General features: G+C 68.9%; 51 protein-coding genes and 6 pseudogenes. 24 read left to right on the top strand and 33 right to left on the bottom strand.

Translation table 11 applies throughout. From position 1 onward, the window contains the following. Positions 1-345: 345 nt before the first annotated feature. Positions 346-1,113 (bottom strand): glucose 1-dehydrogenase, encoded by a 768-nt coding sequence (locus ABZX40_RS07180; RefSeq protein WP_355730886.1) that lies wholly within the window; start codon positions 1,111-1,113, stop codon positions 346-348. 157 nt (positions 1,114-1,270) lie between these two features. On the opposite strand from ABZX40_RS07180, the gene ABZX40_RS07175 reads away from it, so the two are divergent. From ABZX40_RS07175 to ABZX40_RS07165, 3 genes and pseudogenes are all read left to right on the top strand, one after another. Beyond that, positions 1,271-1,909 carry a helix-turn-helix domain-containing protein gene (locus ABZX40_RS07175; protein ID WP_355730885.1) on the top strand — a complete coding sequence of 213 codons (639 nt, stop codon included), beginning with the start codon at positions 1,271-1,273 and terminating at the stop codon, positions 1,907-1,909. Positions 1,910-2,247: 338 nt separating this feature from the next. Beyond that, positions 2,248-2,367 (top strand): annotated as a pseudogene (locus tag ABZX40_RS07170) (hypothetical protein); the annotation flags it as partial. Further along, the gene (locus ABZX40_RS07165) at positions 2,361-3,161 is read left to right on the top strand and encodes a condensation domain-containing protein (protein WP_355731484.1); all 801 of its coding nucleotides are present in this window, start codon (positions 2,361-2,363) and stop codon (positions 3,159-3,161) included. The pseudogene ABZX40_RS07170 and the gene ABZX40_RS07165, both read left to right, overlap by 7 nt. Before the next feature lie 182 nt (positions 3,162-3,343). Here the strand turns inward: ABZX40_RS07165 and ABZX40_RS07160 are convergent, their stop codons facing one another. After that, positions 3,344-3,487: a hypothetical protein gene (locus ABZX40_RS07160; RefSeq protein WP_355730883.1), complete on the bottom strand. Its 144-nt coding sequence runs from the start codon at positions 3,485-3,487 to the stop codon at positions 3,344-3,346. A gap of 475 nt (positions 3,488-3,962) precedes the next feature. Further along, a complete protein-coding gene (locus tag ABZX40_RS07155) occupies positions 3,963-4,580 on the bottom strand; it encodes a TetR/AcrR family transcriptional regulator (protein ID WP_355730881.1) in 618 nt (205 codons plus the stop codon). A gap of 104 nt (positions 4,581-4,684) precedes the next feature. On the opposite strand from ABZX40_RS07155, the gene ABZX40_RS07150 reads away from it, so the two are divergent. Beyond that, positions 4,685-5,743, top strand: coding sequence for an aldo/keto reductase (locus tag ABZX40_RS07150; protein WP_355730880.1), 1,059 nt, complete (start codon positions 4,685-4,687; stop codon positions 5,741-5,743). Positions 5,744-6,506: 763 nt separating this feature from the next. Beyond that, positions 6,507-7,019, top strand: a pseudogene (locus tag ABZX40_RS07145) (IS110 family transposase); the annotation flags it as partial. A gap of 164 nt (positions 7,020-7,183) precedes the next feature. On the opposite strand, the gene ABZX40_RS07140 reads toward ABZX40_RS07145, so the two are convergent. Then, positions 7,184-8,518 carry an aspartate aminotransferase family protein gene (locus tag ABZX40_RS07140; RefSeq protein WP_355730878.1) on the bottom strand — a complete coding sequence of 445 codons (1,335 nt, stop codon included), beginning with the start codon at positions 8,516-8,518 and terminating at the stop codon, positions 7,184-7,186. 93 nt (positions 8,519-8,611) lie between these two features. Here ABZX40_RS07140 and ABZX40_RS07135 point away from each other — a divergent pair, with 93 nt between their 5' ends. Then, on the top strand, positions 8,612-9,358 hold the full coding sequence (locus ABZX40_RS07135) for an SDR family oxidoreductase (protein ID WP_355730877.1): 747 nt from the start codon (positions 8,612-8,614) through the stop codon (positions 9,356-9,358). Positions 9,359-9,406: 48 nt separating this feature from the next. On the opposite strand, the pseudogene ABZX40_RS07130 reads toward ABZX40_RS07135, so the two are convergent. Then, a pseudogene (locus ABZX40_RS07130) lies at positions 9,407-9,871 on the bottom strand (DUF6309 family protein); the annotation flags it as partial. Then, complete coding sequence (locus tag ABZX40_RS07125; protein WP_355730875.1) at positions 9,868-10,677, bottom strand: phytanoyl-CoA dioxygenase family protein; 810 nt, start codon at positions 10,675-10,677, stop codon at positions 9,868-9,870. The pseudogene ABZX40_RS07130 and the gene ABZX40_RS07125, both read right to left, overlap by 4 nt. Before the next feature lie 1,641 nt (positions 10,678-12,318). Between ABZX40_RS07125 and ABZX40_RS07120 the strand changes: the two genes are divergently transcribed. Genes ABZX40_RS07120 through ABZX40_RS07110 form a run of 3 tightly spaced genes read left to right on the top strand, consistent with a single transcriptional unit; the run spans position 12,319 to position 13,938 of the window. Beyond that, entirely contained in the window at positions 12,319-12,513 is a 195-nt protein-coding gene (locus ABZX40_RS07120; protein ID WP_355730873.1) for a hypothetical protein, read from the top strand. A 10-nt stretch (positions 12,514-12,523) separates the two neighbouring features. Continuing rightward, positions 12,524-13,660: a site-specific integrase gene (locus ABZX40_RS07115; RefSeq protein WP_355730871.1), complete on the top strand. Its 1,137-nt coding sequence runs from the start codon at positions 12,524-12,526 to the stop codon at positions 13,658-13,660. Positions 13,661-13,668: 8 nt separating this feature from the next. Then, positions 13,669-13,938, top strand: a complete 270-nt coding sequence (locus ABZX40_RS07110) for a hypothetical protein (RefSeq protein WP_355730870.1) — start codon at positions 13,669-13,671, stop codon at positions 13,936-13,938. A gap of 8 nt (positions 13,939-13,946) precedes the next feature. Here the strand turns inward: ABZX40_RS07110 and ABZX40_RS07105 are convergent, their stop codons facing one another. From ABZX40_RS07105 to ABZX40_RS07070, 8 genes are all read right to left on the bottom strand, one after another. Continuing rightward, on the bottom strand, positions 13,947-14,555 hold the full coding sequence (locus ABZX40_RS07105; RefSeq protein ID WP_355730868.1) for a DUF6000 family protein: 609 nt from the start codon (positions 14,553-14,555) through the stop codon (positions 13,947-13,949). Positions 14,556-14,741: 186 nt separating this feature from the next. Next, positions 14,742-15,095, bottom strand: coding sequence for a hypothetical protein (locus ABZX40_RS07100; RefSeq protein WP_355730866.1), 354 nt, complete (start codon positions 15,093-15,095; stop codon positions 14,742-14,744). 138 nt (positions 15,096-15,233) lie between these two features. Next, the gene (locus ABZX40_RS07095; RefSeq protein WP_355730864.1) at positions 15,234-16,166 is read right to left on the bottom strand and encodes a hypothetical protein; all 933 of its coding nucleotides are present in this window, start codon (positions 16,164-16,166) and stop codon (positions 15,234-15,236) included. A gap of 133 nt (positions 16,167-16,299) precedes the next feature. Beyond that, positions 16,300-16,497 carry a hypothetical protein gene (locus ABZX40_RS07090; protein WP_355730863.1) on the bottom strand — a complete coding sequence of 66 codons (198 nt, stop codon included), beginning with the start codon at positions 16,495-16,497 and terminating at the stop codon, positions 16,300-16,302. A gap of 279 nt (positions 16,498-16,776) precedes the next feature. Beyond that, positions 16,777-17,325 carry a hypothetical protein gene (locus tag ABZX40_RS07085; protein WP_356008873.1) on the bottom strand — a complete coding sequence of 183 codons (549 nt, stop codon included), beginning with the start codon at positions 17,323-17,325 and terminating at the stop codon, positions 16,777-16,779. Positions 17,326-17,572: 247 nt separating this feature from the next. Then, positions 17,573-17,944, bottom strand: coding sequence for a hypothetical protein (locus ABZX40_RS07080; RefSeq protein ID WP_355730860.1), 372 nt, complete (start codon positions 17,942-17,944; stop codon positions 17,573-17,575). Positions 17,945-18,591: 647 nt separating this feature from the next. Continuing rightward, positions 18,592-18,765 carry a hypothetical protein gene (locus ABZX40_RS07075; protein WP_355730859.1) on the bottom strand — a complete coding sequence of 58 codons (174 nt, stop codon included), beginning with the start codon at positions 18,763-18,765 and terminating at the stop codon, positions 18,592-18,594. After that, positions 18,762-18,965, bottom strand: coding sequence for a hypothetical protein (locus ABZX40_RS07070; protein WP_355730858.1), 204 nt, complete (start codon positions 18,963-18,965; stop codon positions 18,762-18,764). The genes ABZX40_RS07075 and ABZX40_RS07070 overlap by 4 nt, the downstream gene beginning before the upstream one ends. A 61-nt stretch (positions 18,966-19,026) precedes the next feature. Between ABZX40_RS07070 and ABZX40_RS07065 the strand changes: the two are divergent. Continuing rightward, positions 19,027-19,155: pseudogene (locus ABZX40_RS07065) on the top strand (cupin); the annotation flags it as partial. 54 nt (positions 19,156-19,209) lie between these two features. Here ABZX40_RS07065 and ABZX40_RS07060 read toward each other — a convergent pair. The 3 genes and pseudogenes from ABZX40_RS07060 to ABZX40_RS07050 form a co-directional block, all read right to left on the bottom strand. After that, on the bottom strand, positions 19,210-20,028 hold the full coding sequence (locus ABZX40_RS07060) for a DJ-1/PfpI family protein (protein ID WP_355730857.1): 819 nt from the start codon (positions 20,026-20,028) through the stop codon (positions 19,210-19,212). Then, positions 20,025-21,029, bottom strand: coding sequence for a helix-turn-helix domain-containing protein (locus ABZX40_RS07055; protein WP_355730855.1), 1,005 nt, complete (start codon positions 21,027-21,029; stop codon positions 20,025-20,027). The genes ABZX40_RS07060 and ABZX40_RS07055 overlap by 4 nt, the downstream gene beginning before the upstream one ends. Positions 21,030-21,082: 53 nt before the next feature. Further along, a pseudogene (locus tag ABZX40_RS07050) lies at positions 21,083-21,663 on the bottom strand (hypothetical protein); the annotation flags it as partial. Positions 21,664-21,886: 223 nt separating this feature from the next. Here ABZX40_RS07050 and ABZX40_RS07045 point away from each other — a divergent pair. Both ABZX40_RS07045 and ABZX40_RS07040 read left to right on the top strand, forming a co-directional pair. Next, a complete protein-coding gene (locus tag ABZX40_RS07045; RefSeq protein ID WP_355730854.1) occupies positions 21,887-22,105 on the top strand; it encodes a hypothetical protein in 219 nt (72 codons plus the stop codon). A 548-nt stretch (positions 22,106-22,653) separates the two neighbouring features. Next, positions 22,654-23,865 carry a hypothetical protein gene (locus ABZX40_RS07040; protein ID WP_355730852.1) on the top strand — a complete coding sequence of 404 codons (1,212 nt, stop codon included), beginning with the start codon at positions 22,654-22,656 and terminating at the stop codon, positions 23,863-23,865. Positions 23,866-24,071: 206 nt separating this feature from the next. Here ABZX40_RS07040 and ABZX40_RS07035 read toward each other — a convergent pair whose 3' ends face one another. Next, the gene (locus ABZX40_RS07035; RefSeq protein ID WP_355730850.1) at positions 24,072-26,828 is read right to left on the bottom strand and encodes a M48 family metalloprotease; all 2,757 of its coding nucleotides are present in this window, start codon (positions 26,826-26,828) and stop codon (positions 24,072-24,074) included. Positions 26,829-26,935: 107 nt separating this feature from the next. After that, positions 26,936-27,403: a hypothetical protein gene (locus ABZX40_RS07030; protein WP_355730849.1), complete on the bottom strand. Its 468-nt coding sequence runs from the start codon at positions 27,401-27,403 to the stop codon at positions 26,936-26,938. A 265-nt stretch (positions 27,404-27,668) separates the two neighbouring features. On the opposite strand from ABZX40_RS07030, the pseudogene ABZX40_RS07025 reads away from it, so the two are divergent. Further along, a pseudogene (locus ABZX40_RS07025) lies at positions 27,669-27,909 on the top strand (ATP-binding cassette domain-containing protein); the annotation flags it as partial. An 87-nt stretch (positions 27,910-27,996) separates the two neighbouring features. Here ABZX40_RS07025 and ABZX40_RS07020 read toward each other — a convergent pair. The 6 genes from ABZX40_RS07020 to ABZX40_RS06995 form a co-directional block, all read right to left on the bottom strand. Further along, positions 27,997-28,407 (bottom strand): hypothetical protein, encoded by a 411-nt coding sequence (locus ABZX40_RS07020; protein ID WP_355731520.1) that lies wholly within the window; start codon positions 28,405-28,407, stop codon positions 27,997-27,999. A 25-nt stretch (positions 28,408-28,432) separates the two neighbouring features. Then, entirely contained in the window at positions 28,433-28,783 is a 351-nt protein-coding gene (locus tag ABZX40_RS07015) for a TetR/AcrR family transcriptional regulator (RefSeq protein WP_355730848.1), read from the bottom strand. Positions 28,784-29,202: 419 nt separating this feature from the next. After that, complete coding sequence (locus ABZX40_RS07010) at positions 29,203-29,928, bottom strand: gamma-glutamyl-gamma-aminobutyrate hydrolase family protein (protein ID WP_355730847.1); 726 nt, start codon at positions 29,926-29,928, stop codon at positions 29,203-29,205. Positions 29,929-30,455: 527 nt separating this feature from the next. Continuing rightward, positions 30,456-31,832, bottom strand: a complete 1,377-nt coding sequence (locus ABZX40_RS07005) for a glutamine synthetase family protein (protein WP_355730845.1) — start codon at positions 31,830-31,832, stop codon at positions 30,456-30,458. A 482-nt stretch (positions 31,833-32,314) separates the two neighbouring features. Continuing rightward, positions 32,315-33,694: an aldehyde dehydrogenase family protein gene (locus ABZX40_RS07000; protein WP_355730843.1), complete on the bottom strand. Its 1,380-nt coding sequence runs from the start codon at positions 33,692-33,694 to the stop codon at positions 32,315-32,317. A 1,080-nt stretch (positions 33,695-34,774) separates the two neighbouring features. Then, positions 34,775-35,536 carry a gamma-glutamyl-gamma-aminobutyrate hydrolase family protein gene (locus ABZX40_RS06995; RefSeq protein ID WP_355730842.1) on the bottom strand — a complete coding sequence of 254 codons (762 nt, stop codon included), beginning with the start codon at positions 35,534-35,536 and terminating at the stop codon, positions 34,775-34,777. Between the two features lie 164 nt (positions 35,537-35,700). Between ABZX40_RS06995 and ABZX40_RS06990 the strand changes: the two genes are divergently transcribed. From ABZX40_RS06990 to ABZX40_RS06970, 5 genes are all read left to right on the top strand, one after another. After that, a complete protein-coding gene (locus tag ABZX40_RS06990) occupies positions 35,701-36,483 on the top strand; it encodes an alpha/beta hydrolase (protein ID WP_355730840.1) in 783 nt (260 codons plus the stop codon). After that, entirely contained in the window at positions 36,480-37,235 is a 756-nt protein-coding gene (locus ABZX40_RS06985; RefSeq protein WP_355730838.1) for an FCD domain-containing protein, read from the top strand. Before ABZX40_RS06990 ends, ABZX40_RS06985 begins: the two co-directional genes overlap by 4 nt. 736 nt (positions 37,236-37,971) lie before the next feature. Beyond that, on the top strand, positions 37,972-38,796 hold the full coding sequence (locus tag ABZX40_RS06980) for an SDR family oxidoreductase (RefSeq protein ID WP_355730836.1): 825 nt from the start codon (positions 37,972-37,974) through the stop codon (positions 38,794-38,796). A gap of 6 nt (positions 38,797-38,802) precedes the next feature. Continuing rightward, positions 38,803-40,434 carry an NAD(P)/FAD-dependent oxidoreductase gene (locus ABZX40_RS06975; RefSeq protein ID WP_355730834.1) on the top strand — a complete coding sequence of 544 codons (1,632 nt, stop codon included), beginning with the start codon at positions 38,803-38,805 and terminating at the stop codon, positions 40,432-40,434. Positions 40,435-40,595: 161 nt separating this feature from the next. Continuing rightward, the gene (locus ABZX40_RS06970; protein ID WP_355730833.1) at positions 40,596-41,327 is read left to right on the top strand and encodes an FCD domain-containing protein; all 732 of its coding nucleotides are present in this window, start codon (positions 40,596-40,598) and stop codon (positions 41,325-41,327) included. Positions 41,328-41,387: 60 nt separating this feature from the next. Here ABZX40_RS06970 and ABZX40_RS06965 read toward each other — a convergent pair whose 3' ends face one another. The 8 genes from ABZX40_RS06965 to benA all read right to left on the bottom strand — a co-directional run bounded on the left by ABZX40_RS06965 (position 41,388) and on the right by benA (position 52,509). Next, complete coding sequence (locus ABZX40_RS06965; RefSeq protein WP_355730831.1) at positions 41,388-42,173, bottom strand: SDR family NAD(P)-dependent oxidoreductase; 786 nt, start codon at positions 42,171-42,173, stop codon at positions 41,388-41,390. A 71-nt stretch (positions 42,174-42,244) separates the two neighbouring features. Continuing rightward, positions 42,245-43,693 carry an APC family permease gene (locus ABZX40_RS06960; protein ID WP_355730829.1) on the bottom strand — a complete coding sequence of 483 codons (1,449 nt, stop codon included), beginning with the start codon at positions 43,691-43,693 and terminating at the stop codon, positions 42,245-42,247. A 912-nt stretch (positions 43,694-44,605) separates the two neighbouring features. Then, on the bottom strand, positions 44,606-45,355 hold the full coding sequence (locus ABZX40_RS06955) for an SDR family oxidoreductase (RefSeq protein WP_355730827.1): 750 nt from the start codon (positions 45,353-45,355) through the stop codon (positions 44,606-44,608). A gap of 648 nt (positions 45,356-46,003) precedes the next feature. Next, the gene (locus ABZX40_RS06950) at positions 46,004-48,793 is read right to left on the bottom strand and encodes an AAA family ATPase (protein ID WP_355730825.1); all 2,790 of its coding nucleotides are present in this window, start codon (positions 48,791-48,793) and stop codon (positions 46,004-46,006) included. A gap of 33 nt (positions 48,794-48,826) precedes the next feature. Further along, positions 48,827-49,600, bottom strand: a complete 774-nt coding sequence (locus ABZX40_RS06945; protein WP_355730823.1) for a 1,6-dihydroxycyclohexa-2,4-diene-1-carboxylate dehydrogenase — start codon at positions 49,598-49,600, stop codon at positions 48,827-48,829. Further along, positions 49,597-50,637 carry a benzoate 1,2-dioxygenase electron transfer component BenC gene (benC, locus tag ABZX40_RS06940; protein WP_355730822.1) on the bottom strand — a complete coding sequence of 347 codons (1,041 nt, stop codon included), beginning with the start codon at positions 50,635-50,637 and terminating at the stop codon, positions 49,597-49,599. The genes ABZX40_RS06945 and benC overlap by 4 nt, the downstream gene beginning before the upstream one ends. Before the next feature lie 22 nt (positions 50,638-50,659). Beyond that, positions 50,660-51,154 carry a benzoate 1,2-dioxygenase small subunit gene (gene benB, locus ABZX40_RS06935; RefSeq protein ID WP_355730821.1) on the bottom strand — a complete coding sequence of 165 codons (495 nt, stop codon included), beginning with the start codon at positions 51,152-51,154 and terminating at the stop codon, positions 50,660-50,662. A gap of 8 nt (positions 51,155-51,162) precedes the next feature. Continuing rightward, positions 51,163-52,509 carry a benzoate 1,2-dioxygenase large subunit gene (benA, locus tag ABZX40_RS06930; RefSeq protein ID WP_355730819.1) on the bottom strand — a complete coding sequence of 449 codons (1,347 nt, stop codon included), beginning with the start codon at positions 52,507-52,509 and terminating at the stop codon, positions 51,163-51,165. A 235-nt stretch (positions 52,510-52,744) separates the two neighbouring features. On the opposite strand from benA, the gene ABZX40_RS06925 reads away from it, so the two are divergent. From ABZX40_RS06925 to ABZX40_RS06900, 6 genes are all read left to right on the top strand, one after another. Continuing rightward, positions 52,745-53,659: a LysR substrate-binding domain-containing protein gene (locus tag ABZX40_RS06925; protein WP_355730818.1), complete on the top strand. Its 915-nt coding sequence runs from the start codon at positions 52,745-52,747 to the stop codon at positions 53,657-53,659. Then, positions 53,656-54,759, top strand: a complete 1,104-nt coding sequence (locus ABZX40_RS06920) for an enolase C-terminal domain-like protein (RefSeq protein ID WP_355730816.1) — start codon at positions 53,656-53,658, stop codon at positions 54,757-54,759. The genes ABZX40_RS06925 and ABZX40_RS06920 overlap by 4 nt, the downstream gene beginning before the upstream one ends. A 125-nt stretch (positions 54,760-54,884) precedes the next feature. Further along, positions 54,885-55,739: a catechol 1,2-dioxygenase gene (gene catA / locus ABZX40_RS06915; protein WP_355730814.1), complete on the top strand. Its 855-nt coding sequence runs from the start codon at positions 54,885-54,887 to the stop codon at positions 55,737-55,739. A 5-nt stretch (positions 55,740-55,744) separates the two neighbouring features. After that, complete coding sequence (catC, locus tag ABZX40_RS06910; protein WP_355731482.1) at positions 55,745-56,029, top strand: muconolactone Delta-isomerase; 285 nt, start codon at positions 55,745-55,747, stop codon at positions 56,027-56,029. Next, positions 56,029-56,784: a CoA transferase subunit A gene (locus ABZX40_RS06905; protein WP_355730812.1), complete on the top strand. Its 756-nt coding sequence runs from the start codon at positions 56,029-56,031 to the stop codon at positions 56,782-56,784. Before catC ends, ABZX40_RS06905 begins: the two co-directional genes overlap by 1 nt. Next, positions 56,784-56,923: CoA-transferase (locus ABZX40_RS06900; protein ID WP_355731480.1), on the top strand; the 140-nt coding region annotated here is incomplete at its 3' end. The genes ABZX40_RS06905 and ABZX40_RS06900, both read left to right, overlap by 1 nt.

The following is a 56,923-nucleotide window of genomic DNA, read 5'->3' as shown; positions in this document are numbered from 1 at the left end:
TCGGGCTCGTTCATATTGCTTCCCCCCGTCCCGCCCAGGCTGGCGGGGGCAGCGACAGCTCCGGTCTTCCCTGACCGGCACTGGCTTCGCCTCACGGGCCATGTCATGCGGCAGGCCGTGAACACCACCGGGCGGCAGGTCGTACAGAAGGACCTACGTACCCTGGCCGCCACCGACAGGGGCCACGACCGCGACCGCACGGGAGCCCGGCCGACGGGCCGGGGCCGAATGGACGCTGCTGCGGAAACGAAGGCCCTGGACAACCAGTGCCCGATCCCGGAAGCCGCGCGGCGGACAAAGGCCGTGGTGTTCCGGGCAGGGCGTGCATCGTGGCTCGGGGGCCGGTCAGACGGCGGACCAGCCATCGTCGACGGGCAGGATCGCGCCATTGATGTTGCTGGCGGCGTCCGAGGCGAGGAAGAGGATCGCGGCGGCCTGCTCCTCGGGCTGGGCGAGCCTGCCGGCGTTGACGAAGTGCGGGCCGAGCGCGGCGGGGCCGTGGGCGCTCTCCTCGGGGGAGACGGAGATGTTCGTGCTGGTGCCGCCGGGGGCGATGGCGTTGGCCCGGATGCCGTGTTTGCGGTACATGACCGCCAGGTTCTTCGTCAGGCCGACGATGCCGTGCTTGGAGGCTGTGTAGGCGGCGCCGGCCGCGCTGCCGCGCAGGCCCGCCTCGGAGGCGGTGCTGACAATGGCACCGCGACCGGCGGCGAGCATATGGGGGAGCACGGCGCGGGTGAGGCGGAAGGGCGCGGTGAGGTTGACCCGGATCACCCGTTCCCACTCGTCATCGGATACGTCGGCGAGGGCCGACATACGGTCCATGATCCCGGCGTTGTTGACCAGGACGTCCACGCCGCCGAAGCGGTCGACAGCCGTGCCGACGACCAAGTCGACGTGCCGCTGCTCGCTCAAGTCGCCGATGACCGCGACCGCGGTGCCGCTCGCGCCCGTTCGCTCTATCTCTTTGACGACGGTGGTGGCGCGCTCCTCGCTGATGTCCGCGACGACCACGTTCGCGCCTTCGGCCGCGAACGCCAGGGCCGCGGCCCTGCCGATCCCCGAACCTGCTCCGGTGACGATGACGCTACGTCCGCCGAGTCCAGTGGCCATGCAAGTTCTCCTGCCGTCAGTGGGTAGGCGCGAGGGGGCCCTGACGCCTACGACCTCACCCTACGACTTTATGTCTGTGAGTGCTATAAACTCACTCCGGGAGGCCACCCCAGAGGCTCGCCGAGCAGGTAGGTCACCCGGACCGGAGGAGGAGCGGATGACCACGGCACGCGGACGGACGGGACGGCCGCCGCTGACGGAGGACCAGCGCAAGGAGATCCGGCTGGGCATCGCCAGGGCCGCGGTGGACCTCTTCCTCAGCCAAGGGGTGGCCACTACCACCGGCGAGCAGATCGGACGTGCGGTCGGAGTCTCCGGGCGCACCGTGTGGCGCTACTTCCCCAGCATCGAGGCATGCGTCGCACCGCTGTTCTCAAAAGGCATCGAGACGATCACCGGCTGCCTACGGGCCTGGCCGCCGGACGAGCCCCTGGAGGGCTTCCTGGACACCTGGCCGGACGACGAGTTCGGGGTCATCGGAGGGACCGACCGGGAGAGGGTGGTCGCCCTGCTGCGGGTGATGGGAACCGAGCCCGCGCTTCGCGCGGTATGGCTGGAGGCACACGACGAAGCGGTCCCGGCGTTCGCGGCGGCGCTCGCCGCGCGGTCGGGGACGGCTGCGGAAGATCCGGCCGCGACTGTCCGCGCGGCGATGCTGAACGCGGCGATGCGGGCTGCGGTGGAGGGCTTCGCCCGGCGTGAGGGGACGGTCAGCGGCGGGCCGAACGAGGAGGCAGCCGAGCTACAGGCCACCATCCGGGCCGCGCTGGTCGTGGCCGCACAGGGGGTCAGGTAGCGGCTGGACCCGGCGGGCGCAGCCAAGCGGGCAGAAGCAGCTGGCGGTCCTCGGGCTGCGAGGAGCGCAGGCCCTGGACTCGGTACCCGAACGGTGCCTGGCAGCGGGCGGGGTGGGCCTCCCGATCCGGGGCACCCGCCGCTTCCTGCCGGCCGAACCCCCGCCCATCGAACTGACGCGTGTCGCGTTGGTGGCTGCACGTCGTCGGCTGCACTCTTCACGCGAGGAGATGACGTCACACCCGCGAGCGATGTTGGCTGACCGTCCCCGTTTGAGGGGCAACATCGAAGAGCGAGCCAAGCGGCTATCGCGCAAGCCTGCTCTGGTTCCTCAACCAGTTGGAGGACGGCGGAGGCGCCGCCTACAACATCCAGGCCACCCTGCGGATCACCGGCGACCTGGACCGCGCGGCTCTCGCCGACACCCCGGCCGACCTCGCGGCCCGGCACGAATCGCTGCGCACTGTCTACCCGGAGGCAGGCGGCGAACCCCGCCAGATCATCCTCGACGCCACGACCGCCCGCCCCGCCCTGACCGTCACCCCGGTGAACGAAAACGGCTGCCCGCGGAACTCGCGGCAGCGTCGGCCCTCGGCTTCGACCTCGCCACAGAACTACCCCTGCGCGCCCACCCCTTCCCGCTCGCACCGGAGGAGCACGTCCTGCTGCTGGCCCTGCACCACATCGCGGGCGACGGCCGGTCCATGGCGCCCCTCGCCCGCGACCTCGGCATCGCGTACGCCGCCCGGCTCGACGGCCGGGCCCCCGATTGGGCGCCGCTCCCCGTTCAGTGCGCCGACTACACCCTGTGGCAGCGCCGGGTGCTCGGCACGGAGGACGATCCGGACAGCGCCCTCGCCACGCAGGCCGACTACTGGCAGCGCACCCTCGGCGACCTGCCCGAGCAGCTGACCCCTCCCACCGACCGACCGCGACCCCGCAAGCTCAACTTCCGCGGCGACACCGTGGACATCGAGCTCGACGCCGATCTGGATCTGCACGCCCGCCTCCTCGATTTCGCCCAGCGTCACAACATCACCCTGTTCATGGTCCTCCAGGCCGCCGTCGCCACCCTGTGCGCGCCGCCCCCTGGAAGTTGTCCACGGCGAGCGCCAGCGGCGGCAGTGCGCCGTCGGCGTCCGGTGTCCGGTGTCCACAGCGGCTGGACGACCGGACCGGTGGACAGGGTCGCGGTCTCCTGCCGGCTGGTCTGCGTCGCCATCGGCTGCAGCAGAAGCCGTTTCGAGCCGTGAACGCCCCTCGCCGGCATGACGATCGTCGGGAAGTCGACGAACCGCCGTCGGCAGTGCTCGGCAGCGCGCCATCGACGACCGCGCCAGCGGCCCGACAAAGCCGTCCCTGTGGGTCTTGACCGGCTTGTCACCGATCCACGTGCCCAGGCCACTGAGGTCGAGCACAGCCAGCGACGGCGTCATCAGCGGGACGACAGGGCGGCGGCAGAACGGGCACACCGGTACTTGTGCTGCTTGCCGTACATCACCGTGCCGCTCGCCGAGATACCGGTCTGCCACGTCCGCACGGCCTCGACGTCGGTGTCGCAGCGTCCGCGGTGGGACACCGGAAGTGCTCCAGGTCGGGCATCGGCAGGGACCTGTCGACGAACACTCCGTAGCCGCGGTCCCTGAACACCCCGTACCGCGGTCCCTCGACTGCGGCACCCCGAAGAACTGGCTGTTCAGGTACAGGACCTTTACGGGGTGGTAGCCGAGCAGTTCGAACTGACCCAGCCACCAGCGGTAGGTCGAGCCGTCCCCGACCGACTTGCGGCCCGGGAGCGCGGGCCCCCAGGACGTGACCATGAAGGCCCTCGAACTTCGCCTCGATCCCCTGGGGGGGTCCCTGCCCAGTGGGGACCCCGGCCGCGATCCGCTTGCTCGTTGTCCAGGCCCTCGCTCCCGTGGTCACCCGCATGCTCTGCCACCACAACGAGATTGCCGCCGAGGTCGACGCAACCCTGAGCCCCTATGCCCCCCGAGATCGCGCGCACGGTGACCAGCACTCGGACGGATACAAGAAGCTGGTCACGCAAGACCTCACTCACCCCGCAGGTATGCTCCCGCGCGCGCTGCGACTGCGGCGGCCTCGGCGGCCTGGTCCGCGGCGGCTTCGTCGAGGTGGTCGCCCGTGGTCAGCAGGCGGTAGTAGAGGGGGGCTGAGACAGCTCGGATGACCTCGTGGACATCGGTGCCCTCAGGTACCTCGCCCCGCTCGATGGCTTGCTGGACGCAGGGTGCCCACTCCTTGACGCGGATGTCGTAGAAGTTGTGCAGGGCCTCAGCTGTCTTAGCCTCGCAGGTGGCTGCTGCGATCACTGCCTTGAACAGCGCTCCTTGCCGCGGGTCGGCCAAGGTGCGCTGCACGAGCCGGGCGTTGGCCCTGAGATCGCCGAGCAGCGAGCCGGTTTCGGTACGCGGCAGTGACTGCTCGGCCATGTCCACAAGCAAGTCAGCCACCAAGCTGGTCACCGTCCCCCAGCGGCGGTAGACGGTGGTCTTGCCCACCTCGGCACGGCGCGCGATGTCGGCGAGGTCCAGGTGGGCAAAGCCATGCTCAGCCAGGGCGTCCCCGGCCGCTTGCAGCACCGCCGACCGCACCCGTGCCGTGCGCCCTCCAGGACGGATGGTCCCCGGATCCGCACCCTCAAACCCCATAACGGGACTCCAGTTTCGTTAATCGCTCACATCTGCTACGTTGAGGAACACCCTAACGGAACTACAGAACCATTAGCCAGTGAGGCAGCGAGAGAGGAACAGCCATGGAATACAGGCGGCTGGGTGCATCCGGCCTCAAGGTCCCCGCACTGAGCTTCGGCGCCGGCACCTTCGGCGGCCAGGGACCGCTGTTCGGCGCCTGGGGCAACACCGATGCGCGAGAGGCACGCCGCCTCGTGGACATCTGCTTGGACGCCGGGATCACGATGTTCGACACCGCCGACGTGTACTCCGGCGGCGCCTCTGAGGAGGTGCTGGGCGAAGCGCTCAAAGGCCGCAGGGATCGGGTGATCGTATCCACCAAGACCAGCCTGCCGATGGGTGACGGTCCAGGCGATGCGGGCTCCTCCCGTTCGCGTCTGATCACCGCGTGCGAGGACGCCCTGCGCCGGCTCGGCACCGACCACCTCGACCTGTTCCAACTGCACGCCTTTGACGCCGGCACGCCGATCGAGGAAGTCCTGTCCACACTCGACGATCTCGTACGAGCAGGAAAGGTCCGCTACCTCGGCATCTCCAACTTCTCCGGGTGGCAGGCGATGAAGTCCCTCTCGATCGCAGAGAGGTACGGCCGCCCGCGCTATGTCGCGCATCAGGTCTACTACTCCCTCATCGGCCGCGACTACGAATGGGAGCTGATGCCCCTCGGACTGGATCAGGGCCTCGGAGCCCTCGTCTGGAGCCCCCTCGGCTGGGGACGGCTCACCGGCAAAGTCCGCCGCGGCCAGCCCCTACCGGCCCATAGCCGACTGCACGACACCGCGGACTACGGCCCGCCGGTCGAGGATGAACACCTCTACCGCGTGGTCGACGCCCTTGACGAGATCGCTCAGGAGACCGGCAAGAAAATTCCGCAAATCGCCATCAACTGGCTGCTCCAGCGGCCGACCGTTTCCTCCGTCATCATCGGCGCCCGCAACGAGGAGCAGCTCCGTCAGAACCTCGGCGCCGTCGGCTGGACCCTTACGTCCGACCAGTTGGCGAAACTCAATGCAGCGAGCGACAAGGTGGCGACCTACCCGTACTTCCCCTACCAACGTCAGGAAGGCTTCGCTCGCCTCAACCCATCGGTAAGTGATGTTGCAGCTCTGCCCGCTGCATGACATGACATCGGCGGCTTTCGTGATGTGTAACCGTGGCGGACATGTCCGCCGCGGAAAACACCAGATCAGACCCCGCGAACAGCAGCTCAGCCAAACCCAATGGCGCTGGCGCCGCCTGGTTCATACTGGGCCACGACGTCACAGCGACAGCCGCCCTGCGCGCGATGGAGGCCTACGCCTGCCACACCAGCCGGCCGCGCTGGTGTACGGCCCGAGGCGGTCGGTGGTGCAGGCGGCCGTCGAGGAGTCGGGTCGGGCGCGCTGCGCTCGGTGCCCGTACGTCGGGCCGTCAGGCCGTCAGGCCGTCAGCCAGCCGCGCCTGCAGAACAGACGTCCCGGCCGGCGATCAGCCCCGTCTCACCTGAAGCCGGAGTGGAGCAGGAACCGACTCCACCAGCCCCCTCCGCAGCATCGCCGACCGCTTCGGGAGCCGCGACGGGCCGGGTACTGCCGGAGTCCGACGACCCAATGTGGCAGACGGTGCCCCTGCATCTGTGCCAGAGCCTTCGACAGCCCGCGCACGAGCTGGTGTCACCCGCGCGAGGGCTGCCGAAGGAGCGAACGCACCGAAAGGTGGGCGGTGCGGTACGGGCGGCCAGCAAGAGGCAGATGACCGGCCGGCAGTGGATCCTGCTGCTCACCACCGACCGAGTTCGTCGCGGCGCTTCACCCATCGACCCATCCGCGACGGTGCCCCCGCGCCGACCTCGCGGCCATGGACAAAACCCCTACAGGCCCGTTCCACTCCTCACCGCACGCTGGCCTGGTCGGCTTCGACCAGGACCTGGCCGCCGGGCCCACCCGCACCAGCAACCGCATCCGCGGCCTGTTCAACCAGGTCCACCCGGCCCCTGGAACGCGTCCCCGGCCCGGCTCGACCACCAAGCCATCACCTGGCTCCCCGAACGCCACGGCTCCCCGGCCGCCCTGCGAAAGGCCGGACGCCGCAGACTCGTCGAGGTGATCCGGCCCAAGGCCCCGCGCATGGCCACGCGACTGACCGACGAGGTCGTCAAGGCACTCGACGACCTACCGTCATCGTTCCCGGCACCGGCACCCTGGACGTAGTAGTCCGTCCCCGGCCCGCCCGTCCGGCGCCGTCCACGAACAAAGACGTGCGACAGACGCCCAGATCACGGGCCTGCTGGAGTCCCACCCTCCTTCCGAGGTCCTGACGTCGCTGCCCGGCGCCGACGTCAGGACCCCCGCCATCCTGCTGGTCACCGTCGGCGGCGGCACCGGCTTCCCCACCGCCGCGCACCTCGCTTCCTCCGCCTGGCCCCGGCAACGGACCAACGTGCTCCTCCGAGGCTCCGCGACGGCACCTTCTACGAACCCCGAACCCCGAACCCCGAACCCCAAACCCCACGCCTCACGCCTCACGCCTCACCTGGCGAATGAGAGAGAAGCACCTCATGCCTCCGCTGATGGCGCTTGTGATCACAGGGTTTTGAACGCCTCCGTGATGGCCGTGCACGTGGCCGCGAGGTCGTCGTCCGTGACCGCGGCGGAGACGAACCAGCAGGCCATGGGGAAGGCGTTGGCGTGGACTCCGCGTTCGAGGAGTGCGTGCCGGAAGGCGTGGGAGCGGGCCTCGTCGACGCGGAGCAGGTCGCGGTAGTGGCGAGTGGGGCGGCCGTCGGTGGTGAAGACGGTCTGGAACATGGCCCCGACGCCCTGTACGGAGCAGGGGATGCCCTGGTCGTGTGCCGCCTTGCGCGCTGTTTCCATCACCTGGCGGCCGACGTCGTCGATCCGCTGGACGACGGTGGGATCGCCGAGTTGCCGCAGGGTCACCAGGGCGGCCGTCGCGCAGAGGGGCGAGGCGTTGTACGTGCCGCCGTGCTTGACCCGTCCGGAGGCGAGCGCGCCCATGATCTCCCGGCGTCCGGCGAAGGCGGCGATGGGCAGGCCGCCCCCGAGCGCCTTGGAGAACACGGCGAGGTCGGGTATCACGCCGAAGAGGGCCTGGGCCCCGCCGGGGCCGGTGCGGAACCCGGTGCAGACCTCGTCGAAGATCAGCACGATGCCGCGGGTGGTGCACTCCTCGCGCAGGGTCTCCAGGTATCCCGGCTCGGGCATGGTGCAGGCGTTGTTGGCGACGATCGGCTCACAGATGACGGCGGCCAGGTCCCCGCGGTGGGCGTCGAGCGCCGCGCGCAGCGCGACCGGGTCGTTCCAGGGGCAGACCACCACGTCGTCCACGACCCCGGCGGGAATGCCCGGGGAGTGCGGGACGGATCGTGGTGTGCCGGGGGGTCCGGCCTCGTGCTCGGTGGGGCGGTTGGAGATCGCCAGGGTGTCCGACCAGCCGTGGTAGTGCCCTTCGAACTTCAGGATCCGGGAACGCCCGGTATGGCCGCGGGCGGCTCGTACGGCGCCCTGGACGGCCTCGCTGCCGGAGTTCGCGAAGCGGACGAGTTCCGCGCAGGGCACCATCCGGCAGATGGTCTCGGCCAGTTCCACCTCCGGGAGGTTGCAGGTGCCGAACATCGTGCCGGTGCGCAGTACCTGGGTGAGAGCGTCCGTCAGCACCGGCGGGGCGTGGCCGAGGACGGCGCTGCCGTAGGAGATGAGGTAGTCGATGTACTCGTTGCCGTCGACGTCCCGGATCCGGGAGCCCGACCCGCTGGTCATGTAGAGCGGGTAGGGGTGGGGGCCGGTGGAGGTGAGCCGGGAGGACGAGCTGATCCCGCCCGCGAGAGAGTGCTGGGCCCGCTCGAACCACGACCTGCTGCCGTCCGTGCCGTGCAGGGCCTGTAAACGGTCATTCATGGCTGCTCCTGTTTGCCGGGGTATGCACGGGGACACGTTTCCCGGCGTTCGGGCCGGTACTCGGGACGGCGTGACATGGAGGGGTGATGCGGTGTGGTCAGGACGGCTGTGGTCACGGGAGCGGGCAGCGGTATCGGACGGGCCTGCGCCCTGGGTCTGCTGGCCGATGGGTGGACGGTCGTGCTGACCGGCCGGCGTGAGGAGCGGCTGCGTGGAACGGCGGACCTCGCCGACGCGGGTGACCGCGACCGGGCGGTGGTGGTGCCCGCGGACATCACCGACGCGGGGTCCGTGGACGCGCTGTTCTCTACGGTGGTGGAGCGCTGGGGGCGGCTGGACCTGCTGTTCAACAACGCCGCTGACGTCATGCCGTACACGCCCACCGAGGAGGTGGACGTGGCGGACTGGCACCGGGTCATGGACTCGATCGCCACCGGCACCTTCCTGTGCTCGCGCGCAGCCTTCCGGATCATGAAGACGCAGACTCCCCGGGGCGGACGGATCATCAACAACGGGGCTCCCTCGGCGCAGATGCCACGACCGGACTCGGTCGCCTTCACCGCGGCCAAACACGCCGTGTCCGGCCTCACTCGCTCGCTCTCCCTCGACGGCCGCCGCCACGGCATCTCCTGCGGCCAGATCGACATCGGCAATGTGACCCCCGCCGACCGGCCGCAGCCCGCCGTCCGGCAGGCCGATGGCTCACTGCGGGTGGAACCCACGATGGACATCCGGCACGTGGTCGACATGGTCCGGGCCATGGCCGCCCTTCCGGACGGTGTGAACATCCAGTCCGTGCTGGTCATGCCCAGCGCCATGCCCTACGTCGGCCGGGGATAGACCCGCCACGTACGCCTTCAGGAACCGGCCGGGCGCCAGCCGCCCGGACCGCTCCCAGGCCAGCATCCGGTGCAGCCCGTCCAGGTGGATCAGTCCCTCGCGGACGGACAGTCCCTCGTAGTCCGGCCCTCCCACCGCCCTGGTGGTCAGGAACACCGCGGTGGGCTCGGCGCGGACCTGACGGTCCAGCTTGTGGGCGCACATGGGGTTGGAGGTGGCATACGTGTCCCCGAGCGCGGCCAGCCGGGCGGCGGCGGCCCGTACGGTGAGGCCCGTCCTCGGGATCAGCTCGACCTCCCCGTCCTCCCCGAGATGCCAGGGCAGCATCACGCCGAGGACCTCCGGTCCTTCCAGCAGTACGTGGTGCCAGCGGCCCTCCGAGAGCGCCTGGGCGTTGCATATATGGGTCTCCGCCTCGTCGTTGGAGTCGGACATGTCCCCGGGGTGATGCGGGTGGTGCCGCGTGAAGTGACCCAGGACCCGGTCGAAGGGGACGGCCCCCACGACCCTCATTCCGCTCGTCCGGCGCTGTCCGGCTCGTACGCGCTGAAGTGACGTTCCTCGAACAACTCGGCCCACCGTCCCTGTCCCAGCCGGCGCTCCCGGCCCACCGCCAGTATGCGGCGCCAGTACGGCTTGACCGGCGGCCACGGCTCACCCGTACGGCAGTACGACACGTCGATCATGTACCGGCCCGCGCTGTCGGCCCCGGACGCGTCCCCGGCCCGCCGGGTGTGGAACAGCGCGGAGTGCAGAACCACCGTGGATCCCGGAGGCAGCTCGTCGATCACCGCCTCCCCCGGCAGGACAGCCGTTCCCAGATGACTGCGGGCGTTCTTCTCCGCGACCTCCTGGTGCGAGCCGGGCAGCACGGCGAGAGCCCCCATGCCCGGCCGCAGGCCCCGAACGTAGTGGAGGACATGAACCATCGGAAGCCGCCGGTGGAGCTGGGGCCGCTGCTCGTAGTCGTGGTGCCAGGGCTTGCCCGGAGCACCGGCGGGGCGGCGGTCACTGTGGAGATGGTGGAACACGAAGGCGGGGCCGAGCAGACTGTCGTCGGCCAGCAGCTCCAGCAGCGGCGGAAACACGGCCAGCTCCCCGTGTGCCGCCAGCTCCAGCTCGACCGTCTCCGGCACGGGGCAGCGCTCCGGGCGTAAACAGGCGTCGATGGACCGTTGCCGCAGCCCGGAGTCCACCCAGTGATCGACCTCCCGGGCCAGACGCTCGACGAGAAGGGCCGGCAGCAGGCCCTGAAGCACCAGGAAGCCCTTCTCGTCGAACTCCTTCATCTGCGCTGCGACTTCCGAAGAGACGATCACGCGGCTGAACCTCCGTTGTACACCGATTGACGGGCCGTACAGGTCGGGTCGTGCCATCCATATCCGGGGCTCTCCGCAGCCATGCCGCCACACTGCGGAATGGCCGGGCCCAGCCCTGGAGGAGAGACGGCAAGTCCCCCACGGGACGGAGAACAATCACCGGGACGGATGAGCCACCGATGCCCCGGGCGCGAACGGCCGATTCATGCGCAGAGGACGTACCGGCCTCGGACATCACCACCTCGAGCACACCGCACCATGACGCCTCGGCGGCGCACACACCACTCGCACCCGATCGCCCGCCCTCCTCACCACCACCACCACCCACCGCGACCTCCTGGGCAGCCGCCGATGGCTGGGACCCGCGCTGCCGCTGATCCCAGGAGGGGCCTGCGACCGCCCGGCCCTGCCGGCCCGGGACCGCGTTCGCGTTCGCGTTCGCGTTCGCGGAGCCGGCCACCTCGCCCGCCCATCCGTCGTAGATCGCTCAAGATTCAGGTCAGGTTGCCGGGCGTGATGGTTTACCGGCAGCGGTCACCTGACCCGCCGTGCACCCTCGCAGCATGGGTGTACGGGTGAATCGCCTCAGCGAACTGGCGCTCGCAGCGAAAGCACCCTCACCGGCGCCCCGCCCCAAGCTCATTGCGCCCCGGAGTTTTTTGGATACCGGCCCATCCGGACAGCACCAGACTGCAGCGACGCGGATGCGATTCACCGGATTCCGCTCGCCGCGCACCAGACCGCTGTGTTCCTCAGCCGTACTGCCCGCTCCACCGCATTTTCCGGGACCTGGCCTGGGAGCTGACCCCACTTATCGCCTCCTCCCGATCCCTATGAACGGCCTCGACCTGGCCCAGACCGCCGAGCACACCCGCGAGCTGCGCGGCCCGACCGAGACCAGCGGGTGGCGACCCCGGCGGCAGAGCCGACCTGAGCCGTCCGTCCCCCGCCGCGCAGGGAATACCACCGCCGCCCACGTTCGGCGCTGCCGCCCCGGACCGGTACCCCGAAGACCCCGTGGCGAAGGGACCCGCGCGGCAGGGGCCCGCCGGGCCGCCCGGAAAGGTGGTTTCAGAGCACCTCCAGGGTGACGACGGTCAGCGCCTCCCTGACCTCGTCCCTCGTCTTCGCCGCCCGGCCCGGCCAGTGCGCCCCGCGCGTACTCGGCGACGAAGGCTCACCAGCTCAACTGGGGCGCAGGCCGCAGCGCGTGGGTGGAGCTGCCGCCCTGGGCCAGGCCGACCCGGATGGCCCGCACCAGCTCCGCGCCGAACTCCCCTGCCAGATCCACAACCGGGCCGCTGCAACGACCCGACCGATCGCTCTCGTTCCCATGGGCTGAAAGCCCGTCCTCCGAAGTTTCGGCTACGGCGCCACCACCGCCAAGCCCGTTCAGTGCCATACCCGCGTCCACTTCTCGCATCAGCGGGTCGTGGCTGCCCTGTTCCGCTACGCACACATCCCCCGGCAAGGAGGCAATCGGGCGGTTCCCGGTTGACGAGTGCAAGTTCCTGTGAGGCCGCTTCGGAAGAAACCCAGGGAACGGCCTGGCGCTACACCGCCCACCAGACGTGCCGAGCGCATTCTCGACCCGTGGCCCAGAAACCTTCACCCACCCATCACATGCACGAGCCTGCCCCCATGCCCACGGCGCGGGCACCGGAAATCACCCAGGAGATCTACGGAGCCCTCGCCGCCGCCCCCAGGACTGCCCTGGCCACCTACGCCACGCTGCACCGCAGCGGGCTGGCCGGAGCAGGTGGAGATGGGTGTCGCCCGGTCCAGGGTCAGCAGCACGGCCTCGGTCACCAGCCCGCGGAAGAGCGCACGATCTGATCTCACGACGGTGCGGGCGTTCTACCTCGACCTCGCTCAGGGGGCTGCCGAGGACCCCGCACGCTGGGGATCCTGGGCAGCCCCCAGCCCAGTCACCAGCGCTGAAGCGAACCAGAAGAAGTACCAGCGCCGCGTCAAGGCGCAGATGGACCAGCGCACACGGGAACGACTGCCCGTGCTCCCACTCCTCGTCAGTACCAGCCAACGCAACCGCCTCAAGGCCGCAGCGGTCCTCGCCGCCGCGCGACAGGCCGAGCCCGGCACCACCTTCACTGTCGACGGCCAGGCGCTCTTCCGGCCGGTTCTGAAAACCGCGTCCGGTGCCAAGGTCTGGGCCCAAGACCTCGATGCGCCCAGGACCGCGGTCCGGACCGCCCAGCGCGATCTCACCCACGAGGACCACAAGGCGTTCTGGGCCTGGGCCGCTATCGAAGTCCTGCGCCACGCCGGCATCCAGATCGAGGAACTGTGCGAGCTGAGCCACCACTCGCTCATCCAGTACCGGCTGCCGACCACCGGCGAGCTCGTCCCGCTCCTCCAGATCGCCCCGTCGAAGACCGATCAAGAACGCTTGATCCTGGTAACCCCCGAGCTGGCCGACGTCCTGAGCCGCATCATCATGCGAGTCCGCGACAGCGACAATATCGTCGCCTCGGTTGCCGCCTACGACCCCCACGAACGCGTCTGGAATCCGCCGATGCCACTGCTGTTCCAGCACCGCATCGGCACCGAGAACCGGGCCATGCACCCGGCCCGCATCCGGACATACATTGCCCAGGCCCTTGCAAGCAGCGGTCTGACCGACGCCAGCGGCGTGCGGCTGACCATGCAGCCGCACGACTTTCGAGGAATCTTCATCACCTACGCCGTGATGAACGGAATGCCTCCCCACATCGCACAACTCGTCGCCGGTCACCGTGTGATCGACTCGACCATGGGCTACCTCGCGGTCTACCCCCGAGAGGTCATCGAAGCCCACTGCGCCTTCATCGCCCGCCGCCGGGCCTCCCGCCCCAGCGAGGAATACCGCACACCCACCGACGAGGAATGGGGCTCCTTCCTCGGCCACTTCGAGATGCGGAACTCTCCATCGGCACCTGCGGCCGGGCCTTCTCCACCCCTTGCATTCATGATCACGCCTGCTTGAGATGCGCCATGCTCCGGCCAGACCCCGCCGAACGACTCCGGCTCATCGAGATCCGCGACAACCTCATCGACCGCATTGCCGAGGCCGAGCGAGAAGGCTGGCTCGGCGAAGTCGAAGGCCTCGAAACCAGCCTCGCCGGCGCCAACAACAAGCTTGTCCAGATGGACGCCGCCACCGCCCGCACGGCTTCGGCGGTCGATCTCGGGATGCCCACCTTCAACCAGATCGCGGGACGTGCCACCGACAGCCGACGGTCGACACCGTTCTCCACTTCATGAGCGACAGATCAAGCGTCCCAAGGCCCGCACCATGCGTCGATCGCTGCTCTGGAGCTGTCCGCCCACGCGGTCGCGGTCCCGCGCGTATGCGGAAGCGCATCGACCCATCGTTCCCAGGGGCCATCCGGAGAAACGAATCGCTCGGCGTGACTTGTGCCCAGCTGGGAATCCAGCCTCATGAGAGCTCCAAGGGCGGCTCCCTGGTCATACCGGCATTCCAACTGCGGAAGATAACGATCCAAATAAGACACGAGGATATCCGCATCATCCTGGCTGCCGAACCGGGCAAGCGCAAAGCAGTATCCCTGACCTGCGTAGGTGAGTTCACTGGCCAGCAGGAGGTCCCCGATGCGTTCACGCCACGCAACCCGGCGGGCCACACCGACCAACCACGCAGCGGTCAGTCGGGAACGCCATTCATACCCGAGGAGTGCCCTGATCTCCTGGCCGCTCACCTGGAGCGAATCAGCTTGCAGCGAGCGTACGAAAGCGGCCCGCGCCTCCACCTCAAGGCCGAGGAAACTACCACCCAGCAGTTCGAGGTATCGCCGTTCGCCAGCGACATACCGGGCCACGACGTGCCCCTGGCCAACTTCCTGAGGATGCTGCATGCTCATCGCCGCATCATGACCTACCCAGGAGACAACCCCACAGGCGGGGTTCCATGAGACCGGTCCATGGTTCAGAGAATCGGAAGCCCACCTGAACTGGTCATTCAGCACCCTCATGACCAGGCGCCTCACCCGCAAAGGCCCCAGCACCGACAACGGGGACAAGAGAAACCACGTCTGACCCAAGGCAGCTCAGCTGCGCGGAAAGATCTGGTCCAGGGACTCCGAGAGTTCACGTTGCAGCCGGTGGAAGTACGGGAAGCTCCCGCAGGCCTGCTGAACGAAAGCCTCCCTCGCCAGAGCGTGTCCCGCATCACCCTGAGCAGGATGCCGCTGGTCAACGCTCTTCCTCAGGCCGCTGGCGAACACATAGATGTCACCGAGCGGGTCGGCGCTGAACACTGCCTTGGCCAGATCTGTATCCACACGACCGCTCTCGTCGCAGACCAGGCCGCCGATGCCATCACTGAGGTTCCGCAGGATCAAAAGCACTTGTTCAGGTTCGCCGTCCGGAGACCACTGAGCCTCATCCAGCAGACGCCGCATCTCTGCGGCCACCCTCCGCTCAGCTGCTCCCCACCCAGAGCTGTCCACCCCTGCATCGTGTCACAGGGAAGAGCCCACTCCATCGCCTACTTCAAAACACCTGCTCATCCCCGACCTGGACCGAGTCCGTCCGTCCCGCTACGCGGCGGACGGTGACCGGGCGTCGTCGGCGAGCCTGATGAGCGCCAGCGCGGAGTGGTACTTCTCGGCGGAGTAGCCCAAGGGCCGGTCACCCGTCCTCTCGGTCTCCTCGTAGAGCTTCCGCTGCGTCTCTGCGTAGGACCGGAGGACGGACCGGGCCTGGCCCGTCGTCACGTCCAGCGCGGCCGCCACCTCGTTCCAGGTGGCACCCCACCTCATAGCGTCGTGCACGAACCAGGAACGGTCCCGGAAGAGCTCGCGGTGAATGCTCTCACCCAGGGCGAGGACCGCGAGCGCGTCGTCCGCGGTGGCGGTCTCTCCGGGGTGGCAGCCGGAGGGCAGGTGCCGGTCCACCAGGCGGTGGTGGTGCGCGAAGTACTTCTCGGCCAGCCACGGCAGCAGGACCCCGTATCCCACGTCGTCCGGCCTGCGGATCACCCGGGACCGCCACTCCTCGTGCGAGCGGGGCGAGTCGACGGGGGCGGCGGAGGGCCGCGACCGCGCCGGTTCCGAGGGGGCACGTGTCCCCTCGGTCCGCGCGCCGGGCGCGGCCGTGTCCGGCGCCGGGACGCCATCACGGTTGGCCCTGCGCGTGGCGGACCAGGCCAGAAGGGCCACCACGGCCAGCGCCCCCAGGTGCGCCCCGGCTCCCGCGAGCAGGAACCACCAGGGTGACCCGCCCCGGTCCGCCGCGTCGAGGCCGAGCCCCAGGGACGCCACCAGCGCCACGACCAGGCCGATCCACGGCAGCAGGACCATCGCCACCGCCCACGTCCTGACCGGCTGTTCGACGTTGATGCTCATCCACAGCGCGATCAGGTTGACCAGGAACCCGCACCCCGCGAGGACGGCTACCACGCCCAGGTAGAGCATCGGCCACTCCTCCGACGCGCAGGAACCACCGCTCGCCTGCTGCATGAGTGCGTTCATGGGCTCCCCGCCGTCCGGTCCGCTCGACCACCACCCCCGACGGTACGAGGAGTTCGGCGCCCCGCCCTGAGCACTCGTACTCAGCCGGACCCGGCCCGCTACTCAACCGGCCCGCCCGCGCGCCCCAGGACGGTCAGCGGTGGCGCCGAGCAGAGTGGTCCTCGTTCCACCGCTCCAAGGCCCCGGGCCGCTCCACCTCGGCGTCCAGACGCCCGATGCGCGTTCCGTCTTCGATGCGGACGTCGGCGTGCGACGAAGCAGCGTGGTACCGGTGGCGCTGGCTGACCGTAACCCTGGTCCGGGCGATGCCCGCCTGGTTCTGCATGGCCATGGCGGTCGATACGAAGGGCCCCGTCCGCGGCCCCGTCTCCGTCGGGGCCAGGGAACGTTCACGGCCGCCTCAACAGCCCATGTCGGACGAAACCCGCAGGCCAACGGACGCTTCGACGTGCTGAGGAAGAGAAACACCCACTCAGCTTGTCGTTTATCGTCCCGGTGTCGAACGGTCCTCGAACTTGAGCCGTGTTTTCGCAGTTCAGCGGACATCCGAGCGGCCTTCGCCTGATCCTGTGCTCCGACCAAGGAGCGCACGTGACCGTAATGTCCCGTCTCATTCGATCTTGCCTGTGGGTAAGGCCATGACCAGCAGTGATGCAAGGCCGGGTGAGAAGGGTCCTCTCCAGATTCGGGGGCTGGGGAAGAAGGGCTCCTGGCCGTCCGTGTCGGTTGCGGTGAGCCGGGCCTGCTGGGTGGGGCGGTGGATCTTGAAATGTGCGTGGACGCGTACGGTGACCTCGCGCACGCTCACGTACTGCTGGGTCGCCCCGTGTCGGGGGCTAGTGAAGACGTCGGTGAGCGCGTCGACGAAGACGTTCTCCTTCGCGCGGTCCCTGGAACGGGCGGCGGCCAGGAGCCAGCGGTTGGCACGCCCGCGGTGCAGATCCGCCAGGTCGGTGGCGAGCCGGCCGATGTCCGCGGTGCCGGCTGCCGCGTAGCAGGTGTCCAGCATGACCAGCAGGTGCCCCACCAGGCTTTGCATCAGCGGGCGGGCCAGGTCCTCGGCCGCCAGCGCCCGTGTCCAGCGGCCGGGCCGTGTGTCGGCGCACAGCGGGTAGTGGCGGTCCTCCTCGTGGACACCGTGCCCGGCGAGGTACATCACCACCACGTCCTCGGGCCCGAGCGATGCCTCCTGTGCCCACTCCTCGATGCCTTCGGCGGGGTCGGATCGCGGGCCAGAGCGGGAAGGACAGGCTCGTGGCCCATCGGTTCCAGCAGTTCCCGGACCCGCCGCACGTCCGCCCCGACGCCGGGCAGGCCGCCGATACCGGGATGCTGGAAGGTGCCCACGCCGGACGCGATCAGGAACCGCCGTCCCGGCAAGGGGAGTCCGGCTGCTCCGGCAGTTGTCATGCCTGCGGTCCCTGGAGGCCGGCGGCGATGGCGGTCGATGTCTTCGGGGCGGTCAGACAGCGGTCGAAGTCATGCATCCGCGCTCCGTTGCTGATCGTCCGGTCGTCCACCCCGCCTGCCGGACCCGACTCGAACCGCGGGGCCAGAGCCGCGACCAGCGCGACGATGTCACCGGGATCGGCCACGTTCGTCCACCGCACCACCCCGCCCGGCCACGCGCCCCGCGCCTGAACCGGCAGCGGACTCAGCCTCCCGTGCATCAGAGGCAGACCCAGCGGAGAGCCCACCGTCACCAGCTCCGTCACCGGCCACCCGGGGTTCTCGCACAACACCTCGTAGGCCACCACCGAACCCAGCGAATGCGCCACGACCACCCGGGTCTCCGCGCCGATCTCCGCCGCAACCCCGCCCGGGAGGCCTGCCGGACGGGCGGCTCGTCCAGGTAGCGGCGGACCTGCTTGAGCTCGGAGACCAGGACCCGCTTCGACACCGGCTGGAAGAAGCGGGCCGCCGCCAGAGCCTGCAGCCCCTCCCGCACCCACCGCGACAGCAGTGGCCGGGTGGCCGCGTATACGAGCGGCCCCCGCGTCCCCTCTTCTCTTCATCCAGCGACGGCACCTGGTCGTCGGTCTCCGCCGCAGCCCGCCACCACGCATGCAGGAGCTCCGCCTCCAGGCCCTCCTCCACGTCGCGCTCGTCCCAGGCGGGCAGATCCCCCGACCGGGTCCCGGGCTCCACGAACACGTTCCCGTAGAACGCGCACGCCACATCCTCCGGCCCCAGCACCAGTCCCGGTGCCAGCCTGCAGACCGTCACGGACCGCGGCCCCCAGCCGCAAGGACAGCAACTCCGGCCCCGCGAACTGCTGAGCGACCCCGTGCACCAGCACCACCCGCGCCACAACGACCACCCCCGACGGCCACGTCCGACTGCTCACACCAGGGCCACTGCCGGACCCACCACCGACGAATCACAAATTCGGCAAGTGGTCCCGTCGGCCCCGCGATCAGCAGCGTCACCGTCGGTGGTGGAGCATCAACGCCGCTTCCACGTCGCTCCTCGCGCAGGCGGCGCCTCGCAGGACGGCGACACGGGCGCCGCAGCCTCGCCGGCCGAGGATGATCCCGGCCGCCGCGGTGACGAAGCCGGTGGACGTCTCCTCGTGCCGCTTGCCGTGATGCTCTGTCACCCGAAGGGGGCGACTCCGGCGGCACCGACCGAGATCACACAGTGGCCCTGCGGCGGCCGGTCCGGCCACCCGAGTCGGAACACCACTGCGGCGTTCGCGCCGGTTGCCTTGGTGAGTACGTCGCGCAGGCCGCGGGCAGAGGCATCCGGCTTGCTGGGCAGCAGCCATGCGCCGCCCGGGCCCTCCCGGTCGACTCCCACTGACGCGAGTTCGAATCCCGGTCGGTGCCGAGCGATGATGTCGCCGTATCGCAGTTCGGTGCCGGGCGCCCCGCGCGAGGAGTGCTTGGAGCGCGTCGCGGAGATGTCGCGGCACGGCGGCGAGGAACTCAAGCAGTTCCGCGTCCGGCACGACAGCTACTTCCTCGAAGATGTCCAGCCCGGGGTGGAGCAGGCAGTGGTCCGGGGCGCGGGGCGGCCCTTGCCGGGGCGAGCCCGGTTTCGGCTACACCTGCGACGCGGCCAGCAACTCCAGCGCCCTCTGCTTGAGTTGAGGGCTGGCTTGTGTGGCGTCGCCGGAGTCGAAGGGGGGCTGGGGGTCGTATTCGACGGCGAGCTGGATCGCTCGGGCCGTGTCCTCGTCCGTGATGAGGGAGGCGAGGTACAGGGACATGTCCACTCCCGCCGACACTCCCGCGGCGGTGATGATCTTCCCTGAGCGTACATAGCGCTCCGGCAGGTAGGTCACGTCGTAGGTGGACTGGAGGTACTCGGCGGATGCCCAGTAGGTCGTCGCCCGTCGTCCGTCCAGCAGTCCGGCCGCGGCGAGGATGATGCTGCCGGTGCATACGGAGGTCGTCCACCGGCTGTGCCGGTGGATCCGGCGGATCCAGCGCAGGAGCGCCTCGTTGTTCATCGCGGCGATGGTGCCGCGGTTGCCGGCGCCGGGGACGAGAAGGACGTCGAGACGGTCCACTTCGTCGATGGACCGGTCAGCGACCACGGCCACGTCCGCAGTGTCCGTGCGGACCGGGCCGCGCCGTTCGGCGATCATCGTCACGGTCGCGTCCGGCAGCCGGGACAGCACCTCGGCCGGGCCGGTCGGGTCCAGCAGGCTGTAGCCGTCGTACAGGAGGACTCCGATCTTCGGTCCTGTCCTTGGTCCGGCCTTCGGTCCGGTGGTCGGTCCCGTGGTCGGTCCGGTGTCGGCCTGCGGGGTGGCGTGCGCCGCCTTGGCCGTAGCCGTAGCCGTAGCAGTGGCGGCGAGGGCGGCTGTGGCCGCGGCTGAGCGGAGGACGGTTCTGCGTGTCGTCGGTTGCTTCATGGGGTGGGAGTCTTCTGCTTCGGGGTGACGCGCGCAGCCGGCATGTCCGGATTCCTGCGAAGCGTGTGCCCCGTGACGCCGTAGTGGTCGAGGAACGCCTGCCGCAGGGTTTGTGCCGACCCGAATCCGCAGCGCCGGGCGATCGCCGCCATGGACAGTCCGCTGGATCGGGCCAGGTGGGCCGCCGCGTCGGTACGTGCCGCGCGTACGGCCCGTGCCGGGGTCGTGCCGAGGTGTGCGGTGAACAGGCGCGCCAGGTGCCGGGGGCTGACGCCCGCCCGCGCTGCCAGGGCGGTCGGGGTGAGGTCTTCGGCCAGGTGACCGGATATGTGGCCCATCAGGTCCCGCACCAGGCGGTCCTCCGGCGGTGGCGCGGCCAGGAACAGGGAGATCTGGGCTTGATCGGCCGGGCGGTGCAGGTGCGTGACGAGTTCCCGGGCGACGGCGCGGGCCAGCGTCGGGCCGTGGTCGTCCTCGATCAGGGCCAGCGTCAGATCGAGTGCGCTCGTGACGCCGGCCGAGGTGTAGACGTCGCCGTCGCGGATGTAGAGCGGGGCCACGTCCACGGCCACGGCGGGATGACGCTCGGCGAGTCGCTCGCCCCAGCCCCAATGGGTCGTCGCCCGCCGGTGGTCCAGCAGTCCGGCGGCGGCGAGCACATAGGCACCGGTGCAGACAGAGGCGACCCGTCGGCTGAGGCCGGCCAGCCGGCGTACCTGGCCCAGCAGGCGCTCGTCCGACGCCGCGTCCTCACAGCCGATGCCGCCCACCACGAACAGGGTGTCCAGACGCCCCGCGACCGTCTCCAGCCGCTGCCCGGCTCCCATCAGGATCCCCGCCGAGCTACGGGCGACCCGACGGCCCAGGGTCCCCAGCTCGATGGAGTACGGCGGCTCGGCGCCGTAGCGGTTGGCGATGTCCAACGCGCCGCTGGGACAGGCGATGTCGAGGATCTGCGCGTCGTCGTAGGCGATGATCAGCACGCGCCGCTTGTTGTCCATGGTCTGATACCAGCACATCCCGTGACGCCGCCGGACCGCCGTCGCGGTGTCTGTCACCGGCGGGCGGCGTCGGGGTCGTCGTTCTGCGGTCGCCGCATCAGATTCACGTCCTCACCCCATGCGTCCGGCACCGCGCCGTGCCCGGCCCGCTGGGCCGCGGTCTCCACCTGGGCGAAAGAGACCGCGTTGGGCGCGTGCGTCGCCTGTTCGTGAGATGTCGTCCACCGCGTCCAGCAGTACGGCGGTGTCCCGGCCGGGCAGCGGGAATCGGGTGAGTTCCCATTACCGGATACTTGTTGTACGGGCGGGGGCGACGGTCGAGGGCGAAGAGCAGCTCCAGCAGGAACCGGATGCTGTCGGTGGCGTCGAGCCCGCTCGCGAGCGCGTGTCCGTCGCGGTGGTTCTTGAGCGAGCGGTAGAGGGAGTTGACGTAGGCGTCGAGCCGTTCGCTCGCCTCTTGGCAGGCTTCGCCGACATCGAGTTGTGCCTTGGCGGCGAGAATCCGGGCGCTACCTCCGTCGAGCCGGTCGAGGACGATCCGGCCGCGGGCGAGGGCGTATCGCTCGTTGCCGGGCATCCCGGCGGCGCGGAACTCGTCCAGGGAGAGGATGACGAGGTCGAGTTCTGGTGTGCGCGCGTGGATGTGCTGGAACGGCGGCTGAAGGACCGGGGCACGCACAGCCGGTACGAGGAACTGCCGGGCAGCAGCGCACGGGAGTGCGCCGGGTACCGTGAGGCCGCGGGGTTCCTCATGGCCGCAGGGGTACGGGTGCTCCGGCTCGACACGAGTACCGAGGTCCGGAGGAGATCGCCAGGGCGATCGTCGACGTGATCAGGGAACCATGGGTGAAGGACCGATGACCAGCACGACGGATGTGATGACGTTCAGCCTCAACAACCCCGGCCGGGAACGCACCGAGCGGCAGCCCGCCTACCTCACAGGCCGGCCGGAACAGGTCTTCGTCCTCACGGAGACAGCCGACAGCGCCGGGTGCGCGCTGCTGGCGGAGGTGTTCGGGGAGGTCGGGACAGCGTCACGTTCCCCCGGCCAGCGGCCCGTGGTGAACGCGGCGTGAGCCGCCTGGCCACCCGCCCGCTGGACACCGCAATCCAGTACCTACCCCATCAGGCGGCCGGGGTGAGCGTGGACACGGACGGCGGCCCGGTCGACGTGATCGGCCTGTACGTCCCCTCCCGGGGCGCCACGGAAGCGAGGCGCCCGCCTTCTGGACCGGCGAAGGTGCGCCGCAACAGGAGCCCGGAGCGTTGACACACCCACAGCCCGCCCACCGCACGCGACCCGGCGCCGTCCCCTGCCCGCCCGCAGTCGCCTCACCCCTCCCGGCGACGGCGTACCCGCACCGGCCCCGCGCCGCCCACGCGCACTCCGGCCCCGGCCGCCCGTGTGCGGTCCGCCGGCCCGCCCGCCCGGTGGGGCGGCCGTCCGCCGGGCCCGTGGACCCCACCACCCCCGTCCCGGGGGCGCGGCGCCCGGGCGCGGCTGCCGGTACGGCACATGCGGGGGCGGCATGACACCCCAGCCACGGACCCTGCTGCACCAGCTCCTTGAGGCGAGGGAACCCCCCTGCGTGTCGTGGCCCGGTTCCGGGTGCACTGGCAGGTCATGGCGGCTGACGCGGCGCGGGACCTCGGGCAGCCCGCGCCGGCCAAGATCCAGGTGACGGAGAACACCTACCGCAGGTGGCTCGCCGGCACCCACGTCGCCCGCGGCGGCCCCCGCCAGATTCTGGAGCACTACTTCAAGGAGCACCACTTCAAGAAGGACGTGCACGCTCCTCGCCAGATCGTGCCCGCCCGCGAGATCGTACGGCCCCGGCCCCCGGACGGGCGCCCCCGGACCCTCGCCCGGCAGCTCGACTACAGCTGGCCGACCTCCCGTCACATCCCGGGCGATCCCGACGCGGAGATCCCCGGGACCTGGGACCTCGCCGGCGGCGCCCGCTGGCAGGGCACCAGCATCGGCCTGCACATCTACGAAGCTCACCCCGCCGAAGGGACGGCCGCGATCACCAGGGCCGACCTGCCGCACCTGGACGGCTTCGTACGCTTCTCCCGCCGCGGCGTGATCCTGGCCTTCCTCGGCGCGCACGGCGGCTCGGACCTGTACGCGCTGGACTCCGCGCACGCCCGCCGTGACCTGGCCACCGGCCAGGACCCCCGCATCCCGCCGGCCTACCGGCTCGACGACCTCACCTGCGCGTTCGCGTGGGCGCTGCACGTGCTGGACGACGGGCTCCTCGCGGACGATGGCCCGCTGTCCGAGCAGGCCGGGGACCTCCCGCACTACGTCGAGCTCAGCAGCCCGCTCCACAACCCCGCACCCCCGCTGTCGGGCATGCCCGACCTGTCCCCGGTCGGCGCCGCCCGGCTCGGCTCCAGCCTCTGCCCCCGCTACATCACCCGCCACCTCGGCCACCGCAGCGAGACGCCCGCCTTCTGGACCGGCGAGGCCAGCGGCGAGGAATGCGCGCCCTGGCTGCTGTTCGCCCACCAACACGCCTACCTCGAAGACATCGCCGCCCGGTTCGCCTCACCCGGGGGGCGGACCGGAAGTTGCTTCGACAACGCCGCCGCGGAGAGCTTCCGGGCCGTCCTCAAAGAGGATGTCGGCACGCGCTTCTGGCCCGACCGGGCCGCCGCGCGCGCCGACATCTTCGACTTCATCGAGACCTTCCACAACAGACGCCGCCTGCGCAAGCACATCCACTGGGGCTACCTCACGCCCCACGAGACCCGCCTGCGCCACCGGCAAGACCAGGCCCTCGCGGCGTATCAACACCGTGTCCAAGATCACGGGGAAGCTTCAGTTTCCTGAGCACGCTGCCCGTCGACAAGCGCCGGGCGAACCTGCTGTTCGCTGCAGGCCCGCCACATGCCGCGCACGGCGCCCGACACGGGCGGCTGACAGCGGTGCCGTCCAGGTCTTCGCGCGAACGGATCGTGAGGCAGTGAAGCCCACTCATCCGGCCTGAACGGGCAGAACACCTCCCGGCGAGCGGAACGCTGGTGGGCAACACCGCCTCACGATCCGTCTTTGGACGGAAACGCCATCGCGTCGAGCTTCTGCAGCACACCGGTGAGGGCGTCCATACCGGCGCTCATGTCATCGAGCGACTGCTCAAAGCGCAGGCTGCGTTCCGCGTCCGTCGCGAACTTCGCGTCCTCACCCATGGCCATCGCGTCCTGGCAGGTACGGCCTCCGCTCTGGAGCTGGCGCAGCGCATCTGACCAGGGCTGCTGCAATTCCTTGAAGGGGACGGGAAAGTACTTCCGCGCTTGTGCGGCCCGCTCGCCGAGAGTGCCGCAGAGGCGACTGAACTTCGTTTCGTCCAGACGGATCTTCCCGTTGGTGTCCGGTTCCTGGTCGGCGGCCTCGGTGAGGGCGTCGCCGAGTGCGGTGAAGGCGTCGCCCATGCCTTCGATCCGGTCGAGGCCGCCCTTGGTGAGCCATGCCGTCGCCTGCCATTCCCGTACCTTCGCGACCCGCGCCGTCTGCGGGGTGTCGAAGAGCTCGGCGAATCTCTGGTCCACGGCGGAGGGCTGCGCCGAGTCGGTGTCGTCGGCGTGGGTCAGGACGGTGAGCAGGCAGGCGGGTACGCCCAGGACGAGGATGGTGCTCCGTCTCAGCACCGCGGGCCAGGGACGGATCTCCGGCGATGCCTGTGCCGAGGGCTGGGAGGGGGAGGCCGTCGGCCGGTGCCTGTGGGCGATTCGGCCCACCGCCGCGCCGGCCAACGCCGTACAGGCCGAGAGGAAAACGATGGCGGTCAGCGACTGCTCGGCCGTCAGCTCCGCAAAGATCCGGCCGTTCTCCGGCAGCCAGTGGCAGCGGTCGCCGAGTTTGTTGAGTGGGCCGAGGCAACCGTCGGCAGCGGCCAGCGCGAAAACTGCCGCGTACGCCATGAACTGAACCACCTGTACGGCGAGGAGAGCACGCAGCAACCAGTACCTGCGGGACACTCCGGCCACGATGGAGGCCGTGACCAGGCAGGCCCCCGTGAGGGCCGCGATCTGCCACCACATGTGGACGTACTGGAAAGCTCCCACGCGCTGATCAAAGGTGACCGGCCGCCGCGCCCGCAAGGCGTAGGCCGCCGCGGCGAGTCCGGCCCAGGACACCAGCCCGCCCGCGAGACCGGCCATCAGAGTCCTGCGCAGGCGAAGGCCGGTACCGCGCACCCGGACGTGCAGCAGCAGCGGGACGAGCGGCATCAGGAGGGCCGCGGCAGCCAGCAGCACCTCCTTGTTCAGCATTATCAGGACCGGTGAGACAGCGCTGATGACCGACAGATCGTGCGGATACAGCCCCCACGGCCCCGGGAACTCCTGCTTGATCAGGGCGGTGAGCGCTCCGTCGTGAACGGACAAGCCCATCGCCAGCATGCTGCCCGAGCTATGCCACCAGTGCAGCCCGCCCCACAGCAGGGCCAGCGTCACCAGGAAATTCAGCAGGACCGTCGCGATGCGTAACAGCCTCCCGGGAAGGAGGAGTGTCAGTTGGCAGAACTGTGCCGTCCAGACCGCCGGTACGACCGCGGTGACTATCAACGCCAGCAAGTACACCGGCTGCGCGATCACCCATTCGGTGCCGCTGTTCCCGCCGCCGACGAAGGTGCCGACGACCAGACCCGCACCGAGCCACAGCCCCGCGCGAACCCCGGTTTCCGTGCGCCGTCCGGCCGACCGGGCGGCTGAGGCAACGGAGCGCCTCAGGACGAGGAAGAGCACCGGAGTCACCAGCGACGCGGTCAAAAGCGCAGCGCCGGTGCCGCCGGACAGGCCGGGCACCACAAGAACCTCATGGACGAGAAGAGATGCCCCCACACCGGTGAGCGACATCTCCAGGGCGCTCACCCTGGTCATCCGCCCAGGATCGTCCAGCACGCGCCTGCGCTCGGCCCAGCGCGGATGAGTACGCAGCAACGCGATGACGCGGCGCAGCGGGGTGGCGACAGTACCGGGCGGGTCGGGATGGTCCCAGCCTCCGAGACGGGCGCCCCATGCGACCGCCTGTAGGTCGGCGTGGTGTTCGCGGCGGCGCAACAGGTCCGCACGGGCCAGGTGCACGAGCGCCACCAGCAGGAGCCCGGACAGCAGGGAGTAGGTGATGACGGAGGCCACCCCGGGCCAGAACGGCGATGTGTTTCTGCCCAGCAGGCCGTTGGTCAGGAGTCGCCCCTGCTGAAAGAGGTAGGGCAGCAGCGCGAGTACGACGAAGACACGCCACAGCGCGGTACTGCCCTGGGCGAAGTCCACGTCCCGGTTGCGGATATGGGCGAGTTCATGGAGGACGACGGTGCGGAAGCCGTCGGGATCTCTGCCGCGTCGGGCGACCAGTCCCGCGTGCAGGCATACGGTGTACCGTCCGGCGCTTCCGTACACCACGGCACCGGCGGTCGTCCGGGTCGGATCCACTCGGAAGCGCACACCGGGGGTGGTTCCGCTGAGTTCCCGCAGCTGGGCGAGTTCGTCCTGGAGACTCGTGTCGCGGCTCACCATCGCGACCGGCAGGGTGCGGTTCTTCCGGTCACGCCGGCGCGGCAGCCACGCGTAGACGACGGCCGCGGCGGCGAGCAGGAAGAACGTCGCGACCAGGCCCTTCACATTGGCCACCGTCGGCACACCGGACATACAGGTTTCCAGTGCCGTGGCATGGCGGACGCCCAGGAGCAGGTTGTCGAGATTTCCCCCGTTGGGGTCGACCCCGGCGGCCAGGAGACAGCCCAGGGCATCGCCCGGGGTGTCATCGGGACGGGGCGCCAGGACTGTGTCCAGCATCGATATGCTCGACACGGCGACAAGGACCATCAGCAACACGAATCGGAGCCCCGTGTCGGTGACACCCGACCGCGGGCGCCAGGGCATCGCGAACCGCACCGGCCCGCCTAGGACGAGGCGGGTGAGGTGGGCGCGGCGGGGGGTTCTCGAGGCGCGGAGACCTCGCCCAGCCCCGGCGGTTCCGTTGCCAGCCGAGCTATCACACCGTCCGCCAGCGCCTCGGCCTCTTCGCTGCTCATCCCCCGCTCCACCGCACGCTCCAGGACACGCTCCCGTACGCGGGCCAACTGGGCGTGGTCCAAAGCAGGGAGCTCCACAGCGGGTTCGCCCGGCCCGAGGCGCAGGCTCCAGCGCACCCGTCTGCGCCACCGCTCCATCAGGCTGTCAGTGGCGGCGTCGAGCCCCCGGCGGGCGACTTGGTCAAGGACCAGCCAGACAACTGGGGTGACGAGCGCAGCCGCCTCGGCGAACCCGAACCCGAGCGGCTCCCTGCGCCGCCCTTGTCCACCGAGCACGCGGACCGCCCGCTCGTCATCGAATCGCAGCAGTCCTTCGACGAGGGGCAGTTCGTGCACCGCATGCTCCGCTACCACCGCTTGGACGACGTCCCGGACTCTTCTCACCCTCAACTCCCCCCGCCTGCAAAGGGTTTGGCTACCTCCACTCCATACGGTCAGTATGCAACGCCGCGCCTCCCGCAACCAGAGCGCCGCGTTGTCCGACGGGTCGATCCGCGCCGGGCCAGGAGTCGACGCTCGCGATCACCAACTGGGCGAACGACTGGGCTTCGACAGCGCGTGAGTGCGGCGCCGGCATCCGCAGTACGAAGCAGGGCCTCGGCGGGGTGAGGTCGTCGCCCTCGTCGGGGAGAACGGCGCGGGCAGATCCACCCTGATCCGGCTCCTCACCGGGCTGACGCCGCCCGGCAGCGGCACCGTCCGCTGGGACGGACTCGATCTCTCCGACGCCGACCCGGCAACCGTATGGGACCACGTCGCCCTGGTACCGCAGCAGTTCACCCGCTGGCCGCTGAACGCCCGCGAGAACATCCACCTCGGGCACCCCCCGGCCCGGAGGCGATCACGCCGTGCACACCGCCGCGGCCACCGCCAGTACCGACAGCGTCATCGCCCGGCTCCCCCGCGGCCTCGACACCCAGCTCACACCCTCATGGGCCGACAGCCACGGAACCCTGTACAACCGGCGGTTCTCCCGCCTCGTCCTCGAACGACTGGGGCCAGTAGCGCAGAGCGGTGGTGTCCGGCGGCCCCACGACACTCACCTGACCAAGCCCTACCAAGCGGCGCCGAGCGAAGGAGATCGGCAAGGCCGTGTCCCCGTTCAACCGCTGAACGGGATTGCAGTCGCCCATCGGCAGATCACACGCCCGTTCCGGCGCCGAGTGCTTCGATGATGGCGACCGCCGCGGCACGATCCGCGCTTCCTCGCCGGACAGTGGCACCTTGCCCTCCAGCCGGCTCTCAGCCAGGGCCAGCACCGCTCCGACGACCATGCGAGCGGCGATCGAGGCGTCTGCCGGGGCGATGGGGCGAGAGCCCTCCTGGGTGGCGAACACCATCCCGCCGACCAGGGTCGCCAGACCCTCAGGGCCTCTTCCCGGTACGGGGCGACGGCGGTGCTCGCGCGCTGGGCAGCGACGAGGAACCGGCCCCTGGCCGACGGCTCGGGTCGAGAACCGCCAGCGCGGCGGCGCCGGCCTGGTGCATACGCGCACCGAAATCGCGTGCCCGGCTCTCGGGCTCGTCGTCGACCGACGCCTTGATCGCGGTGCTGATCCCGCCCGTGATCGAGACGAAGATCGCGGCGATCAGGGCGTCCGGGCTCGCGAAGCTCTCGTAGAAGTAGCGGCGGGTCAGGCCCGCTGTCTCGCAGACCCGCCGGGCGCTCAGTGCCGACCAGCCCTCGGTGTCGAAGACTTCCGGGCCGGCCCGCATCAGGGCTTCGGGTCTGTCTGTCCGCCGTGTTTCCGCAGCCGGGAGGTCTACACCGAGTACTCGGACCGGCCGGTGCGCCGCCACGTGGCCGGGACCGTCTCCGGCGGGGGAAGCCCGCGCCCGCTGTCCGAACTCGCCGCCGGATGCGAGGCGGCCCGGCCGGGTGTCGTCGGCTGCAACGATCTCACCGAGTACCACCGGCACACGATCGACCACTGGATCACGCGCGTCACGGCGGGCCCGGGACACGATCGGCGCCCTGTGGCCCGGTCACACCGACGCACTCGCCATCGTGCACGCCACCGCGCAGGCGGGCACGATCCCGCAGGTGGAAACCCTCTTCGGGCTCCGGCTCGCCGAGGAAGTCCAGACCGACCGGTAGCCGGGCTGCGGCCCCCAGTGCGACTGGCGAGCCGAAGTCACCTGCGGCGGCAGTCCTCAACGAAGCCAGCCATCAGCGCGGCTGCAGACTGCTCCGCTTCCCACAGCATCTCGGGGTGCCACTGGACCCCGACAAGTCGACGCTCAACGCACTCATAGCCCTCAACCAGACCGTCCGACGTCCAAGCCGTCTCCGTCAGTCCGGGAGCGATCTCACGCATACCCTGATGGTGTTGCGTGTTCACCGGAACACGTCCGTGCCTCCCCATCCAGCGCGCGATGAGCGAGCCTTCAGCAACCTCCACGTCGTGAAACGGCTCGCCGAGATTCTCATAACCCGCCCAGTGGTCGAGTGCCCCCGGCATGTCTCGGACGAGGTCGACGTACAAGGATCCGCCCAGTGCCACGTTCACCAGCTGGGCGCCCCGGCAGATCGCGAGTACGGGAGTACCCGCGTTCTGGGCGATCTCGAACGCCTCAAGCTCGCCCGCATCATGCAGCGGGTTCGTATCCCGAACCAGCGGGTCATCGGGGTCAGCGCCATACCTGCGCGGGTCAACGTCTCCCCCACCGGCAAGGAGGAGTCCGTCCATCCCACGCGCAAGCCGACGGAAGGTCCCTTGGACGTCCGTGCAGTCGATGGCCACGGGGACTCCGCCGGCTTCGACCACCGACTCGAAGACGGTCGACCAATGGTCGAAGTCGGCATAGTTCGACGACGAGTACGTCACCGCTATCGCCGGACGGCTACTGCTCGCTCGCATGCACCCTCACCACTCCCACAGCCATCGGCCATCGGAACGATCCCGATGGACCGCCAAACACCTATTGGTTCGATGATTCAATCTTGATAGGCCGAAGTACAACGACTCCTCTTCAGGGGAGAGAGGAGGATGACCGCACCGAGCCGTCGAGCGGCTCCTCTGCCCGGCCCCACGGTGCGAGTCCAGGGCTCGCCACCTGCCCCGCCACCGCGCCCAGACGCCGACCCACCACATGCGATGGCCGCCCGCTCTCCGTCTCCGTCCTGACGCCGAGTCGCCGTGCGGCGGCACGGGTGACGGGCAGCCGAGACTCTTCAGCGACGCTGTCCGACACGGTGCTTGAAGGGAAGACCCGGAGGTCTTCGGTGAAACTTTCCGAACATGCCTGTCCAGGCGTCTGAGCCGACATGGGACGACCGGAGAATCGGCACCTGGCGGGTCCCGGTCGCGAACGGACCTGCTCCCGGGAGAGGGCGTGCAAGCGCGCCGATGCACCCCTGTCGGTCGTCGCGACGGCTCGCACGGCCTCAGATCCGGTCGTAGTACCGTTCGCGCTCCCAGTCAGTGACGGTTTCGGACACAAAGCACCGAAGTTCGTTCTCGTAGAAGCCGAGGATGTGGGAGTGCACCAGCTCGCCCAGGGAATCCAGGGCGACCTTGCTCTGGCCGAACAGGCGCACGGAGTCCTGGAAGTTGCCGGTGAAGACCGGGATGTCCTTGTCGTACCAGGCGTTGCCCGAGAACAGGGTCGGCTTCGGAAGGTTCTTGTCGATACCGTTCAGCCCGGCGATGAACATTGCCGCGTACGCGAAGTACGGATTCACGTCGGCGCCCGGAATGCGGTTCTCGAAGCGGTAGGAGGAATCGTGTCCGACGATACGGAAAGCGGTCGTGCGGTTGTCCTCGCCTGCCGCAATCGCGGTTCCGGCGAACTGGTCCGGACGGTAGCGCTTGTAGGAATTGATGGTCGGCGCGAACATGAGCCCCAGGTCGAGCGCGTTGGCGAGCTGGCCGGACAGGAACGAGCCAAAGATGTCCGACATCCCGTCGCCGTCCCAGCCGATGGGCTTTTCTCCGTCTGCCGACCAGAGGCTCGCGTGGATGTGACACGAAGAGCCGATCTCGTCGATCTGCGGCTTGGCCATGAAGCTCGCAGTGAGCTTGTTCTGGTGAGCCAGTTCCTTGACACCGTGCTTGAAAAGCACGTGTCGATCCGCCATCTCCAGGACATCGCAGTAGTCCATGGTGACTTCCTGCTGCCCGAAGCCCCACTCGGTCTTGGACGACTCGATCGGGATGCCGAACTGCGGCATCTTGGTGCGAATCTGGTGAATGAACCAGTCGTCCTTGCTCGAGTGCAAGAGCTGGTAGTCGCCATGAGTCGCGCTGGTCATCGGGATGTCGCGGTAGTTCATGTCGCGCACACGGGATGCCTCCGCGTTCGCGAGGAAGAACTCGAGCTCCGACGCCGCCTTCAGCGCCAGGCCGGCAGCCTTGGCACGCTCGATCTGGCGCCGGAGTACTCGACGCGGAGCAACCTCGATCTCGGAGTCGTCAACGGTGCTGAACGCGTCGCAGATGACGATGACGGCGTTCGGTTCCCACGGAACGCGACGCATCGTCGCCATGTCCGGGAGCAACCGGATGTCGCCGGCCCATGCGTGGCCGTACAGGGTCAGCAGCGGCAGGTCCACGGGGTTCATGTCCATGTCGCACGCGAAGAAGTAGTTCCCGCAGTGGATACCCTCGCCGGACAAACACAGCGTCTTGAACGAGTTGGTGGTCAGGCGCTTTCCCAGAAGGCGGCCGTACATGTCCGGTACCGCGCACACCACGGTGTCGACGGCACCATCGGCGACAAGCTGGGTGTACTCGTCGAGTGAAAGCAGGTTCTCAGTAGTCATTTCTGCTCCGTGTCCCTTTCAACAGCGGCGTCCGAAGTCTGGGCGCACCACGGTTCGTTACAATCCCTCAGGAAGCTGAACCAACCAGCTCTCTCACTGTCCAGGCATCACAGGTTTTCCAGTCGAGCGAGTTCTGAAAATCCAGACAACCTGATGACACGATTCTTTGCATTGTATTTCCTGGATTCTCGGGCGAGACCTACGACGCGTCGATGGGCCGCGTCCTCGAACAGGCCCGGGAGCTGGCAAAACACTCCGTAATGCTGCGCCCGCCGCTTTGGCCGCGGCACGGGCAGGTTCGCCGTGAGAGTCAATGCTCCTCATTTCGAACCCGGCTCCGTGGTGGGCTGGTCAGTCGCGGTTGCGTGGTCGAGGGGCTTCGGAGCGGCCGGGGGGAGGTTCATGGCCAGTTCCCTGGGTTGTGGACGACGTGTTTCGGGTGGCCGCTCGGCCGGACGGACCGGTGAGGCGTGGTTCGTGCGTCACCGGTGCGCGATAAAGACGTTCTTCTCCTCGGTGAACGCCTTCGCCCCGTCCGGTCCGAGCTCACGTCCCAGGCCGGACTCCTTGAATCCGCCGAACGGCGTCCAGTAGCGAACCGAGGAGTGCGAATTGATGCTCAGTGTGCCGACTTCCAGGGACCTGGCCATGCGGAAGGCGCGGTCGAGGTTGTTCGTGAACACCGAGCCCGAAAGGCCGTAGTGAGTGTTGTTCGCCATCTCGATGGCGTCTTCCTCGGTGTCGAACGGCAGCACGGCGACGACCGGACCGAACACCTCTTCGCGCCACACTGCTGCGGTGGTGTCGCCCGGAACGATGACCGTCGGCGCCATCCAGAAACCCGGTCCGTCCGGGACGCTCCCGGTAAATGCGATCGAACCCCCCTCCAGATAGCGCGAGGCCCGCTCACGCTGGAGCTTCGAAATCATCGGGCCCATATGGGTGGCCTCGTCCCTCGGGTCGCTGACCCGGATTCCCTGGACGCTGGCGTGCAAATTGTCCATGAACTCGTTGTAGATGCTCTTCTGGACGAGGATGCGTGAGCGAGCGCAGCAGTCCTGGCCTGCGTTGTCGAAGACGGCCATCGGCGCGGAAGCCGCGGCCAGCTCGTGGTCACCGTCATCGAAGATGATGTTCGCGCTCTTGCCGCCGAGCTCCAGCGTGACCGGCTTCACCTGGTCTGCGCAGACCTTCATGATGCTCCTGCCGACCGGTGTCGAACCGGTGAAGCACACCTTGCGCACCAGCGGATGCTCGACGAGCCGCTGCCCGGCGATCGTCCCGCGGCCCGGAAGGACAGTGAACACCGACTCCGGGACGCCGGCCTCCAGGGCGAGCTCAGCCAGCCGCAGCGCGGTCAGCGGTGTGTACTCGGCAGGCTTGAGAACGACGGCGTTTCCGGCCGCGAGGGCCGGAGCGAACGCCCACGCCGCCAGTGGCATCGGGAAATTCCAGGGGACGATGACGCCCACCACGCCCATCGCCTCGTGGAAGGTGACGTTCGTTCCGCCCGGAACCGGAATCTGGCTGCCGATGAGCCGCTCAGGCGCCCCCGCGTAGTAGTTCAGGACGTCGCGGACGTTAGCTGCCTCCCACCGGGCATTGCCGATGGTGTGTCCGGCGTTCACGACCTCAAGGAGCGCCAGTTCCTCAACGTGCGCATCCACCACGCGGGCGAACTCACGCAGGATGCGCGCACGCTCGCCCGGAGCCACGCGCCGCCACTGCTGAAACGCGACGTGAGAGCGAGCCACCGCCTCGTCGATGTCGGGGGCCGAAGCCATCTCGACGGTGGCGACCTCCAGCTCCGTCACCGGGCTGACCACGCTGTACATCTCGTTGTCCGTCGCTGCGTGCATCATTCGATTGACTCCTGCTCTGTAGCGTCCCATTCGCTCAGCGGCGCGGCTGCCCTGGACGCCCAGGTCCGTTCGTGGGTGGGTGGTTCCGTCCGAACCGACAGCGGCCTTGTGTCCAGCCGCTCACCGGCCGACCCGACTCACTTAATGGGCTTTAGAATAAACCTTTAGGTCATTAAGCGGAAGAGGTCGCCCGCAGAGTCCACGAGAGGCTCATCCGGGCCCTCGACCTCGCGCCTGGACGCCCATGCGGGGCCCACGTCACCCTTAAGTCCCACACAGCCTGCGGGCACCGCGCCAATGGGGCCGAACGCCTTCGCCCGGACGGCCGCAGCGGCCTCGACGATCCGACGGGTGCGGGCCGGCAATCGCGCCGGCCAGGCGAAAGTACTGGTTCGCTGCCATGAGCACGGCGCCGAGAAGCGGGTGGGGGGTGCCCGTGGTGCCCGCGAGCTCACCACGTATGACGGGGGCGGCGCGAGGTTCTGCTCCGTCCGGTCATGCACGGCTGAGCAGCATCCCGTAGCGGCGATGGTGCGGTCGCGGGCGGGGGCCAGAGGGGGGCCGGCCGCGGTGAGCGCCGCGTCCACGGCGAAGCGCTGACGGCCGTGCCTCGGGGTGAGCTGCGCGGCGTGGCGCCACCCGGAAGCGGTGGCTCGATCCGCACCCACACCTCATCCGGCATGACCCAGGGACGCTGTTCACCCCTTTTCATGCGCGGGCCAGCAGACTGCCGGACTCACATGCACCAAGGGAGCACATGCCGCCTGGCCGGGAGTTCTCAGGCGGGCGCCGAAGGACGCGGCGACGGTCCGGCATTCGAACGCGCGGTTGAGTTCCTCCCCGGAAGCCGTCACGTCCCCAGGAGCTGTTTCTCATCGCCGACCACTCCCGGGGACGATGATGCTGCCACCTCGGCCCCTTCGGGAATCGACCTCGCCTGTACCGGCCAGGGCCGCGAGCGCCGCACGGGCAGTCCAGTCGTACGGGAGACCTGCGTTCGCCCCCGGGAGCAAGGCGCCGGTCAGCGTTCCCCCGTTCTCCTCAACGGCGCACCAACGGCATCCGGACGAGCAGAACGCGTCACTTCAAAGCGAGCCGGCCGTCTGGACGCGCGCCGGCGGCGGCCTTGACCAGTCCGACGAAGAGTTCCGCCATGCGCGGCTCTTCCGGATGGAACTGCACACCCAGCGCGAACGGGTTGTCCGGCCACTCGATGGCCTCGATCACCTTGTCAGCGACCGCGTGCGCCACGACACGGCCGCCTGCGCCCACCTCCGCGATGCCCTGGTGATGGTGTGAGTTCGTGCTCGCGGCCAACGCCATCCCGCAGCGAGCCAGGTGGCTGTCCGGATTCACGGAGATGTCGTGGCTGGTCTCGGGTCCGAGGCTCCCGGGCACCGGGCGGTGCTCACCGTAACCGGCATCGAGGAGGTGCTGGTGCAGCGTCCCGCCGGTGGCCACATTCATGATGTGCAGCCCCCTGCAGATTCCGAGCATCGGAAGACGCGCCTCGAACGCGGCTCGCACCACTGCGAGCTCGAACTCGTCGCGGAGCTCGCTCGTGTCTTCCATGCGGTCGGAGGGGAGTGCGCGGTATCGCGCCGGAGCCACGTCCACACCACCCGGGATCAGGATGCCGTCGACCCCCGCGAGCGCCTGCCGGGGGTCAAGCCCCGGAACTGGCGGGAGGACGACGGGGAGGCCGCCCGCCTCCACGACGGCGTCAAGGTAGGTGCCGGCCACCAGCACAGCGTCCCGTGGCGCCCAGTACCCCCAGGCGGCCTGAGTGGCGACACCACAGACCGCGATGCGCGGACGCCACTCAATAGGTTCAATGTTCATACCATTAGACCCTACGACCCTCCGGCATGTCGTGCAAGTTGACGCGGGTCGGCCGCGCCCATATTTTTTGGTCTAAGGGCTCTTCCAAAGAGCCGGAGGACCGGAAGCCAGCTCGATCCGCCGCACTCCGCACACCGGCGACGCCACACCTCAGGAGCAGCAAGGTGACCGAGTTCATCAAGACCCCACGCGGGACCTTCGCCTACAAGGTCAGCGGGAACCCGGAAGGCAAACCCCTGGTCTTCGTCGGAGGTCTCGGCGCCGACAAGAACAGCTGGGACGAGGTGCTCGACGGGTTCAGCCGGTACCGATGCATCAGTTTCGACAATCGCGGCAGTGGCGACAGCCCCACCACCCCCGGCCCTTACACGATCACCCAGCTCGCCGAGGATGCGCACGCAGTCGTCACGGCCCTCGGTGTCGCGGGCGCTCCGGCCGTCGGCTCCTCGATGGGCGGGGCCATCTGCCAGGAGTGGGCTTTTTTGTACCCCGACGACATGTCGAAGCTGGTTCTCACGAACACATGGTCACGCACTGATTCCTACGGACGGGTCCTGTTCGAGCATGTGGCGTTCCTGGCCGCCGAAGGACACGCCGCAGCCGTCAGCGACGCGGCGTTGCTCTTCTCCTTCAGCCCCGACTTCATCCGCACCAACCCGGCCGTCACCCAGGAGGCCCGCGCAGCGGCGTCGCTGGACATGATCGGCTTCGAGGCAGCGGCCCACGCGTGCCGCAACCACGATTCCCACGACAAGCTGGACAGCATCCACCATCCGACGCTCGTCATCGCCGGACTGCGGGACATCGTCACGTCCCCGTGGCACTCAGAGGCCATCGTCGCCGAGATGCCGAACGCATCCCTGATCCAGATCGACGCGGGTCACTCTGTCTGCGGCGAGAGACCAGACGAGTGGGCCTCGGTGGTATCGAGGTGGCTGGCCGGATGAACCGTACTGCGGAGACGATGATGGAAGACGACAACACCCTCAGCCCAGTCCGTCAGATCGCGGCCCACGAGCTGGTCGTCGAGCAGATCCGGCGTTCCATCGAAATCGGCCAGTTCCTGCCGGGGGACCGGCTGCCGCCCGAGCGTGAACTTGCCGAGACCCTCGATGTCTCGCGGACCACCGTGCGTTCCGCCATTGCCGTCCTGGAGCGCGAGGACATGATCTCGGTGCGCCGCGGGCGCGGAGGCGGCTTCCTCGTCCTGGAACCGACCTACGACCTGGCCGCGACGCGGCAGCGCCTCCAGAGGGACCGAGCCGCCATGCAGGCCGCGTTCGAGTTCCGCGTCATCGTCGAGAGCGGCGCGGCCCGGCTGGCGGCCGAGCGGCGCCTGGAGGAGGACCTGGCGCCGCTGTCACAGCTCGTGGACCGCATGCGCGAGACGATCGAAGGCGCCCGGCAGGAGACGAGGAGCACCCACCTGCACGAGTACAACGTGCTGGACTCCTCTTTCCACCTCGGGATCGCCCAGGCTTCAGGCAGCAGGCACCTCGCGCGGGCGGTCGATGAGAGCAGGCGCAGGATGTTTCTGCCGGTCGGCGCCATCTTCGGCCGTATCGACTCGGCCGGCGATGAGGCCCATGCTGAGATTCTCGCCGCGATCGAGGCGAAGGACAGCGAAGCATCCGCGCGGCTGATGACCGAACACATCAGCCGCACCCGAGAGACGTTCGAGGCCTGGCTCAACCGCTGAACACCGCTGCCGCGACCCCGGGGGCGGGGTGCGGCGCGGTCCCAGCGCTCCATGACAGGGCGGCGGGCCGGCCACTCACGGCCGCGTCCTTTCCGGCGCGAGGACGCCCTGAGCACACATGCGGCCTCGTACCGCTCAACAAGCGCCGACGGGCACATGCCGGCCGGCAGACGACAGGTGCCCCTGCGGTTCCAGGTGTACCCGGACAGCTGAGCCGCCCCGCGACCAGAAGCCGCGCCCGGACATCCAGCGACGATCCCCGGTCAGTGACCGTCTCCGTCCCGGTCAGGATCTCATTCGTTCCACCTCGCCCCGTCGCGAGCCGCGACGGCGGGCCTCCGGACCGAGCGACGTGCAGAGCGCATCCCGGTTCGCGGCGCCGGAGGTGCCGGGCGGGGGACGCTCCTCCAGGGGCGTCCCGGTAGCGGCAGCCCATTCCTCGTGGCAGCGGCTCGCCCCCCTGGACGCCAGAGATCCCATCGATAGGCCGTTGTCGTACCGGTTCGGCGGCGACGCCAGAACGGCGCTTCCCGGCGCTCGCCGCACCCCGGCCACGCGAGCCGGCGCAGACCGCCCAGACACACCTCCGGGCCGGCCCTCGGCAGGGCATTGAACGCCGCGACCTTATTGGTCTAAAGTCTCTACCATCAGTCCACTGGTGAAGGTCCACGCAGACGACCCGCGGCAGAGCGACGAGCGGTCCCGCGGATTCGCCCTGCCCGAGGAAGGAGTTCAGATGAAAACGTTCGACGACAAGGTCATCGTCATCACTGGCGCAGCTGGAGGCATCGGGCGGGCAACCGTCACCGCCCTCAAGAACGAGGGGGCAACCGTCGTCGGCATCGACCTGGTGAAAGCAGACAACACCGGAGCCGACTCCTTCCTCGTCGGGGACCTCACCGACGCCGCCCAGGTACAGGCTCTGTACGCCGAGGTCGCGGATCGCTACGGCCACATCAACGGGCTGTTCAACAACGCCGGCACCCTCCTCCCCGAGGACGGGTCCATCCTCGACATGGACGCCGACGATTTCGACCGGGCACTGCGCGCGAACGTCCGCAGCGTGTACCTGTGCTGCCAGTCCGGCATCCCCTATCTGCTGGCGGCCGGCGGCGGGTCCATCGTGAACACCGGTTCACTGGCCGCCACCCTCGGCTCTGCCGTCTCTCAGCTCGGTTACGCCGCAAGCAAGGGCGCGGTGGTGACCATGTCCCGCGAACTGGCCATCGAGTTCGCGCTCAAGGGAATACGGGTCAACACGCTCAGCCCCGGGCCCATCGACACCCCCATGATGCGCGGTTTCAACTACACCCCCGCTGAACTCGAACGGCGCATGGTTCACATCCCGCCGCGACGCTACGGAACACCCGAAGAGATGGCCGGCGCCGCCATGTTCCTCCTCAGCGACGCGTCGAGCTACATCAACGGGATCGACCTCAGGGCCGACGGAGGCATCTCCGCCGCCTACGTCACACCCGAAGAACAGGGCACCCCGTCGCCGCAGACCACTCCCCCAGCCCGCAACGGCGACCTGCCGGACACCAGCCACTTCGGAGCGTGATGAGCAATGACCGAGAGCAATGACACGCAGAAGTACGACCTGCTCGTTGTGGGCGCCGGCTTCTCAGGCTTGTACATGATTCACCAGGCGCACCGGATGGGCCTCTCCGTCCTCGCCATCGATCGAGCCGACGACGTGGGTGGCACCTGGTACTGGAACAGGTACCCCGGCGCCCGGTGCGACATCGAGTCCGTCGACTACTGCTATTCGTTCTCCCCCGAGCTCGTCGCCGACTGGAACTGGTCCGAGCGGTACGCGACCCAGCCCGAAATCCTCTCCTACCTCCAGCACGTGGCCGACGTCTTCGACCTGCGCAAGGACATCGAGTTCGGCCGTGAGCTGATCAGCACCCACTGGAACGAGGCGGACCGGACCTGGATCACGACCCTGGACAACGGCACCGATGTCGTCAGCCGCTTCGTCGTCATGGCCGTCGGCAACCTCACCTCTCTGAACGCGCCGGACTTCCCGGGCCTCGACACCTTCAAGGGCCGGACGTTCCACACCGGCACCTGGCCGCACAAGGCGATCGACTTCTTCGGCCGCCGCGTCGCCGTCATCGGCACCGGCTCCTCGGGCATCCAGACCATCCCGAAGGTCGCCGAGCAGGCTGATCAGCTCTACGTCCTCCAGCGGACGCCCAACTACTCCATGCCCGCCCGCAACCGTCCGCTGTCCGACGAGGAACGCGCCGTCATCAAGGCGGAGAACCATCACCGCAAGGCCCGCTCGAAGAGGAACGAGAGCGGCATCCCTTCCATGGCGGCGACCACCGCCACCTCGGCCGTCGATGACGGCGAGCGGCAGAACCGCTACCAGGAGGGCTGGGAGCGCGGCGGCGTCATGGCGCTCACCGGATGCTTCAACAACCTCTTCGAGAGCGAGGAGGCGAACATCACGGCGCAGGACTTCGCCCGGAGCAAGATCCTGGAAATCGTCGAGGACGCGGAGACCGCCAGGAGACTGCTGCCCAGCCACCACATCGGCACCAAGCGGACCTGTGTGGACACCGACTACTACCAGACCTACAACCGGTCCAACGTCGAGCTCGTCGATGTCCGTGAAGACCCCATCGTCGGGATCACCGAGAACGGCATCCAGACCCGCGACCGGCTGCTCAAGGTCGATGACATCATCTTCGCGACCGGCTTCGACGCCATCACCGGTGCCCTGACCGCGGTCGACATCCGGGGCGTGGGCGGCCTGACCATCCAGGAATCCTGGTCCGCCGGTCCCCGCACCTACCTCGGTCTGCAGATCTCCGGGTTCCCGAACCTCTTCATGGTCACCGGGCCGCAGAGCCCGGCGTCCCAGTCGAACGCGGCCCTCGCGATCGAGCACCATGTGGAGCTCATCTCCGAGGCCCTGGCGCACATGAAGGAGAACAGCCTCGACCGCATCGAGGCCTCCGTCGAAGCGCAGGACGACTGGGTCGCGCATGCACTTGAGGTCGCCGAAGGCACGCTGTACCTCAAGACGACCAACTCCTGGTACCACGGGGCGAACATCCCTGGGAAGCCGAAGGCGTTCCTGCCGTACGTCGGCGGGGCGGCGAAGTACCGGAGCATCTGCCAGGACATCTTCTCGGACGGGTACCGCGGCTTCGAGTTCGCCGGGCCCAGCGACCCGCCGGCCTGACCCGGTTCCGGGCCCCGGAGGTCGACGAGACACTCAACAACCGACGAGCGGCCGGGCATCGTGCCCGGCCGCTCGTCGGTTCAGTGGGCGAACCCGCCTCGCGAGGAAATCAGCATCAGGACAGGCGTTGGAGTATCCTGCGTTTTGCTAGGAGGTAGGACGTGCCCGAGAAGACCGGTCTTCAGCCCGTGCGGCAGATCGCTGCTCACGAGCTGGCTGTTGAACAGATCCGGCGTTCCCTGGACCTCGGCAAGTTCCGGCCCGGCGAACGGCTCCCCGCGGAGCGCGACCTGGCTGAGATGCTCGATGTCTCCCGAAACACCGTCCGCGCCGCAGTCGCCGTCCTCGAACACGAGGGCCGTGTGTCCGTCCGGCGTGGACGCGGTGGCGGGTTCCTCGTCCTTGAGCCCGCGCTCGACCGGGCGCAGCTACGGTTCGACCTGAAGCGCAACGAGGCCGAAGTCCGTGATGCTTTCGACTTCCGCGTCATCGTCGAATCCGGGGCAGCGCGCCTGGCCGCCGAACGCCGTCGCGCCGCCGACATGCCGCGCCTCGCGAAGCTGGTGAGGCAGATGGGTGACATCGTCGAGCGTGCACGGCACGTGGACTCGCCCACCCACATCACCGAGTTCAAGCTTCTCGACTCCGCCTTCCACCTCGGCATCGCCCAGGTATCCGGCAACGACCAGCTCGTCGAGGCTGTGGCCCAGGTGCGCAGCCGTATGTACCTGCCGGTCAGCGCGGTCTTCAGCCACATCGACCTCAACGCGAACGACCACCACTCCGAAATCCTCGCCGCCATCAGCGACAAGGACCCGGACCAGGCGGCTGCCCTCATGACCGCCCACATCAACGAAACCCGCGACGCCCTCCAAGCGCTCCTCAAGCTCTGACGTACGTTCCCGTACGAGGACCCTGGAAGCGCAGCCGTCGACCGTGCTCCGCGGGCGGCCTCAGACGCCGCCACCGCTCACGGTGATGACCTCGCCGCTCACAGCAGAGGCCAGAGGAGACGCCAGGTACACGAAGGCGTCCGCGACCTCATGGGACTGGACGAGCCGGCCCAGCGGGATGCCGTCGATGATTCCGCTACGGGTTTCCCCCTCCGACTTGCCACTGCGCTGTGCCTGAAACGGCATGAACGTATCGAGCAGCGAGGTCTCCACGAACCCCGGAGCCACGGCGTTCACCCGAATCTGGTCACGGCCGAGTTCCTTGGACAGGGCCTGAACCATCCCGACGACCGCGAACTTCGACGCGCAGTAGGCCGACATGAAGGCAACACCGGCCTTGCCGGCCAGCGACGACGTCGCGAGGAGCTGTCCTCCGCCGGCGGCTCGCAGGTGCGGAATCGCGTGCACGAACGAGCTGTAGACGCCTGAGACATTGATACGAAGTGTGCGTTCGAACGATGCGGTGGGCGTCGTCTCCGCAGCAGCCAGGGGCCCGACACCAGCGTTCGCCACGACCACATCCAGGCCGCCGAAGCGCTCCGCGGTCCTGTCGATCGCGGCCTTGACCGCGGCATCGTCAGCGACGTCGAGCGTGATGCCGAACGCGTCGAAACCGGCATCTGTCAGTGCGCTCGCCTGAGCGGCAGCACCCCCGCCATCGAGGTCGGCGACAGCAACCGAAGCGCCCTCCTCTGCGAAACGCCGCGCAGTTGCCGCACCGATTCCCTGCGCGGCTCCGGTGACGAACGCACGCCGTCCTTCGAGCAACCCTCGACTGGTCATCATCAGTTGCCTTCCCGAATTGTCCCGACGGCCGTGTGCGGCCGTCGCTGAGCGTTACTGCCGTGCCCGATACGTCAGTTTTCGAGCATCTTCTCGTAGGCCTCTGGCCGCCGGGCCCTCGCGAGCGCGAGAGAACCAGCGCCCAGGGCGAACACGATCGCCGCGAGAACGAAGATGATGTTCGCCGGCTTCTGTCCGCCGACCAGGAGATCGAAGTTCTCGATGACCTTGTAGAGGGTGAACCCGAGCCCCAGAAGCGACAGCACCGGAGCGATGACCGCGTTCCACACGGGATGCGAGGCGCGGTTCCGCTGGTGGAACAGGACGACTGCAGCACTCGTCAGGAACATCAGAGAGATGATGCCGAGAGTGGCCACGCCGGTGAACCACGGATAGATCTGCGTCAGCGGGTCGACGCCGCCGATCGCCAGGCCGGCGATCGCCGTGAACGAGATCGCGGTGACGACCACGGACGCCTTCGACGGTGCGAGGTGCTTCGGGTGCACCTCACCCAGAACCTTGGGCAGCACACCACCGTTCGAAAGGTTGAAAATGTAGCGTGCGACGACGTTGACGAACGTCAGGACGCCGGCAACGAAACTGGTGACGATAAGAATCGTGATGACGTCCTTCATCGCAGTTCCGATGTACTCGACCGCAACGTTGTTCACCGCGCTCCCGGGGTCGGCGCTGATCACCGAGAGTGCCTGGCCCGGTCCGATGCCGATGGCGAGACACCAGGCGGTGAATGCGTAGACAAAGCCGATGAGTGCAACCGCGATGTACGTAGCGCGCGGGATCGTGCGCTCCGGGTTCTTGGCCTCGCTGCGGAACACGGCAGTGGCCTCGAAACCGATGAACCCGAGGAATGCGAAGGTCAGGCCGAGTCCCGGTGCGCCGTCGAGCATCTTGGTGACATCGAGCGGAGATGCGCCGATACCGCTGTGACCGCCCTGCGCGAAGATCGCAAAGTCAACGATCAGCACAACCAAGGTCTCCAGGATGAGCAGGACGGCGAGAAGCTTGGCGCTGACCTCAATGTCTCGGTAGGCCATGAAGCCCGCGAAGACAACGAGGAGGAGCACACACACCCACCACTTCGCGTCGATGTTGAGGTACTCCTTGGAAGCCGCTGACGCAACAACACCGAAGTACGCCAAGGTTCCGATCAGAAGTACGGAGTAGGAGACGAGAGCGAGCGCCGCCGCCCCGGCGCCAGGGATCTTTCCGAGCCCAGCCTGAATGTAGGAGTAGAACGCACCCGCATTCTGAACATGCCGGCTCATCAGCGTGAAGCCGACAGAGAAGAGCCCGAGGAGGATGCCGGCGGCCACGAAGTACAGCGGCGACACCGGGTTCCCGCTGGCCGCGAAGACTGTCGGCACCACGGCAACGCTGGTTGCGAGCGGCGCCGCGCCCGCGACGACCATGTAGACGATCGACGCAACGCCAAGCCTGCGGTCCAACTGAGGGTCGTCACCCCGGGTTGCCGGAGAGGTACCGGACGCACCGGTAGTTGTCATCTGCTGCTTCTCCCTGTTCCTGCACGTGGCCGAGACAATGGGCTCGTGCTCCCGGGCCGCCAGATCGTGCCTTCGAGCCCGTCCCCGCTGTCTTCGCGTGGTTGCTCCAGGCGACACGAACTAGCCAGGTTGATCGGCTTCCGGACCACGTGGCCACAATTCAGTTGCCGGCGACCAAGAGCGGAGGAAATCTCCAATGGTCGAATCTTCAGGTCTTTAATCCCCCGTGTCAACGGTTTCGGCCAGAAAAATGTGACAGATATCCTACTGAATGTCCGAGATCAGACTTGTCCCCCCGGCCTTGAGATGGTGGGGCATCGGGCGGCGCGGGCCGTCTCCCAAGCAGCGAAACGCGTCCGTGCAACCGCCGGTCCATATGTGTCACGGGACGGACGAGCATGTGCCGCGAGCAGGGCAGCGCTATCACGAATGCCCTGATCCGATGCCGGGTCAGCCTCGCCCGGCAGGTTCGCGCGCACCCACCACCGGAACGGTGTGAGTGACGCCTTGAGCTTCCGCTCGTCACGCGGGCGCCGATGGATCGTGGTGGCCGTGGCGGTCTCCATCACCTGCTTGACAGGGGCAGGAGCGGCACCGGCTTCCGACAGGTTCCACCACCCGCAGATGAGCAGGCGGTACGCCGAACTCGACGGTCACCACGGGACGTTGGCAGACCCGGCATCGGACCCGGCATCCGAGAGACAGGCCCCAGGAGGAACGGCCCAAGCCCCCCGGGCGGCTCACGCCGTCTTCGACAGGAGTCACTCGCTCGGCAGGATCAGCCCGATCGCCCCGAACAGCGATCGGACACACCGGCCGCTGCCGCATACCAAGGTGTCCACGCTTCGGGCGAGAAACCCTTCGACGAAACCGCCCCGAAGAGCTGGCACACGGGCACCTGGCCCTCTCTCACTACGCGACCCTGATCATCAAACCGCCATCCACAACCAGATCGATACCCGTCACGAATGACGCATCGTCCGAAAGGAGATAGCAGGCCGCCTGGGCGATGTCGGTCGGGAGTCCGAGACGGCCCAGGGGCGCACGCTGTTCCATCGCAGTGCGCCGACTGGGGTCTGCTTCATAGATGTCCGAGATCATCGGGCTCAGCACCGCGCCCGGACAGATCGTGTTCGACCGGATGCCTTCAGCGGCGTGGTTCATCGCGATTCCGCGCGACAAGCTGATCAATGCCGCCTTGGAGACCTGATAGGCGTCCCCCGGTCCATCCGATGTGCGAAGCCCGGCAAGGCTCGCCATGTGGACCATCGAACCTGACCGCTGACTCCGCATCACAGACAGTGCCGCACGGGCGAACAGCATCGGGCCGTTCAGGTTGATGTCGATCATGCGGTGCCAGACATCCAGCGATAGGTCCGCAACCGATCCGTCACGGTCGAACCAAGCGACTCCGGCCGCGTTGACCAGGTAGTCGAGGCGGCCGGTGACCTCCATCGCAAGACCGACCGCATCGCCGGCCGTTTCGGAGCGACTGACATCAGCTACGAGAAAGTGCACGGGTTCCGGCAGCTCGGCCGGCCGCTCCTTGAGGTCAACGGCTACGACACGGACGCCTCGCTCCGACAAGCGCTTCGCAATGGCCAGGCCGATGCCTCCACCCGCCCCGGTGACAAGTGCGGTTCGGCCTTCCATCGGCGTCATGTCGACCTTCCGAGCACGGACCGCGCCGAGTCGGGCCTGCCATGGCGGTCCAAGCCGATCAGGGTATCGGGCACTGGTCCTCTTTCCAGTCGTAGAAGCCCCACCCGGAACTCCGGCCGAGGTCACCGCAGGTCATCATGTCGATCATGAGTTGTCGCGGCTCGGAGCGCGAGCCGAGCTGGGTGCCGGGTAGCGCGCGATGCCGGGCCGTACGTCGATCCCGACGAGAGCCGGACGGCCGTGGCCGCGTGTCATCGTCGCGCCGAAGTCCTCCGCCGCGGCGCCCCCGTCCTCGACCCTGCGGACCGCCTGGAGCCCGTGGGCGAGGCCGAGCCGGGCTGCTGGCGAATCGAGGGGTGGCAGGGACCACGACCGGCGCTCCCCACGGCCGCGTCGCGAATCCGGGACGGGTGCGATCGGCGATCACCGCCCCGGTGAGGGTACTCGTCGGCGCCGGGTTGAGGAAGTGCAGGCGGGCAAGGCGTTCGGGATGGCGCAGCCCGTCACCGAGCGCACCCGGGCCAGTCGAACGCGGCAGCGGGCCCGCCTCGAACGGGGGGACTCCACGGTCTCGGATGTTCCCTGGCGGCAAGGGGCATGGCATCGTCCATGCAGTGGTGCGCGCAGGCCGGTCGGACCGCGAGGTCTTCAGTCGGCCGACAGCGAATCCCTGAACTGCGCGGCGAGTTCACTGCGGGAGCGGACGCCCAGCTTCGCGTACACATGCGTCAGGTGGTACTGCACGGTCTTGACCGAGATGAAGAGTTCCAGTGCCGTGTGCTGGTTGCTGGCGCCGACGGCGACGAGCTGGGCCACGGCCCGCTCCTGCGGGGTGAGCTGGGCCAGGCCCGAGGTGAGACGGCGGGGGCTCAGTCCACCCGCCTGGAGCTCGCGGTCGCAGCGCGCCACATAGGTGTGGGCGCCGAGGGTGGCGTAGGCGTCGCGGGCGTTGCGCAGGACGGTGTCGGCCTCGCGGCGTTTGCCCGCCCGGCGCAGGGTCTGTCCGTAGGCGAAGTTGATCCTGGCGCGGTCGTACGGCAGCGGCAGGTGTTCCAGCAGGGCCAGGGCACGCTCGAACTCCCGGCGGGCGGCCTCGATGTCACCCCGCGCGGCGATGAGCCGGCTGCGGGCGAGGCCGTTGCGGGCCTGGGCGGAGCGGTGGCCCCGGCGGGCGGCCAGTTCCTCGTACGGTGTGAGGAAGGTGTCGGCCTCGTCCAGGCGGCCGATCACCACGAGGGCGTTGGCGTACACGTCGGGCCAGGGCCAGAAGCCGGGTTCGTCGACGGTCTCCCGTTCGGTGAGCTGGACCACCGGTGAGAGGGCCTCGACCACCCGTTCGTAGTCGCCCCGTGCCTCGGCGACCTGGGCGCGAGCGAGGCACGACGGTATGAGCATGACCTTGTAGTGGTGGAGGCCGGCGGCGGCTTCGTCCACCTGCCGGTCGGCGTCGTCCCAGTCGCCGCGCAGAGCGTGGATCTGCGCGCCGGTCCAGTGCACGAGCGGGCGGACCAGCTCGATCCGCACTTCCGCGAGCCGTGCGGCGGCACGCTGCACGGTCTCCAGCGCTTCGGGCCAGGAACCCAGCGCGAACTGGGTGCGGGCCAGCCATCCCTCGGCCCACAGGGAGATACGGGTGGAGCCCATGCGGAAGCCGGTCGGTACCGCCGCTTCGAGACGGGAGCGGGCGGCTTCGGGAGCGTCCAGGGCGAGGTCCACCCAGCCACGGCCCAGCTGGAACCGCTGGGGCTGGGCGCTGCCGGGCATCTCGGCCCCGGCCGTCTCGTACGCGGCCAGCGCCTCCTGGGGGCGGCCCATCGCCGCCAGGCCCAGTCCGAGCACGGCCTCCGACTCGATGGCGGAGGGGTCGTCCGGGTCCGCGGCGAACTCGATGGCCCGGCGGGCCCAGTCGACCAGATCGCTTCCGTCCCAGCGGCCCAGGGCGTCCAGGACGCGCCGCTGGCAGATCCTGGCCATCAGCTCGCGGTGGTGCTCGGGGTCGCAGCGTTCCCAGCCCTGGGTCAGGAAGGCGTCCGCCTCGGCGGGCCGGCCGCGCATGATGGCGAGGTAGCCGAGAACCGTGTCACGCAGGGCACCGGCCGGGAAACTCTGTAGTTCGGCCGCGAACGCGGTGGCCTGGGGCACGTCGCCGGCCCCGATCATCGCGTCGACCGCGCGGAGCAGCCGGTCCTCCCGGGTGGCCCGTACCCCGCTCAGGCGTCCGGCCCGGACCAGGGTGTCCGCCACCGCCGACCACTCCCCCGCCTGCGCGCGTTCAGCGGCGTACAGGTCGAGTTCCCCGGCGAGGGCCTCGTCCGTCCTCGTGGTGGCGGCCACGCGGTGATTCAGCCGGCTGCCGGGGTCCTCGGTGATCTCCGCGGCACGGAGGTGCAGCGCGGCACGCCGTGTCAGGTCGATGCCGGTGAGGACGGCGGCACGGACCAGCGGGTGGGGGAACGCCAGCAGGGCGTGGCCCGGCTCGGCGGTCGTGGTCAGCAGGCCGGCCGTGCGTGACTCGTCCGTGGCGGGCAGCGGGCTGTCCAGACCCGCCAGGAGGGAGGCAGCGCTCAGCGACGTCTTCTCCCCCAGGACCGCGCACGCCTCGACCAGGGACCGGGCGGCCGGACCGCAGCCGGCCAGGCGGTGACGGACCGTCGCCGCGTAACGGGTCGGCGCGGGCAGTTCGGGGCGCCAGTCCTGCCATGTCGCTGGGGGAAGCTCACGCAGCAGCTCGGTCGCATACCGGGGGTTGCCGCGGGTGTGGTGGCACAGATGCCGGGCCGCGGGCAGGTCGAGGGCGAGTCCGGCCAGGCCGTGGGCCACGTCGCGTATCTCCTGCGGGGTCAGCGGCCTGGGGCGCAGTGCGTCGCCCCGGCAGCCTTCGAGGAAGTCCAGGGTGCGCAGGGCGGACGCGGACGGCGCGGCGCCCGGACCCGGTGCGTCGTAGGTCTCGCGGGGATCGTCCCGTGCGATCAGGATGACGAGAACCCGCTCCTGGGACATGAGGCGCACCGCGGAGCGCACCGCGCGCAGGCTCTCCGCGTCCGCCCAGTGGGCGTCGTCGACGACCACGATCAGCGGTTCGCGCTGCTGGTGGGAGGCCCACTGGCGGTGGAGCAGCCGGCCGGTGGTGAGTGTGGCCTCCGGTGCTGTCGGGGCGGGCAGCGCGAGGGCGCTCCCGCCGCGGTGGACGAGCTGGCCGGCGATGCCCAGCGGCACCTCGCACTCCCAGGAGACACCGGCGACGCGGTACACGCCCAAGGCTCCGTCGTGCCCGGCCAGCGCTTCTTCGACGAGTGCCGTCTTGCCGATCCCGGCCGGGCCCTCCAGGAGGAGCAGCCCGGGACGACCGCGAAGGGCGTCGCCGATCGCGCGGGCCAGCACGGCCATCTCGTCGTCCCGTCCGACGAGACGGGGCCGCTGATCAGGGTGAATGCCCATGGGATCGCACGCTAGCATCACCGGCCGGGCGGGTCATCCGAGGTCTCCGCCGGCGACGGGCAGTACGGTGCCGGTGATGTACGAGGCTTCGTCCGACGCCAGGAAGCAGATCGCGGCTGCCTGCTCGTCCAGCGTGCCGTACCGCTTCATGAGGGACGAGGCGATCGTCTGGTCGACGACCTGCCGGGCCCAGGTCCGTTCCTGGTCGGTGCCGGGCTCGGGACCGCGGGCGACACGGCGGTCCGGGGCGTCCGTGCCGCCCGGCGCGGTGGCCACCACCCTGATGCCGTACGGTGCCGTCTCCAGGGCCAGTGAGGCCGTGAGGGCGTTGATGCCGCCCTTCGCCGCCGCGTACGGGACGCGGTGGATGCCGCGGGTGGCCACCGAGGAGACATTGACAATGGTGCCGCCCTGGCGTGCGATGAGGTGCGGGAGCACGGCACGGCAGGTCCACAGGGTGGGGAACAGGGATCGCTGGACCTCGGCCTGGATCTCTTCCGGGGTGTAGTGCTCGTACGGCTTGAAGCGGATGGCGCCGCCCACGTTGTTGACCAGGACGTCGATCCGGCCGAGCAGTTCCAGGGACGCTGTGATGGCTGCCTGTGCGCCCTGGTAGGTCTCCAGGTCGGCGAGGACCGCGCGGGCGCCGAGATCCTTCGCCGCGTCCCGGACCGTGTCGGCGCGGTCCACCAGCACGACCTGTGCGGACTCGGCGGCGAGCCGGCGGGCCACCGCAAGGCCGATACCCTGCCCGGCGCCGGTGACGACGGCGGTCCTTCCAGCGAACCGGCCTGTGTGCACGCTCATGCCGCCTCCGCCGTTGCGAGCGACGCGACGGTCGCGGCCGGGGTGAACTTCTCGTAGTGGAAGCCCGCCGGAGCGACCCCGAGGGCCGCGATCCGGTCGCGCACCGCCTCCACCATGGCCGGCGGTCCGCACAGGTACACCTCCGCGCCACCGTCGTGGAGGGTGCCGGCGTCCATGAGTCCGGTGACGAAACCCTTGTTGCGGGCGGTGCTCGACGCGTCCGCCACGCAGTGGTCGAAGGTGAAGCCGGGAAGGGTCCGCAGGTAGTCCTCCAGGGTGTCCAGATGGACGAGGTCCTGGTCGGTGGTGACGCCGTAGATCAGATGGACCGGGTGCGCGGGCGGACGCTGGGCCATCCGCTCCAGCATGGACAGCAGGGGTGCGAGGCCGGTGCCGCCCGCCAGCAGCAGGACGGGACGGGTGGGTTCACGGAGGTAGAAGCTGCCGATCGGGCCGGTGAATTCGATGCGGTCGCCCACTCTGGCGCGCTCGCCGAGATAGGTGGACATCGCGCCCCCCTCGACGATCCGGACGAGAAAGGACACCTGCCGCCCGCCGGGCCCCGAACTGAAGGAGTACGAACGGGTCAGGTCCGTGCCCGGGACGGCGATGTTGACGTACTGGCCGGGCAGGAAGTCCAGCCCCGCCCGGTCGTCGACGTCGAGGGTGAACTCGGCGGTGGTGGCGGAGAGGCGCCGGAGGGAGGTGAGGGCGGCGGTGTGCCGGACGGCGGCGGTCTTCGCGGCGGCGGACGAGGACGGGATACGCAGGACGAGGTCACTGTGCGGGGTCATCTGGCAGGGCAGACAGTAGCCGCGCCCCGCCTCCTCCTCGGTCAGCGCCTCGTCGATGTAGTCGCCGCCGTCGTAACTGCCCGACTCACACCGGGACTTGCAGGTACCGCAGGCGCCGTCGCGGCAGTCGAGAGGGATGTTGATGCGGGCCTTGTAGGCGGCCTCGGCGACGGTCTCGTGCGGACGGCACTCGATGAACCGGGTGACGCCGTCCTCGAAGTTCAGGGCGACCTGGAAAGGCATGGGGTTGCTCATTTCGAGGTGGTCAGACGTGGTAGATGTCGACGACGTGATGCACGTAGTCGTTCTTGAGGATGACCCTCTTGCTGCGGATCAGCGGCTCGGGGCCGGTGGTGTCGAGCCGGTACAAGGACGTGCCGAAGTAGGTGTCGGTCGTCTGGTAGCGGTAGTAGAGCGTGAACCAGTTGAAGCGCACGTCGAGCAGGTCGCCGTCGCGGCCGGTGATCTCCACATTGGTGATGTTGTGGCCGGTGCGCGGCTCGGGCAGGCTGGTCGCGCTGGAGCGGTCGGTGCGGATACGGAACACCCGGTCCTCAAGACCTGCCCGGCTCGGGTAGTAGACCAGGGAGATCTCGCGTTGCGGGTCGCGGGTGAGTTCGTCGTCGTCGGCCCAGGCCGGCATCCAGAACTCGGCCTCGGGGTGGTAGCACTCCAGCCACTTCTCGAACTCGCGGTCGTCCAGATGCCGGGCCTCGCGGTAGAGGAACCGGCGGACCGCCTCCAGTGTCATCTCACCCATGGCCGTGGTCACTTCGTCACTCCCAGAGCGTCACGCAGGGTCTGGCGCCAGTAGCCGTGCTGGATGGGGTAGAGGCCCTCGTCCTCGGTGCGCACCCCGCTGACGAGGGGGGTGATGCCGATCTTTTTGGCGTCCTCGTCGGGACCGTCGAGCTGGTGCACGGCGCCGCGGCTGAGGTCGTTCCAGGGCATGGACTCGGCCAGGTAGGTCTTCTGGCAGGAGCGGAACTCCTCCAGATCGTCGGGGGTGGCCATACCGGTGGCGTTGAAGAAGTCCTCGTACTGCCGGATGCGGCGGGCCCGGTCCTCGGCCGGCTCGCCCTTGGGGGCGATGCAGTAGATGGTGACCTCGGTCCGGTCGACCGAGAGGGGCCTGAAGTGCCGGATCTGGGAGCTGAACTGGTCCATCAGATAGACGTTCGGGTAGAGGCAGAGATTGCGGGAGACGCCGATCATCCAGTCGGCCTTCTCCGGGCCGAACTCGGCGGCCAGCTCGTCCCGCTTCCCGTACAGCGGACGGTTCGTCGGATCGAGCCACTTGGTCCACAGCAGCAGATGGCCATGGTCGAAGGAGTAGAAGCCGCCCTTCTGCTTGGACCAGCCGCCCGCGTCCATCGTCTTCGTCTCGTTCTTCGACTCGCCGGAGGTACGGCGGGCCTGGGTGGCGGCGTAGTTCCAGTGGGTCGCGGAGACGTGATAGCCGTCGGCGCCGTTCTCCGCCTGGAGCTTCCAGTTGCCGTCGTAGTGGTACGTCGAGGAGCCGCGCAGGACCTCCAGACCCTCCGGGGACTGGTCGACGATCATGTCGATGACGACGGCCGCGTCACCGAGGTGCTCGGTCAGGGGTTTCACGTCCGGGCTCAGGCTGGCGAACAGGAACCCCCGGTAGTTCTCGAACCGGGCGACCTTCTTCAGGTCGTGCGAGCCGTCGGTGTTGAACTGCTCCGGGTACCCGGCGTCGCGCGGGTCCTTCACCTTGAGCAGCTTGCCGCTGTTGCTGAAGGTCCAGCCGTGGAAAGGGCAGGTGAACGTCGTCCGGTTGTCGGTCTTCCGGCGGCACAGCATCGCGCCGCGGTGACTGCACGCGTTGACCAGACAGTGCAACTCACCCTGTTTGTCACGGGAGATGACGACGGGCTGCCTGCCGATGTAGGTCGTGAAGTAACTTCCGATGTCCGGGATCTGGCTCTCGTGCGCGAGATAGATCCAGTTCCCCTCGAAGATATGTCTCATCTCCAGCTCGAAGAGTTCCTCATCGGTGAAGACGCTCCTGCGGACCCGGTACACACCGCTGTCCGGGTCCTCCACGAGGGCGTCCTCAAGGATGGTCCGTGCGCGGCTGAAGTCATCGGCCATGATCCCGTCCCTTTCGCTCGACCGGGCCGCCGGACGGGCCGGCCTCGTCACCAGTGCCTTTCAGCACCATGACAGCGACATGAAGAGTCGGCCCCAGACAATCCCCCAGGGTTGACCCAGGGGGGTATTGATATCCCGTACGTCTCAATACGATGCCATCAAGTATTTGTGCCGTATGGGGTTCGATTCCTACGCTGGAGCACATTCGAGGCCCCCGAGGAAAGGGGTCGGCCCGATGGAGCTCCGAAATCTTCGCTATTTCCTGGCAGTCGCCGAGACCTGCCATTTCGGAAAGGCGGCGGAACGGCTGCACATGGCACAGCCGCCGCTGTCCCAGGCGATCCGCCGCCTGGAGCGGGAACTCGGGGTGGACCTGTTCGTCCGCACCACCCGTCAGGTCGTCCTGACCGGTGCGGGCGAGGTGTTCCGCACCGATGTGGAACACATCCTCAAGGCAGTCGACGAGGCGGTGGCGAGGGTGGGACGCCTCGCCACCGGTGTGGAGGGGGTGCTCCGGGTCGGCCTGACGGGCTCCGCCTCGTACCGCCAACTGCCCGTACTGGCACGGCTGCTCAAGCGGGAGATGCCGCACGCGATGATGGAGGTGCACACCGAGATGCTCACACCCGCCCAGGAGTCGGCGCTGATCGAACGGCGGCTCGACGTCGGTGTGCTGCGCCCGCCGATCCGCCAGGAAGGCATCACCCATCGGGCGCTGGCCGACGAGCCGCTGGTCGCCGTCGTACCGAGCGGACACCGGCTCGCCGGGGCCGACCTGGTCCGTATCGGGGACCTGCGTCACGAGGACTTCATCATGTACGGGGCCACCCTCGGCTCCGTGGTCAATGACGCGGTCGTCCGCACCTGTCTCACCAGCGGCTTCTATCCGCACTGCGCGTACGAGGTCACCGAGACGTCGGCCGCCCTGGCCCTGGTCGCCGCCGGTCTGGGCATCGCCGTCCTGCCGGACTCCATCCGCTCCGCTCCCCGCGAGGGCGTGCTGTGCAAGGCCATAGAGGGCGCGGACGCCCCGTCCGTTCCGCTGGCCCTGGCCTGGCGCACGGACGATACCTCCCCCCTGCTGCATCACCTCCTGACGGTGCTGGAGCGCAACGGCATCTTTCTTCACGGAATCGAAGGAGTGGCATGAAGATCGTCGGGATCGAGGCGATACCCTTCGCCATTCCCTACGCGAAACCACTGAAGTTCGCGAGCGGTGAAGTCCACGTCGCCGAGCACGTCCTGGTACGGGTGCACACCGACGAAGGGCTGACGGGGACCGCCGAAGCACCACCCCGCCCCTACACCTACGGCGAGACCCAGGAGTCGATCGTCGCGGTGATCGAGAAGATCTTCGCGCCGCAGATCCTCGGGCTGACCCCACTGGAACGGGAAGCCGTCCACGAGCGTCTCGACCGGACCGTCGGCAACCCCGCCGCCAAATCCGCCCTCGACATGGCGCTGTGGGACATTCTCGGCCAGGCAGCGGGCATGCCGGTCTCCGGGCTGCTCGGCGGCTACACGGACCGCATGCGGGTCAGTCACATGGTCGGCTTCGCCCCGGTCGGGGACATGGTCGCGGACGCCATACGGATCAGGGACACCTACGGCATCACCACGTTCAAGGTGAAGGTCGGCCGCAAGCCCTACACCGAGGACGTCGCAGCCTGCCGCGGCCTGCGCGAAGCGCTCGGCCCGGACATCGACCTCTACATCGACGGCAACCGGGGCTGGAGTGCCTCCGATTCCGCGCGGGCCCTGCGGGAGATGGCCGACCTCGGTCTGACCTTCGCCGAGGAACTGTGCCCGGCCGATGATGTGCTGTCCCGCCGGTGGCTCGTGCGGCAGAGCACGGTCCCCTTCATCGCCGACGAGAGCGCCACCAGCGCGGCCGAGGTGACCCGGGAACTCCTCGGCGGCTCGGCCACCGCCATCAGCATCAAGACCGCCCGCACCGGTTTCACCGGCTCCCAGCGCGTGCTGCACCTGTGCGAGGGCCTCGGAGTGGAGACGGTGCTGGGCAACCAGATCGACGGCCAGATCGGCACCCTGTGCGCGGTCGCCTTCGGCGCGGCACACCGCTCCGCCGCACTGCACGCCGGTGAACTGTCCAACTTCCTCGACATGACCGACGACCTGCTCACCGAGCCGCTCACCATCGAGTCCGGCACCCTGCACATCCGCGAAGGCGCCGGACTCGGCATCGACATCGACCCGGACAAACTGGCGCGCTACCGCCTGGACACCTGACGCCTCATCGGCGCCTCCAGTACCTCCTCACGCCTGACGCCTCATCGGCGCCCAGTACCTCCTCACACCTCACACCTCCGGCATCCCCTCCTCAGACGCATCCTCCAAGGGACGGAAGACAGACCATGACCGACATCACCACCGAACGGGCCACCGCAGCCGCGTCCGGCGCCGCCGCCACCGAGCAGTTCCGCACCAGACAGGGCGCGGGGACGGCCGACGTCGACACCAAGCGTGTCGACACCCTCGTCACCGAGCTTCTCAGCGCCGCACACGACATCATCCGCCGCCACAAGGTCACCTACGCCGAGTACGACGCCCTCAAGGCATGGCTCATCCGGGTGGGCGAGGACGGCGAGTGGCCGCTCTTCCTCGACGTGTGGATCGAGCACGTCGTCGAGGAAGTCGCTGCGGAGAATCGGGAAGGCAGCAAGGGCACCATCGAGGGCCCCTACTACGTTCCCGGCGCCCCGGCCCTCGACGCACGGGCGACGCTGCCCATGCGCGAGGACGAGAGGGGCACCGGCCTGCTCTTCCAGGGGCAGGTGACGAGCGTCAGCGGTGCCCCCTTGGCCGGGGCCACCCTGGAGATCTGGCAGGCCGACGCCGACGGCTACTACTCGCAGTTCGCCCCGGACCTGCCGGAATGGAACCTGCGCGGCACGGTCAGCGTCGACGGCGAGGGCCGCTTCGGGATCCACACCGTCGAGCCGGCGCCCTACCAGATACCGACGGACGGATCCTGCGGCAGGCTGATCGCCGCCGCGGGCTGGCACGCCTGGCGCCCCGCCCATCTGCACCTCAAGGTCACTGCTCCCGGACACCAGCCCGTGACCACCCAGTTGTACTTCAAGGGCGGCAGCCATGTCACCGACGACATCGCCTCCGCCGTCAAACCCGAGCTGATCCTCGAACCCGGCCTGGCCGCGAACGGCAAGGACCGCGAAGTCACCTACGCGTTCGTCCTCGACAGGGCGTGAACACGGTGCTGTTCGCGGTGCGCATGGACGTCGATCTCCCGCCCGATCTCGACTCCGAGGTCCGCGCCGACCTGCTGACCCGGGAGCGGGCCTACTGCCAGACCCTCCAGAAGTCCGGCGAGTGGGCGCACATCTGGCGATGCGTCGGGCAGTACGCCAACATCAGTGTCTTCGACGTCCAGGACAACGAGGCGCTGCACCGGATCCTGTGGAACCTCCCGCTCCACCCCTATATGACCATCGAGGTCACACCCCTGGCACAGCACCCGTCGGATCTGGCGGCAGGCTGATGGACAAGGTGGTCGCCTCGGCCGCGGTGGCGGTGGGTGATGTGCCGGAGGGCGCGTCGCTCGCGGTGGGCGGTTTCGGGCTCAGCGGGGTGCCGAGCACCCTGATCCAGGCGCTGTACGAGCGCGGTACGGGCGGGCTGTCGGTGGTGTCGAACAACTGCGGTGCGATGGAGTCGGGTCTGGCGGTGCTGCTGGCTGCGGGCCGGATCGCGCGGGTCACGGGGTCGTACATCGGGGCCAACAAGGAGTTCGCCCGGCAGTATCTGGCCGGGGAGCTGGAGGTGGAGATGATCCCGCAGGGCACTCTCGCGGAGCGGCTGCGTGCCGGGGGTGCGGGGATTCCCGCTTTCTACACTCCGGCCGGGGTGGGCACGCAGGTCGCCGAGGGCGGGCTGCCGTGGCGCTACGACGGGTCCGGCGGGGTGGCGGTGGCGTCCCCGGCGAAGGAGGTCCGGGAGTTCGACGGCGTCGGGTATGTGCTGGAGCGGGGGATCCGTACCGATTTCGCGCTGGTGCGGGCGGCCCGGGGTGACCGGCACGGGAATCTGGTGTTCAGCAAGGCCTCCCGCAACTTCAACCCGCTCGCCGCGATGGCCGGGAAGACCGCCGTCGCGGAGGTGGAGGAGCTGGTGGAGCCCGGGGAGATCGATCCGGACGCGGTGCATCTGCCCGGCATCTTCGTGCAGCGGGTGGTGGCGCTGACCCCGGGGCAGGCGGCGGACAAGAAGATCGAGCGGCGGACGGTGAGCAGCTGATGGCCTGGACCCGGCAGGAGATGGCCGCGCGGGCCGCGCGTGAACTGGAGGACGGGCAGTACGTGAATCTGGGCATCGGGCTGCCGACGCTGATCCCGAACCATCTTCCCGAGGGGGTGGAGGTCGTCCTGGAGTCGGA

The sequence above is a fragment of the Streptomyces sp. NPDC004610 genome (assembly GCF_040609715.1).
GTDB lineage: Bacteria > Actinomycetota > Actinomycetes > Streptomycetales > Streptomycetaceae > Streptomyces.
The sequence above is the reverse complement of the archived record's forward strand: the minus strand, read 5'-3'. Positions and strand labels throughout refer to the sequence as shown.

Bases quoted from the DNA above. Each gene is read 5' to 3' on its own strand.
- ABZX40_RS07100 (WP_355730866.1), bottom strand. From the start codon at position 15,095: ATGCGGCGTCTGCTGGATGAGGCTCAGTGGTCTCCGGACGGCGAACCT.
- ABZX40_RS06995 (WP_355730842.1), bottom strand. From the start codon at position 35,536: ATGAACATTGAACCTATTGAGTGGCGTCCGCGCATCGCGGTCTGTGGT.
- ABZX40_RS06905 (WP_355730812.1), top strand. From the start codon at position 56,029: ATGGACAAGGTGGTCGCCTCGGCCGCGGTGGCGGTGGGTGATGTGCCG.
- ABZX40_RS07005 (WP_355730845.1), bottom strand. From the start codon at position 31,832: ATGACTACTGAGAACCTGCTTTCACTCGACGAGTACACCCAGCTTGTC.
- ABZX40_RS07140 (WP_355730878.1), bottom strand. From the start codon at position 8,518: ATGAATGACCGTTTACAGGCCCTGCACGGCACGGACGGCAGCAGGTCG.
- ABZX40_RS07000 (WP_355730843.1), bottom strand. From the start codon at position 33,694: ATGATGCACGCAGCGACGGACAACGAGATGTACAGCGTGGTCAGCCCG.
- ABZX40_RS07110 (WP_355730870.1), top strand. From the start codon at position 13,669: ATGCTCCGGCCAGACCCCGCCGAACGACTCCGGCTCATCGAGATCCGC.
- ABZX40_RS07060 (WP_355730857.1), bottom strand. From the start codon at position 20,028: ATGAAGCAACCGACGACACGCAGAACCGTCCTCCGCTCAGCCGCGGCC.
- ABZX40_RS06965 (WP_355730831.1), bottom strand. From the start codon at position 42,173: ATGATGACCAGTCGAGGGTTGCTCGAAGGACGGCGTGCGTTCGTCACC.
- ABZX40_RS07045 (WP_355730854.1), top strand. From the start codon at position 21,887: ATGACCAGCACGACGGATGTGATGACGTTCAGCCTCAACAACCCCGGC.
- ABZX40_RS06920 (WP_355730816.1), top strand. From the start codon at position 53,656: ATGAAGATCGTCGGGATCGAGGCGATACCCTTCGCCATTCCCTACGCG.
- ABZX40_RS07010 (WP_355730847.1), bottom strand. From the start codon at position 29,928: ATGCGAGCGAGCAGTAGCCGTCCGGCGATAGCGGTGACGTACTCGTCG.
- ABZX40_RS07090 (WP_355730863.1), bottom strand. From the start codon at position 16,497: ATGGCCATGCAGAACCAGGCGGGCATCGCCCGGACCAGGGTTACGGTC.
- benC (WP_355730822.1), bottom strand. From the start codon at position 50,637: ATGCCTTTCCAGGTCGCCCTGAACTTCGAGGACGGCGTCACCCGGTTC.
- catA (WP_355730814.1), top strand. From the start codon at position 54,885: ATGACCGACATCACCACCGAACGGGCCACCGCAGCCGCGTCCGGCGCC.
- ABZX40_RS07020 (WP_355731520.1), bottom strand. From the start codon at position 28,407: ATGGTGTTCGCCACCCAGGAGGGCTCTCGCCCCATCGCCCCGGCAGAC.
- ABZX40_RS06960 (WP_355730829.1), bottom strand. From the start codon at position 43,693: ATGACAACTACCGGTGCGTCCGGTACCTCTCCGGCAACCCGGGGTGAC.
- benB (WP_355730821.1), bottom strand. From the start codon at position 51,154: ATGGGTGAGATGACACTGGAGGCGGTCCGCCGGTTCCTCTACCGCGAG.
- ABZX40_RS07150 (WP_355730880.1), top strand. From the start codon at position 4,685: ATGGAATACAGGCGGCTGGGTGCATCCGGCCTCAAGGTCCCCGCACTG.
- ABZX40_RS06950 (WP_355730825.1), bottom strand. From the start codon at position 48,793: ATGGGCATTCACCCTGATCAGCGGCCCCGTCTCGTCGGACGGGACGAC.
- ABZX40_RS07120 (WP_355730873.1), top strand. From the start codon at position 12,319: ATGCCCACGGCGCGGGCACCGGAAATCACCCAGGAGATCTACGGAGCC.
- ABZX40_RS06945 (WP_355730823.1), bottom strand. From the start codon at position 49,600: ATGAGCGTGCACACAGGCCGGTTCGCTGGAAGGACCGCCGTCGTCACC.
- ABZX40_RS06955 (WP_355730827.1), bottom strand. From the start codon at position 45,355: ATGACGCCGATGGAAGGCCGAACCGCACTTGTCACCGGGGCGGGTGGA.
- ABZX40_RS07155 (WP_355730881.1), bottom strand. From the start codon at position 4,580: ATGGGGTTTGAGGGTGCGGATCCGGGGACCATCCGTCCTGGAGGGCGC.
- ABZX40_RS06975 (WP_355730834.1), top strand. From the start codon at position 38,803: ATGACCGAGAGCAATGACACGCAGAAGTACGACCTGCTCGTTGTGGGC.
- ABZX40_RS07180 (WP_355730886.1), bottom strand. From the start codon at position 1,113: ATGGCCACTGGACTCGGCGGACGTAGCGTCATCGTCACCGGAGCAGGT.
- ABZX40_RS07105 (WP_355730868.1), bottom strand. From the start codon at position 14,555: ATGAGCATGCAGCATCCTCAGGAAGTTGGCCAGGGGCACGTCGTGGCC.
- ABZX40_RS07040 (WP_355730852.1), top strand. From the start codon at position 22,654: ATGGCGGCTGACGCGGCGCGGGACCTCGGGCAGCCCGCGCCGGCCAAG.
- ABZX40_RS06985 (WP_355730838.1), top strand. From the start codon at position 36,480: ATGAACCGTACTGCGGAGACGATGATGGAAGACGACAACACCCTCAGC.
- ABZX40_RS07055 (WP_355730855.1), bottom strand. From the start codon at position 21,029: ATGGACAACAAGCGGCGCGTGCTGATCATCGCCTACGACGACGCGCAG.
- benA (WP_355730819.1), bottom strand. From the start codon at position 52,509: ATGGCCGATGACTTCAGCCGCGCACGGACCATCCTTGAGGACGCCCTC.
- ABZX40_RS07095 (WP_355730864.1), bottom strand. From the start codon at position 16,166: ATGAACGCACTCATGCAGCAGGCGAGCGGTGGTTCCTGCGCGTCGGAG.
- ABZX40_RS07015 (WP_355730848.1), bottom strand. From the start codon at position 28,783: ATGCGGGCCGGCCCGGAAGTCTTCGACACCGAGGGCTGGTCGGCACTG.
- ABZX40_RS06980 (WP_355730836.1), top strand. From the start codon at position 37,972: ATGAAAACGTTCGACGACAAGGTCATCGTCATCACTGGCGCAGCTGGA.
- ABZX40_RS07035 (WP_355730850.1), bottom strand. From the start codon at position 26,828: ATGCTGGACACAGTCCTGGCGCCCCGTCCCGATGACACCCCGGGCGAT.
- ABZX40_RS06925 (WP_355730818.1), top strand. From the start codon at position 52,745: ATGGAGCTCCGAAATCTTCGCTATTTCCTGGCAGTCGCCGAGACCTGC.
- ABZX40_RS07175 (WP_355730885.1), top strand. From the start codon at position 1,271: ATGACCACGGCACGCGGACGGACGGGACGGCCGCCGCTGACGGAGGAC.